We start from the raw sequence: 53,068 nt of genomic DNA on the forward strand, positions 1-53,068 counted from the left end.
GCCCTCCCCCACCCCCACCCCCACGCCCCCGGCCGACGACGACCGCCCGCCCAAGGCCTCCGACGTGCCCGCCTCCGGCCCCGGCACGTTCACCGTCGCCCGCGCGGGCGTGACGAAGTCCGGCAAGGGCGAGCCCTACCGGGTCGAGGTGGAGGACGGCATCGGCGTCGACCCGGACCGGGCCGCCGAGGACATCGCGGCGATCCTGGCCGACCCGCGCGGCTGGAGCCACGGCGGCGAGCGCTCGTTCCGCCAAGTCACTGACAAATCGGCCGGGTTGGTGGTGAAGATAGGCACCGCGGCGACCACGGACCGGCTCTGCGGCGCCTACGGGCTGAAGACCCGGGGCGAGGTCAACTGCCGGGGCGGCGAACAGGTGATGGTCAACCTGAAGCGCTGGCAGCTGGGTTCGCCGCAGTTCGACGGGCCCGTCGCCGAGTACCGGGCCCTGATCATCAACCACGAGGTCGGCCACTGGCTGGGGCGCGGCCACGAGACCTGCCCGGGCAAGGGACGCCCCGCGCCCGCGATGATGCAGCAGATCGACGGGCTGAAGGGGTGCGTGGCCAACGCCTGGCCGTACGACGCTAAGGGACGCTATCTGGGCGGCCCGAAGGTGCCGTAAGCCCTCCTGGCCCCTCGTGGCCCCTCGTGGCTTCTTCGTACGGAGTCGGCTCAGCGGGCGCGGTGCACGAGCCGCCCCGCGAGCACCGTCGCCACGCAGAGCCTCGCCCCGCCCGCACGCAGCGCCGCCTCGTCGGCCACGTCGAAGACGGCGAGATCCGCCCGGCCGCCCACGGTCAGCGGGCCGTGGGCGGTGGCGGCCAGGTCGCCGCCGCCCGCGAAGGGGTCCAGGTCCGGCGGGCCGTCTCCCGGAGGCCCTGAGACCTGGACCGGCCGCCCTTGGACCTGAACCTGGACCTGGACCAGTCCGGACCGGGAGAGCGCCGTCCGCAGCCCCGGCTCGTCCGCCCCGAACGGGCCCACCACATGCGTGGTCCCGTGCCGCAGCATCCGCTGGAGCCCGCGCCGCACGCTGCCCGCCCGGCGGGCCGTGTCCATCGTCGCCGCGAGCCGCTCGAACGCCTCGCCCCACAGCGGCAGTTCACCCAGCTCGTCGGCCTCGCGCGGGTCCGGGTGGTAGCAGCGGGTGAGCAGCTCCCGGGCCCGGTCCTGGCGGAGTCCGGGCGTGAGGAGGCCGGGCCAGCGGCGGACCCTGGCCGCCGGGTGGGCGGCGACGACGTCCTCGTACGGCCCGATGGCGGCGATCCGGTCGCCGTCCACGGCCACCGCACCCTCCGCAACGGCCGCCGCGCCGACCGGAAGGACCAGCGGCGCGGCGTGAATCGTCAGCAAACGAGAGGCCCTCAGTTGGCGTTGAGGAGCTTGAGCTCCGGGTGGGCCGTGCCGCCCTCGATCGCGGTGGAGGAGATGTGCGAGACCACGCGCTCGTCGACCGGGTCGTTCGCCGGGTCGTCGTGCACGACGAGGTGCTCGTACGTGGTGGCGCGCTGCGCCGGGACCCGGTCCGCCTTGCGGATCAGGTCGATGATCTCCAGCCGGTTGGACCGGTGCTTGGCTCCGGCCGAGGAGACGACGTTCTCCTCCAGCATGATGGAGCCGAGGTCGTCGGCGCCGTAGTGCAGCGAGAGCTGGCCGACCTCCTTGCCGGTGGTCAGCCAGGAGCCCTGGATGTGGGCGACGTTGTCGAGGAAGAGCCGGGCGATGGAGATCATCCGCAGGTACTCGAAGAGCGTGGCCTGCGTGCGGCCCTTCAGCTTGTTGTTCTCCGGCTGGTAGGTGTACGGGATGAAGGCGCGGAAGCCGCCCGTACGGTCCTGGACGTCCCGGATCATCCGCAGGTGCTCGATCCGCTCGGCGTTGGTCTCGCCGGTGCCCATCAGCATGGTCGAGGTGGACTCGACACCGAGGCCGTGCGCGATCTCCATGATCTCCAGCCACCGCTCGCCGGACTCCTTGAGCGGGGCGATGGCGTTGCGCGGCCGGGCGGGCAGCAGCTCGGCGCCCGCGCCCGCGAAGGAGTCGAGACCGGCGGCGTGGATGCGGCTGATGGCCTCCTCGGCGGAGACCTTCGAGATCCGGGCCATGTGCTCGATCTCGGAGGCGCCGAGGGAGTGGATGACCAGCTGCGGGTACGCCTTCTTGATCGCGGAGAAGTGCTCCTCGTAGTACTCCACGCCGAAGTCCGGGTGGTGGCCGCCCTGGAACATGATCTGGGTGCCGCCCAGCTCCACGGTCTCCGCGCAGCGGCGCAGGATGTCCTCGATGTCCCGGGTCCAGCCCTTGGCCATGTCCTTGGGCGGCGCGTAGAAGGCGCAGAACTTGCAGGCCGTCACACACACGTTGGTGTAGTTGATGTTGCGCTCGATGATGTACGTCGCGATGTGCTCCGTACCGGCGTAACGGCGTCGGCGTACGGCGTCGGCGGCCGCCCCCAGCGCGTGCAGCGGCGCCGAGCGGTAGAGGTCGAGCGCCTCCTCCGGGGTGATCCGACCGCCCTCGGCGGCTCGGTCGAGGACGGGCTGGAGATCGGCCTTCTCGGTCACCGGGCTGTCACCTTTCGGCGGTTTTTTGAGGATCCTCGGACCGATCCAGCGTACGCCAGCCCCATGCGCCGTCAGCGGCCGGACCGGGTGAGGTCGCCGTACGGGAGGCCCGCGGCGCGCTCCTTCGACCGGTAGCCGAGCGTTCCGTCGGTGGCGAGGCGGAAGACCAGGTCGGCCTCGGTGGTGGTGCACAGGCCCGGGGTGCTGGGGCGGTCCGGGTCGGTGCGCTCGCGGACCTTCAGCTCCTTCGCGGTGCCGGAGGTGAGGGTGCCGACGCTGTTGCAGGTGACGGTGATGCCGAGCTGGGAGATGGTCGTGGACATCCGGACGACCTGGGTCCCCTTCCTCCCCTCGGTGAAGACCGCGGTGAGCGTGCCGTGCGGCTGGCCGCTCGTCTGCTCGGTGAGCGGGCCCTCCCAGGTGCCGACGAACGCCTTCGGCACCTCGTCCACCGGGGCCTCGCCCGCATCGGTGGGGGCCTCGGAGGCCGTGGCGTCCGGTTCCTCGGACGCGGTGGCCGTGGCGGTGGGGGACGGCCGGGCGGCCGCCGAGTCGTTCTCCTTGCGGCGGTCGGCGTCGCCGCCCGGGAAGAGGCCGTCGAGCAGGCCCGAGCCGAGGGCGACGACCGCGAACGAGCCCGCCACGGCCAGTGCCACGGTGCAGCTCACCCGGCGGCTCCGGCGCGCCCCGGCGCCCGGGCCCGCGCCCGTCCCTGTGTCCGTGCCGCCCGTGCCGCCCGTGCCGGTCTGCGAGTCGGCGCTGACGGTGACGGAGAACCGGGGGCCGTGGGCCCGCTGCCCGGGGAAGCCGCCGGGCGGGGTGCCGGGAGGGCCGTCCGGTACGTGGGCGAGGGGCGGGCCGAAGACCCCGATGAGGCCGGAGCCGGCGCCCGGCGGCGAGCCGTCGGAGCCGGTACGGGAGTCGGAGCCCGTACGGGAATCGGCGCCGGTACGGGAATCGGCGTCCGGGCCCTCGTGCGCGTCGGCGCCCGCCCCGATCCCCGCCCCCAGTGACGCGTTGCTGAACGGCACCGGGCCCGAGCCCACCGGCGCGTCCTGCGGTTCCAGGTCCAGCAGCGCCACCGCCGAGCGGCTGACCTCCCCCACCAGCCGGCCCGGCAGCCACCCCGCCGCCACCATCGCCGCCGCCCCGCCCGGAGCCAGCGTGCGGGCGAGGTCGGCCGGGGCGGGCCGCGCGTCCGGGTCCTTGGCCAGGCACCCGGCGACCACCTCGCGCAGCTCGCCCTCCAGACCGCCCAGTTCGGGCTCCTCGTGCACCACCTTGTAGAGGAGTACGGCGGAGGAGTCGCCGGAGAAGGGGGCGGCGCCGGTCGCCGCGTACGCCAGGACCGCGCCCAGCGAGAAGACGTCCGCCGCACCGGAGATGTCCCGGCCCCGGATCTGCTCGGGCGCCATGTAGCCGGGCGAGCCGACGGAGACGCCGGTGGAGGTGAGCGAGACGGTCGCGCCGAGGGCCCGGGCGATGCCGAAGTCGATGAGGCGGGGCCCGTCCAGGGCGAGCAGCACGTTGGAGGGCTTCACATCGCGGTGGACGATGCCCTGGCCGTGGACGACGTGGAGGGCCTCGGCGAGCCCGGCACCCAGGGTGCGTACCGCGTGCTCGGGCAGCGGCCCGTGCTCGGTGATCGCCTGGGAGAGCGGCGGCCCGGCGACGTAACCGGTGGCGACCCACGGCACCGGGGCGTCCGGGTCGGCGTCCAGGACGGGGGCGGTCCACTGCGCGCCGATGCGCCGCGCGGACTCCACCTCGCGCCGGAACCGGGCGCGGAACTGCTCGTCCAGGGCGAAGTGCGGGTGGACCACTTTCACCGCGACCGTACGGCCGCCGGCGCTGCGCCCGAGATAGACCCGGCCCATGCCGCCCGCACCGAGCCTGCCGAGCAGCCGGTAGGAACCGATGGTGTGCGGTTCGCCCGCTTCCAGCGGCTGCATACGGCCTCCCCCTGTGAACCCTGTGAACCTGCGGCTGGTGAACCTGTGGCTGAGAGTCCTGCGGTCGGTCCGGACTCGGACCGAAGCCTAGGGGGCGCCACCGGCGCGGTCACCGGGAAACGGCCGGACCATTCCCCCTTCTCCGGGCAGGAGGGGATGATTTCGCCCCGGGGAAAGGCGCGAATGCGTTGTTCGGCCGCCCCTCACCCAATTCCCTCGTCCGGGAACGGGAAAGGGAATTCGCCCCATTCCCCGGCTGGAAGGCCCAACCGCTTGAAGGCTCAACCGCTCAACCGCTCAGCCGCCGAGCAACTCCACCCGCACATCCGCCGGGTACCCGGTGTCCGCCCCGGTCCGGCGGGCGAACTCGCGGACGCCGGCCAGCTGCTCCGGGCCGAAGCGGAAGTCCAGGGTCGTGAAGTACCGCTCCAGCACCTCCGCGTCGAAGGCCTCCCAGCGGGCCGCCTGCTCCGCGACCTTGGTGACCTCCTCCAGGGAGAGGTCCCGGGAGGCGAGGAACGCCTGGTGCACCTTGGCCGCCGTCTCGGGGTGGGCTGCCAGGAAGTCCTTGCGGGCAGCCCAGACGGCGAAGACGAACGGCAGCCCCGTCCACTCCTTCCACATCTGGCCCAGGTCGTGGACCTGGAGCCCGAGGCGGGGGGCGTCGTGCAGGTTGGCGCGCAGGGCGGCGTCGCCGATCAGCACCGCCGCGTCCGCCTCCTGCATCATCAGCCCGAGGTCGGGCGGGCAGGTGTAGTAGTCGGGCCGGACCCCGTACCGCTCGGCCAGCAGCAGCTGGGCCAGGCGTACGGAGGTGCGCGAGGTGGAACCGAGGGCGACCCGGGCCCGGTCGAGCTGCTCCAGCGGGAGCTGGGAGACGATCACGCAGGACATCACGGGCCCGTCGCAGCCGACCGCGATGTCCGGGAAGGCGACCAGGTCGTCGGCGTTGCGCAGGTACTCCACGAGGGTGACCGGGCCGATGTCCAGGTCCCCCCTGACCAGCTGCTCGCTGAGCCTCTCCGGGGTGTCCTTCGAGAGCTCCAGGTCGAGCAGGGTCCCCGTACGCGCCAGGCCCCAGTAGAGCGGCAGGCAGTTCAGGAACTGGATGTGGCCGACGCGGGGCCGGCTGCGACGGTCGTCGCCCTCACCGGCCGGGGCGTCACTGGCTGAGACGGTTGAATTGTCCACATCGCGAGGCTAGACCCGCCTCCGGCGGCCGGCACCACCGGGGCGTCCGTGGAGGCCGCGACAGGGCAGTCAAACGTTCGGGTGAAGTGATCTTTCCCTCTACCGCTCTCCGGAGACTGCGTGCTAGGCTCGCTCGCAAGTTGCAGTTTGGTTTCCCTTGCAGTACAGAGCCTGCGGAGCATGTAACCCGCAGGCTTTTGTAGTTTTCAGACTTGTTTGCAGGTTCTGGAGCAGGGCAACCCTTTGGCCCAAGGAGGGCTTATGGCTACCGGAACCGTCAAGTGGTTCAACGCTGAAAAGGGCTTCGGCTTCATCGCCCAGGACGGCGGCGGCCCGGATGTCTTCGTTCACTACTCCGCGATCAACGCGTCCGGGTTCCGCTCCCTCGAGGAGAACCAGGTCGTGAACTTCGACGTCACTCAGGGACCCAAGGGTCCGCAGGCTGAGAACGTCACCCCGGCCTAGTTGCCCGGGTCGGCCGATCGCGGCCGTACATAGCAGTACCCAAGGAGCCCCGCTCCCCCGCTTCGGCGGAGGAACGGGGCTCCTGCCTGTTTCCGGGGCGCGCGGACCGTACGCCTTGACCTTCACCCCGTGTGAAGCCGTGCAGTGGGAGCCATCATGTTCACCATCGGAGACTTCGCCCGGTACGGGCGGGTGTCGCGCCGGATGCTGCGTCACTACGACGCCATCGGGCTGCTGCGCCCGGACCGCACCGACCCCGCCACCGGCTACCGCTTCTACGGCGCCGCCCAGCTCGCCCGGCTCAACCGGATCATCGCGCTCAAGGACCTCGGCTTCACGCTCCAGCAGGTGCGGGACGTCCTGGACGAGCGGGTGGGCCCGGAGGAGCTGCGCGGGATGCTGCGGCTGCGCCGGGCGGAGCTGGCGGAGGCGGTGGCGGCCGCGACGGCGCGGCTGGCCCAGGTCGAGGCGAGGCTCCGGTCGATCGAGAGCGAGGGGCACATGCCTGCCGACGACGTTGTGATCAAGACCGTTCCCGCGGTCCGGGTGGCCGAGCTGACCGGGATCGCCGCGAGCTACGAGCCGCAGGACATCGGGCCGGTGATCGGTCCGCTGTACGAGGAGCTCTTCCCGCTCCTGGAGGGCACCGGCGTCCGGCCCACCGGTCCCGGGATCGCCTGGTACGAGGACGCCCCGCACGGCTCTCCCGGGGGTGGCGGCGCGATCGTCGTGCACGCGGGGGTGACGGTGTCGGCCCCGGTGGGACCGGTCGGCGGGACCGGGGTACGGGTCGTGGAGCTGCCCCCGTTCGAGGCGGCGACGATCGTGCACCGGGGCGCGATGGACGACGTGCTGCCGGCCGCGCAGACCCTGGCCCGGTGGCTGGACGCGAACGGCTACCGCTCCACGGGGTACGCCCGCGAGGTCAACCTGGAGTGCCCGGCGGACCGGAGCCAGTGGGTGACGGAGCTCCAGGAGCCGGTGGCCAAGGCCTGACGACGGCCCGGCGTACCGGGGCGTAGGACGTACGGGGAGGGGCACCGCTCCCTCCCCGTACGCACGTACCCCTCCGTACCCCTACGTGCCCCTACGCCCCCGCCCAGAGCCCGTCCTCCGTCAGCCCCAGCAGCTCGATCGCGTTGCCGCGGACGATGCGGTCCACGACGTCCGGGGCGAGGTGGCCCATCTGCGCCTCGCCGACCTCGCGGGACCTGGGCCAGGTGGAGTCGGAGTGCGGGTAGTCCGTCTCGTACAGGACGTTGCCGACGCCGATCGCGTCCAGGTTCTTCAGCCCGAAGGCGTCGTCGAAGAAGCAGCCGTAGACGTGGTCCGCGAACAGCTCGGACGGCGGGCGGTGGACCTTGTCGGCGACGCCGCCCCAGGCGCGGTTCTCCTCCCAGACGACGTCGGCGCGTTCCAGGATGTACGGGATCCAGCCGATCTGCCCCTCCGCGTACATGATCTTCAGGCCCGGGAAGCGCTCGAACTTGCCGCTCATCAGCCAGTCGACCATCGAGAAGCAGCAGTTGGCGAAGGTGATGGTGGAGCCGACGGCGGGCGGGGCGTCGGCGGAGGTGGACGGCATCTTCGACGAGGAGCCGATGTGCATGGCGATGACGGTCCCGGTCTCGTCGCAGGCCGCGAGGAACGGATCCCAGTCGTCCGTATGTATGGACGGAAGCCCGAGATGGGGAGGTATCTCGGAGAACGCGACCGCGCGCACGCCCCGGGCCGCGTTGCGCCGGACCTCGGCGGCGGCGAGCTCCGCGTCCCAGAGCGGGACGAGGGTGAGCGGGATGAGGCGGCCGTGCGCCTCGGAGCCGCACCACTCCTCCACCATCCAGTCGTTGTACGCGCGCACCCCGAGGAGCCCGAGCTCGCGGTCCTTCGCCTCGGTGAACGTCTGGCCGCAGAAGCGCGGGAAGGTCGGGAAGCAGAGGGCGGACTGGACGTGGTTGACGTCCATGTCGGCGAGCCGGTCCGGGACCGAGAAGGAGCCCGGGCGCATCTGCTCGTAGGTGATGATCTCCAGCTTGATCTCGTCCCTGTCGTAGCCGACGGCCGTGTCCAGGCGGGTGAGCGGCCGGTGCAGGTCCTCGTAGACCCACCAGTCGCCGACCGGGCCCTCGTCGCCCCGGGCCCCCATCACGGGCGCGAACTTTCCGCCCATGAAGGTCATTTCCTTCAGCGGTGCGCGGACGATGCGCGGGCCGGAGTCCGCGTACCTGGACGGGAGCCGGTCCCGCCAGACATGAGCGGGCTCCACCGTGTGGTCGTCCACCGAGATGATCTTCGGGAAGGTCTCCATGCGTTCCACGGTAGCGCCGATCTGACGAGCCGTCAGCTAGCGTGCACGCATCGACGGAGGACGCGGCTCCCCGCCCTGCTCCCCGCACGGTTCCCGAATCGTTGTCGAGGGCTTGTGCAGAGCGTCACCCACTGCTGACGCGCCCGCCCGCGACAAGGCAGACTGTTGAGCGCGATACCAGCGGTACCGAGCAATCCGGATGTACACCGCACTTCGACGCACGGACGGACAGGCGGCTGGGAGCGGGCGGACCTTCGGAGACGGGCACCACCGGCAGGACCGGAGCAGGACCGGCAGGACTCGCCGACGAGGCCGGGCCGGCAGGCGAGCAGGACAGGGGGCATCAATGGACCGTGATCACGGGCCACGCGTGCGCGTACCGGAGCAGCGCGCTCCGGAGGAACCGGGGGCCGCCGACTCCCTCAGGTTCACCGTCCTGGGCCCCGTACGGGCATGGCGCGGGGCCCAGGCGCTCCCCTCCGGCTCCCCCCAGCAGCGCGCGCTGCTCGCCGCCCTGCTCCTGCGCGAGGGCCGGACGGCCACGGCGAACGAGCTGATCGACGCGTTCTGGGGCGAGGACCCGCCCTCGCAGGCGAAGGCCACGATCCGTACGTACGCCTCACGGCTCCGCAAGATCCTGGGCCAGGAGACGCTGGTCAGCGAGTCCGGCGGGTACGCGCTCCGGATCGGCCGGGGCGCACTCGACCTGACCCTGGCGCAGGATCTTGCCGCCGAGGCGGAGAAGGCCCGCGCGAGCGGTGACCGCTGCCAGGCCCGCACGCTGATCAACAAGGTGCTGGGCCTGTGGGACGGCGAGGCGCTGGCCTCCGTGCCCGGGCCGTACGCGGAGAACCAGCGCACCCGGCTGGAGGAGTGGCGCCTCCAGCTCACCGAGGCCCGGCTCGATCTGGACCTGGAGGTGGGCAGCCATGCGGAGGCCGTCTCCGAGCTGACCGCGCTCACCGCCGCCCACCCGCTGCGCGAACGCCTGCGCGAGCTGCTGATGGTGGCGCTGTACCGCAGCGGGCGGCAGGCGGAGGCGCTGGCCGTGTACGCGGACACCCGTCGGCTCCTCGCCGAGGAGCTGGGCGTCGACCCGCGCCCCGAACTGGCCCAGCTCCAGCAGCGCATCCTGCGGGCCGACGAGGAGCTGGCCCGCCCGGCGGACGAGCCGGCCCCGGCGGCGGCGCCCGTGAAGCCCGCGCAGCTTCCGGCGACCGTGCCCGACTTCACGGGACGCGACTCCTTCGTACGGGATCTGGGCGCCCAACTGGCCACCGCCGAGGGGTCGGTGATGGCGGTCTCCGCGCTGGCCGGGATCGGCGGGGTCGGCAAGACGACCCTGGCCGTTCACGTCGCCCACCAGGCCCGCCCGCACTTCCCCGACGGGCAGCTCTACGTCGACCTCCAGGGCGCGGGCGCGCGGGCGGCCGAGCCGGAGACGGTCCTCGGCTCGTTCCTGCGGGCGCTCGGCACCGCGGACTCGGCGATCCCGGACACCCTGGACGAGCGGGCCGCGCTCTACCGCTCCACGCTGGACGGCCGCCGCATCCTCGTCCTCCTCGACAACGCCCACGACGCGGCCCAGATCCGCCCGCTGCTGCCCGGGACGCCGGGGTGCGCGGCCCTGGTGACGAGCCGGGTGCGGATGGTCGACCTGGCCGGGGCACACCTGGTGGACCTGGACGTGATGGCGCCGGACGAGGCGCTCCAGCTCTTCACGAGGATCGTCGGCGCGGAACGGGTCGGCGCGGAACGGGAAGCGGCCCTGGACGTGGTGGCCGCCTGCGGTTTCCTCCCCCTCGCCATCCGCATCGCCGCCTCCCGGCTGGCCGCCCGCCGCACCTGGACGGTCTCCGTCCTCGCCGGCAAGCTGGCCGACGAGCGCCGCCGCCTCGACGAGCTCCAGGCGGGCGACCTCGCGGTGAAGGCCACCTTCGAACTCGGCTACGGCCAGCTGGAACCGGCCCAGGCCCGCGCCTTCCGCCTCCTCGGCCTCGCGGACGGCCCGGACATCTCGCTCGCCGCCGCGGCGGCCCTGCTGAACCTGGAGCCGCACACGGCGGAGGATCTCCTGGAGGCGCTGGTCGACACCTCCCTCCTGGAGTCGGCCGCGCCGGGCCGCTACCGCTACCACGACCTCGTACGCCTCTACGCGCGTGCGTGCGCCGAGCGCGACGAACAGCCGCCGGTGGAAAGGGAGCTGGCGCTGTCGCGGCTGCTGGACTTCTACCTGGCGACGGCGGCGGGGGTGTACTCGCTGGAGCGGCCGGGGGAACGGGTCCTGGACCACTTCACCCGGACCGAGTACCCGGGCTTGGTGTTCCCTCTCCGGGAGACCGCTCTCGACTGGCTGTTCACGGAGTCGAGCGGACTCCTGGCCTGCGCCCGCCAGTCGGCCGCCATCGGGATGCCCAAGCGCGCCTCGGACCTCCTCATGGCCGTGGTCGACCTCGGGGAGTCCGGTGCGAACTCGCACCAGTTCGCCACCGCCGCCAAGGCCGTGAGCGACGCCGCCCGCGCCGCCGGCGAGGCGCAGGCCGAGGCCAGGGCCCGCACGATGCTGTCGCACGTGCACAGCGTCTCGGGGCGGTTCGCCGAGGCCGATGCGGAGGCCAGCCGGGCCCTCGCCCTGGGGCAGCGGGCCGAGGACCCGGTCTCACTGGGCCAGGCCCCCAACCAGCGGGGCATCATCGCCCTGTACGAGAACCGGCACGAGGACGCCGAGGCCCATCTGACCCAGGCCATGGCCGCGTTCCGCGCCGACGGCAACAAGCCCGGGGAGGCGGCCGCCCTGTGCAACCTCTCCCGGGTCCACCTGGCCACCGGCCGGACCACCAGCGCGGTGCACCTTGCCCAGCAGGGCGTCGCCATCTACGAGGGCGACGCCACGGACCTGGCGCTGCGGCTGGCCAACGGGAAGTACGCCCTGGGGCTGGCGCTCATCGGAAGCGAGCAGATGCCCCGGGCCCGCGACGCCCTCCTGGAGGCGCTCCAGATCTTCCGGGAGAGCCGGCAGCAGCTCTGGCACGGGATGACCCTCTTCCGGCTGGCGGAGCTCCACCTCGCCGAGCAGGACGGGGCTCAGGCCGCCGCCCACGCGGAGCAGGCGCTGGCCGTGCTGCGCGGCATCGGCGGGGACTGGCGCCGCGCCAACGTCCTGGCCGTGCTCGGCCGTGGTCTGACGGCCATAGGGCAGCGGGACCGGGCCCAGGTCTGCTGGAGCGAGGCGCTGGCCATCTTCGAGGAACTGCGCTCGCCCGAGGCCGCGTCGGTGCGCGCCCTGCTGAACCCGGCGGGTGTGAGCTGACGCCAGGGGCGGCGCCCACGGCCCGCGCGCGGGCCGCGTTCATCATTCGTTTATCGCCGACCGACAGTCTCTGACTCATCGATCCGTCGCGTCGGGGGGCAGACGGATCGGCTTGCGGCCTCACCACTATGGTGAACGGCCCTGGAGGGCCTGCCCGGCAGTCCACGGGGGAACAGCCGGGCAGGCCCCGCCCGATCATCACGTCACCATTTTCAGGAGTTGACTGACATGGCCGCCAACAAGGACAACCTCAAGCCCAACGGGGACGCGCACGCCACGGGCGAGGACATCACCACGCAGGACGCGCACGCCACGACCACGCCGGTGACGAAACTCGGCGACGCCCACGCGACGGGTGAGCCGGTGGGCAAGCTCGGCGACGCCCACGCCACGAGCGAGCCCATCAAGTAGACCTTCACGACGGGGATACGGGGGACGGGGGTACGGGGGGTACGTACGGGGGAGCAGCCACGGCGGCGTGGAGGGGGAGCCGTCGCGGCTGTCGTACGCAGAGGGGCCCGAGCCTGGGGATGGGCTCGGGCCCCTCGGGCGTGTGAGGTGCGGGCTGAGGGGCGGGCTACAGGGCCCGGACCTGGACCCGGGGCGCGCACAGCTTGGTCAGGTCGTCGGCGTCGGAGGTGAAGACGACCGTCCGGCCGCGCTGCCGGTTCGCCAGCACCGCCAGCACCGCGTCGATGGCGTACTTGTGGCCGTGGAGGCCCGTGTCCAGCAGGAGTCGGATCGCCTCGTCCGCGACCTCCTTGGTGACCGGCTCGGCGACAAGGCGGGACATGGCCCAGTTCCACTCCGCCGGACGGACCTTGCCGTGGTACGCCTCAACGAGGGTCATGGGGCTCGTCATCACCCGGCTACCCGCCTGGTGCGCCTTCGTGAGGATGCCTGTCATTGTGCGGTCACGCAGAGCAATCCTGGACAGCGCCTCGGAGTCCAGGATGAAGCAGATGTCCTTCATCAGGCAGCTGCCGCCTCTTCGCCGCGTCCGTCGGTTTCCCGCTCCTCGAACCACCGCTCGATGTCCCGCATCTCGGCGGTGGCCGCATCCTGCTCCTCCTCGGTGAGCGGGCCGCGCTCGGTCTGCATCCACGCGACCAGCTCCCCCAGCCGGTCATGCTCGCGCTGACGCTCTATGGCCCGCGTGACATACGCGCTGAAGGCGCCCGGGCCGACCTCCGCCCGGATCTCCTCCGCCAGCTCCTCCGGCAGGGTGACCGTGTATTTCTTGGTTGCCATACTTACGACCATACCGCCGGTTCACGGTGTCGGCCCGGCCCGTTCACCCCAGCCGGTGAAGCCGAACAAACCTGCGCTACCCCCGCCCCCGCAGCTCCCCCTTCACCACCTTGCCGCTCGCGTTGCGCGGGAGCTCCGGGACGAACTCCACCGCCCTCGGCACCTTGAAGTTCGCCATCTCGCGGCGGGACCAGGCGATCAGGTCGTCCGCCGTCACCGTGGCGCCCCGGCGGCGGACCGCGTACGCCTTGCCGACCTCGCCGAGGCGGGGGTCGGGGACGCCGACGACCGCCACGTCGGCGATGTCCGGGTGGAGGCCGAGGAGCTGTTCGATCTCGGCCGGGTAGGCGTTGAAGCCGCCCACGATGAACATGTCCTTGATCCGGTCCGTGATCCGCAGGTTGCCCGCCGCGTCCAGGACGCCCACGTCGCCGGTGCGGAGCCAGCCGTCCGGGGTGAGCGCGTCGGCCGTGGTCTCCGGGTCCTCGAAGTAGCCGCTCATCACGGTGAAGCCCCGGACCTGGATCTCGCCGGGCTCCCCGGGGCCGCCCAGGACGCGGACCTCGGTGCCGGGGATCGCGCGGCCGGACGTGGTGGCCACGGTCTGCGGCGCGTCGCCCCGGCGGCACATCGTGACGATGCCGCTCGCCTCGGAGAGGCCGTACGCCGTGAGGACCGTGGCGATGTGGAGTTCGCCGCGCAGCCGCTCCACCAGGCGCAGCGGGACCACCGCCGCGCCCGTCACCACCAGGCGCAGGGCGGAGAGGTCGTGGGCGTCGCGGGCCGGGTGGTCCAGGAGGGACTGGTGGAGGGTGGGCGGCCCGGGCAGGACGGAGATACGTTCCGCCGCGATGTTGGCCAGCACCGTGTCCACGTTGAACACCGGCTGCGGAACCATCGTGGCCCCCCGCATCAGGCAGGCGATGATCCCCGCCTTGTAGCCGAAGGTGTGGAAGAAGGGGTTGACGATGAGATAGCGGTCGCCCTCGCGCAGGCCCGCCAGCTCGCTCCAGATCTCGTACGCGCGCAGCGTCTGCGCATGGGTGATCACCGCACCCTTGGGAGCGCCCGTGGTGCCCGAGGTGTAGATGATGTCGGAGGGGTCCGAGGGGCGGATGGCGGCCGCCCGTTCCCGTACGGCGGCGGCCGGCACCCCCTCCCCCGCCGCCAGGAACTCCGCCCAGCTCGTGTAGTCCTCCGGGGCCGTCTCCGCCAGCACCACCACCCGCTCCAGGTCCGGCAGCTTCACCTCCGACCGGCGCAGGGACGCCACGTACGACGTCCCCAGGAACGTGCCGGTGACGAAGAGCAGCCTGGCCCGGCTGCGGCGCAGGATGTGGGCGGCCTCCGTCCCCTTGAAGCGGGTGTTCAGGGGCACCAGCACCGCGCCGGCGCTCACCGCCCCGAGCGCGGCGACGATCCAGTCCAGCGTGTTCGGGGCCCAGATCGCGACCCGGTCGCCCGGCTCCACCCCGGCGGCCACGCACGCGGCGGCGGAGCGCTCCACCCGGTCGCCGAGTTCGGCGTACGTCAGGCGGGTGCGGCCCTCGACCACCGCCTCCGCCGGGCCGTACCGCCGCGCCGCCTCCCGCACCAGCCCCGGGATGCTGCCCCACTCCTCGTCGCCTCGCATCACGCGCCCGCCTTCCTGCCGCCGCCGCACTAGCTGACTAGCCGTCAGATTAGCGGTAGCCTCTGCCGCTGTCAGCAGGCGCGGGAGTGCGGGAGGTTGGCGGATGGCGACACTCAAGGACGCGACGGCGATAGCCGGGATCGGGCAGACGGGGTTCGCGAAACGGCTCCCGGAGTCCGAGAAGACCCTCGCCTGCCGGGCGATCCTGGCCGCCCTCGACGACGCGGGCATCGCGCCCTCGGAGGTCGACGGCTTCGCCTCGTACACGATGGAGGAGACCGACGAGGTGGAGGTCGCCAAGGCGATCGGCGCCGGGGACGTCACCTTCTTCAGCAAGGTGGGGTACGGGGGCGGCGGCTCCTGCGCCACCCTCGGCCATCTCGCCGGAGCCATCGCCACCGGCCAGGCGAGCGTCGGGGTGGCCTGGCGGTCACGGAAGCGCGGGTCCGGGCCCCGGCCGTGGAAGAACACCGCCGTACAGCTGCCGGCCCCCGCCCAGTGGACCCGCCCCTACGGGCTGCTTCGCCCCGCCGACGAGATCGGAATGCTGGCCCGCCGCTACATGCACGAGTACGGGGCCACCCGCGACCACCTCTTCAACGTCGCCCTCGCCTGCCGAAACCGGGCCAACCAGAACCCGGCCGCGATCATGTACGACCGCCCGCTGACCCGCGAGATGTACATGACCTCCCGCTGGATCAGCGAACCCCTCTGCCTCTTCGACAACTGCCTGGAGACGGACGGTGCGTTGGCCTACGTCATCGTCTCCGCCGAGCGCGCCCGCGACTGCCGGCAGCGGCCCGTCTACCTCCACTCCGTCGCCCAGGGCCTGCCCGCCCAGCACCACGGGATGGTCAACTACTGGAACGACGACCCGCTCACCGGACCCGCCTGGACAGCCGCCCGACAGCTGTGGAAACAGGCCGACTTCGGGCCCGACGACATCGACGTGGCTCAGATCTACGACGCGTTCACCCCGCTCGTCCCGCTCTCCCTGGAGGGGTACGGCTTCTGCGGGCGCGGCGAGGGCGGCGCGTTCACCGAGGGCGGGGCGCTGGAGAGCGGCGGACGGCTGCCGGTCAACACGGGGGGCGGCGGGCTGAGCGAGGCGTACGTCCACGGGTTCAACCTCATCACCGAGGGCGTCAAGCAGCTGCGCGGGACCTCCACCGCCCAGGTGCCGGACGCCGCGACCTGCCTGGTCACGGCGGGCGAGGGCGTGCCGACGTCGGCTGTTCTGCTGCGGAACTGAGGAGTTGAGGACATGACTGTGAACGATTCGCCGCTGCTTCCCGTCGTCGACGAGGACGGTGCGCCCTTCTGGGAGTACGCCGCCCGGGGCGAGCTGCGCGTCCAGGCCTGCGCCGCCCCCGCCTGCGGCGAACTCCGCTTCCCGCCCCGGCCCTGCTGCCCGCACTGCGGCTCCTTCGACAGTGCGTGGCGGGCGATGAGCGGGCGCGGCCGGCTCTGGTCGTACGTGATCCCGCACCCGCCGCTGCTCCCCGCCTACGCCGAACAGGCGCCGTACAACGCCGTGTTGGTGGAGCTGGTGGAGGCCCCGCACATCCGGCTGGCCGGGAACGTCGTCGCCTCCGCCGACGCGCCGCTCAACTCGGTGGACCCGGGGCGGCTGCGGATCGGGGCTCCGGTGCGGGCGGTGTTCTGCCCGGTGGGGCCCGACGGTGACGCCGAGGGCGGTGCCACGCTCGTACGCTGGCTGCTGGAGCGGTGAGCCATGGCCCTGCGCATCGAGCGGGACGGTGAGCGCGGGGTCGCGCTCGTGGTCCTGGACCGGCCTACGAGGCTCAACGCCATCGACCTGGAGACGGCCGGGGAACTCGCTTCGCTCTGGCGGGAGTTGCGGTACGACGAGTCGGTGCGCGCCGTGGTCCTCACCGGGGCCGGCACCCGCGCCTTCTGCACCGGGATCGACCGGGGCGTGGAGGTCCCGCAGCCGCCGTCCCCGTACGCCGTCGACGACCCCCTCCTGCGGATCGGGCCCAAGGCGAACGACCTGTGGAAGCCGGTGGTCGCGGCGGTGGAGGGGATGGCGTGCGGCGGGGCGTTCTATCTGCTGGGCGAGGCGGAGTTCGTCGTCGCCTCGCGTGAGGCGACCTTCTTCGATCCGCACACGACGTACGGGATGGTCTCGGCGTACGAGGCGATCGCGATGGCCCAGCGGATGCCGTTCGGGGAGGTGGCCCGGATGGCCCTGATGGGCACCGCGGAACGGGTGAGCGCCGAGCGGGCGTACGCGGTCGGGCTGGTGAGTGAGGTGACGGAGCCGGGCGGCGCGGTGGCGGCGGCGCTGCGGGCGGCGGCGGTGATCGCCGGATACCCGACGGAGGCGGTGCAGGGCACGGTGCGGGCGGTGTGGTCCGCGAAGGAGGCGGCCAGGACCCAGGCGATGGCCCAGGCCCCGGCGCTGATCTCCCTGGGCAACCTGCCCCCGGACCGGCAGGCGGAGCTGTTCGGGGCGCGGGGCGGGGGCGGGGAGCCCCGGGTGCGGTGAGCGGGTGATCGTGCGGTCAGACCGCCTTGGCGGTCACTTCGCAGCGCTTGACCCGGGACACCTTGCCGGGGGTGTCCATCCGCACGGTGAGGGTGTCCTCCTCGCCGACGTTGAGGATCGTGGTCGCCTCGGCCGTGTCCACGGTGTTGCCGCGGGCGTCGACGAACCGCACGTCGATCTCGTACGCCTGCGTGCCCGGGTAGTTCGAACGCACCTCGAGCAGCGACGAGGTGACCGCCTTGCGCTTGCCCTTGCGCGGGGCGGCACAGCGGATGACCCGGACGTCGAGGGCTTCGCCGGACGCGGTGGGCGTCGGGGTCGAGTAGGAGCCGGACGAGCCGGAGGACGAGGAGTCGTCGTAGTCGTCGTCGCTGTAGTCGGTGTGGCGGTAACCGCTGTTGCTCTTCTTGGAGTTGGAGCAGCCGCCGCCCGAACTGCTGCCCTTGCTCTTGCCGCTCTTGCCGCCGCTGCTGGAGGTCGAGAATCCGGTGAGCGCGAGCACCACCACGACCAGGACCGCCGCGAGCTTCATCTGTCGCCGCATCATGGATGCAGCCCCCCTTGTTGTCGTTGCTCGTGTGTTGTCGTTCCTCGTGCTGCCGTCCCACAGCATGACGGATGGCCTCGGCGTGTAGGTCATGGCCCTGTCACGGTCCGGTCATGGTCTGCGGGACGGGGCATCCTCACGGCGGTCGGCGGCGTCCGCGTGGCGGGGGTGATCGTCCGGGCGTAGCGTCGGCCGTACCGGGGGGTGTTCGCCGTACGCCGTTGGAGGCTGACGATGATCCGCAACGTCCTCGGCTCACTCGTCGCCCTCGCCGGGGCAGCTTCCGCCGTGCTGAGCCCGTTCCGCGACTGGTACGACGGGCGGGCGGGGCAGGACTACCGGGTGCGGGACCTCTTCGAGGGCATCACCGCCACGGAGTCGGGGGTGCTGGTCTCGATCCTGCTGCCGTTCCTGTTCGCGGCGCTGCTGGTGATCGCGGGGGTGGTGCTCCGGTCGCGGCTCGCGGTCGCGCTCGCGGGGCTGGTGGTGCTGGGCTTCACGATCCTGTGGATGGTCCGCCAGGGGCAGGCGACGGGGTCGCTGACGGTGGGTGGGGACGGGGCGGGGTTGCAGGTGGGGGTGGTGAACGCGTTGGCGGGCGGGGTGCTGATGCTGATCGGGGCGTTGCTTATGCGGGGGCGGGGCCGGGGGGTGGCTCGGGCTCGGCGGGAGCGGGAGCGGGAGCCGGTGGAGCCGTATGGGGCGCCGCCGGCGGACCAGGTGGACATGTGGCCGCCGACGCAGGAGCCGGGGATGTCGACGCACACGTCGCCGTGGCCGGAGCCGGAGGTGGACCCGTACACGGGGCCCGACCCCCATGACCCCCGTACGCGGTCGTATCCCCAGGCCCCGCCGCCGGGCCGGGCCGGGGATCCTCGGGATCCGGTGCATCCGCCGCAGCGGCCGCCTGAGGGGTGACGGTCCCCGCGTCGAGGGTTCCGTCCTCAAACGCCGGACGGGCTGGGAACCAAGCCCGTCCGGCGTTTGAGGACGGAACCCGGGATCAGGTGCGGGTCCTGTTGCCTGTCCCTGTGCCCTTCAGGGCGTCCAAGGCGTACACGCAGCGGTCCTTGCTGCACGCGTACACCACCCCCGCCTGCGCCACCGGTGAGCCCGTGATCTCGCCGCCCGTGGCCAGCTTCCAGCGGAGTTGGCCGCCTGCCGCGTCCAGGGTGTAGAGGACGTGGTCGGCCGAGCCGAAGTGGACCCGGCCGTCCGCCACGACCGGCGCGCCCACCACGTCGCCGCCCGCCGCGAAGCGCCACTTCGGGGTGCCGGTGACCGCGTCCAGGGTGTAGAGCGCGCTGCCGCTGCCCACGTGGACGTTGCCGACGGCGACGAGGACCGGTTCCAGGGATGCGCGGGCCTCCGTGGCGATGCGCCAGCGGTCCTTGCCGGTCGTCGCGTCGAGCGCGTACACCGTGCCGAGGTAGTCCGCGAGGTAGACCCCGCCCCCCGTCACCGCCGGGCCCGGCGCGAACGCGGGCGGGGACAGGAAGACCGCCGGGGACTCGAAGTGCCACCGCACCCGGCCGGAGACGGTGTCCACGGCCAGCACCCGGGTGCCCGCCGCGATGTAGACGTAGCCGTCGGGGGCCGGGGTCACCCGGACGGGGACCCCGCCGCAGGAGGCCGCGTCGCCGATCGGGTACGACCAGCGCTCCAGCCCCGTGCGGGCGTCCAGCGCGCGCAGCCGGGCGTCCTGCCAGACGTAGACCGTGCCGTCGTGGATGACCGGCGCGGCCTCCGCCGTCTCGAAGTCGCTCTGGGCCCCGGTGATCTCCCACAGCTTGTCGCCGTTGGACGCCTCCCAGCCCTGGACACCGCCGCCCCGGGTCGCGGTCAGCACCGTGCCCCGGTCGGCCTTGAGCGCGTACACCCAGGCGTCCGTCCGGACCCGCCACTGCTCGGCGCCGCCCGCCGCGTCCAGCGCGTACAGGGACGGGCCGTCCGAGGCGTGGATGCGCCCGCCCTCGACGGCCATCGCCCACGCCACGTCCCGGGTCTTGAACTGGCGGCGCCCGTTGCCGACGTCCAGCGCGTGGATCTCGAAGGACGTCACGTACAGCAGGTCACCGGAGACGACCGGCGTCCCCCACACGTCGTTGGACATGCGGAAGCGCCACGGCCGCCAGCGGTCGGGGGCTGCGGGTGCGGCGTCCGGGGCCGGTCCCGGAGCCGGTACGGCCGGTACGGGTGCCGTGGGTGCCGTGGACGTCCCGGCGGCCGATCCGTTCAGGCCCGCGGGCGGGCGGACCCAGCCCGTCGCGGCGGCCGGATGCGCGGCGGCGGCTCCCCGGACCTCCCCCGCACGCGGCCCGGGCCCGATCGGCGCCTTCGCCCCGGGCAGGTGGACGGGCCCGCTGTCGGGGGCCGGAGGCGAGGAGGAGAGCGGGGACGGCGAGCGCAGGTCGTTCCCGCCGCGCCACTCGGGTCCACGATCGGGAACGGGGTCCGGCGCGCGCTCCGGGGCGCGTGGGGGCTGCGGAGGGCGCGGCGGGGGCGCGGAAGGCGCGGGCGGGGCGGTGCGGCCGCCTCCCCGGCGCCGCTCGATCATGGCGGTGGCCGATGTCGGCAGCCAGGCCGACGCCGTACCGCTGTCGTCGCTGCCGGAGGCGAACAGGTGCGGGGCGAGCTGGGCCTGGAGGTCGGCGGGGCTGGGCCGCTTTGTGGCGTCCATCTGCATGCAGGACTCGATCAGCGGCCGCAGGTCGTCCGGCAGCCCCTCCAGGTCGGGCCCCTCCCGCAGCAGCATGAACACCGTCTCGACCGGGTTGGCCCCGTGGTAGGGGGCGTGGCCGGTGGCGGCGAAGACGAGGGTGGAGCCCAGCGAGAAGATGTCGCTGGCCCCGGTGACGCTCCGGGAGTCCCGGGCCTGCTCGGGCGACATGTACGCGGGCGTGCCGACGGCCACGTTGGTCATGGTCAGGCGGGTGTTGGAGACGCCGGATGCGATGCCGAAGTCGATGACGCGCGGGCCGTCCTCGACGACGAGCACGTTGGAGGGCTTCAGGTCGCGGTGGACGAGCCCGGCCCCGTGGATGGACTGGAGGGCCTCGGCGATCCCGGCGGCCAGCCACCGTACGGCCTGCGTCGGCATCGGGCCGCACTCGTTGACGATCTCTTCGAGCGAGGGCGCGGGCACATAGGCGGTGGCCAGCCACGGCACGGCGGCGCGGGGGTCGGCGTCGACCACGGCGGCGGTGTAGAAGCCGCTGACCGCGCGGGCGGCCTCGACCTCGCGCGTGAAGCGGACCCGGAAGAGCTGGTCCTCGGCGAGTTCGGTCCGCACCGTCTTGATCGCCACCCGCCGGCCCGACGCCGACCGGGCGAGATAGACCAGCCCCATGCCGCCGGCCCCGAGCCGTCCCAGCACCTCGAACGGGCCGATCCGTCTCGGGTCGTGCTGCGTCAGCTGCTCCATCACGTGCCTGCCACCTCCCCGTACGGACCTCAGGAACGAAGCCCGCGAATGTCCCGCCCGTTACCGCCCGGTGCGATTTCCGGCCTGCGCAGCGTCTCACCGCTGGGCACCACCTGGCGGTGCGCACCCTGATTCTTCCTGGCTCGGGCGCCGGTTGCGAACCCGGGGGCGGAAGTGGGTGTCTCATGTCACTTCGGCCGATTCTCGCCCACACCGGTACGCGCCGGGTACGCGCCGGGTGCACGCCGGTACGCGGCAAGGGCCGCGGCCGGGTCAGGGACGCAGCTCGCTCGGCTGGAGCACGGCGAAGAGGGCGCCCTGGTCGTCGTGGAGGACCGCCATCCGTCCGTACGGGATGTCGAAGGGCGGCGCGGAGACGCGGCCGCCGAGCTGGACGGCGAGTTCGGCCGCCGCGTCGCAGTCGGCGACGGTGAAGTAGGTGAGGAAGTAGCTGGGCAGCTCGGCGGGGAACGCGTCCGTGATGACGCTGCGGCCGCCGACGGCGGTGTCCGGGCCGGGTTCCGCGCCCTCGGGCGACCACATCCGGAAGTCGACCAGCGCCTCGGCATCGCCGGAGACGTCGTTGCCCGCCTCGTCCAGGTCGGTGCCCCGGAAGCCGAAGACCTTCTCGTAGAAGGGGTCCACCTTCTCCGGCTGCCGGGTGTGGACCTCGGTCCAGCAGAAGGAGCCGGGCTCGTTCTGCTTCTCGAACCCTTCCCGCTCCTCCGGCTGCCAGAGGCCGAAGACGGCGCCCCCGGGGTCGGCCGCCTGCGCCACGATCCCGGCCTGCCCGGCCCGTACGGGGTCGGTGATGATCTGGCCGCCGTGTTCGCGGATCGCGGCGACGGTGGCCCGGATGTCGTCGGTGGCGAAGTAGACGCCCCAGGCCGTCGGCATCCGCCCGTCCTTCTTGGCGGCGAGCGCGGCGACGAGCCGGCCGCCGCTCAGGGCGTCCGCGAAGGGCATGCCGTCGCCCGCGCGGAAGGTCCAGCCGAAGAGTCCGCCGTAGAAGCGCTTGCCCGCTTCGAGGTCGGAGAGCTGCACGTCCACCCAGCACGGCGCCGAATGCGCGAATGCGGCCATGGGGCCTGGTCCTTCCGTCGCGGTTCCGTCGCGGTGACGCCCGTCACAGTCAACGTAACGTCGCGCCCGGTCCGGCGCGCCCCGGCGGACGCCGAACGACCCCATAGGGAACATTTGATCGGATAATGAAGGCGTGGTCACCATGTGGACGAAAGTTGTCCACCGAAGTTGTCCACAGGCTGTTGATAACACTATTGCCGGGGGAGGGTGCCGGGGAGCGGCGACCGGGAGCGGCGACCGGGAGCGGGGGCGGGCTTCGCGGCCGGAATCCGGCCCCGGGACAGGCCTCGTACGCAATCTCGTACGCGACCTCGTACGCACCGCCGCCGCATCGGCCGAAAATGATCGTCCCCGACCCCCCGCACCCCGTCGTTCCTGCGGCGTTCCCCATTTGCAGTCGGCCGAATCGCGCTCCCATCGGCCCTCGGTAAGCTGACGGCATGACAGGACAAGTACGTACCGTCGACGGCCGCGTGGCCGGTCGACGCGGTCAGGCGACGCGGCAGAAGCTGCTCGACTGCCTCAGCGAGATGCTCAGCTCCTCGCCGTACCGGGACGTCAAAGTCATCGACGTCGCCCGGAAGGCCGGGACTTCACCCGCGACTTTCTACCAGTACTTCCCCGATGTGGAGGGCGCCGTCCTCGAAATCGCCGAGGAGGTCGCCAAGGAGGGCGCCGGACTGACCGAACTGGTCGCCGGGCGCCCGTGGGTCGGCAAGGCCGGCTGGCAGACGGCCGAGGAACTCGTCGAGGGGTTCCTCGACTTCTGGCGCCGCAACGACGCGATCCTCCGTGTGATCGACCTCGGCGCGGCCGAAGGGGACAAGCGGTTCTACAAGATCCGCATGAAGATCCTGAACTCGGTCACCAACTCCCTCACCGATTCGGTGAAGGAGCTCCAGGCCAAGGGCAAGGTCGACAAGGACATCAGCCCCGCCGCGATGGCGGGCTCCCTGGTCGCGATGCTGGCGGCGGTCGCTTCGCACCAGAAGGGGTTCACCACCTGGGGTGTGAAGCAGGCCGAACTGCGCCCGAACCTGGCGCTGTTGGTGCACCTGGGCATCACCGGCAAGAAACCCACCAAGTAGCCGACGGCCTCATACGTCATACGCCCTACCGGCACGTCCTGTCTCACCGACGGCGGACCACCACGCACTCTGCCGGGTGGTCCGCCGTCGGTGTTCCCGGACACCCGCGGCGGCACGAACCCGCCGGACACCTGCGGCGGCACGGACCCGGCGGACGGTGAACGGCGAACTACCGCCGCTCCAGCCGGAACAGCCGGACCTGCCGCTCCACCCGCGCCTGGTACGCCGCGTACGGCGGCCAGAACGTCAGCGCCACCCGCCACACCTCCTCCCGCTCCGCCCCCTCCAGCAGCCGCGCCCGCACCGGGATGGACCGGCCCCGCCAGCTGATGACGGCCTCCTCCGGGCGGGCCAGCAGATTCGCGGTCCAGGCCGGATGCCCCGTCCGGCCGAAGTTGCTGCCGACCAGGATCCAGGTGCTCTCGGACTCCCCCTCCGGCATGCAGGCCAGCGGGGTCACCCGGAGCCGCCCGCTGCGCGCCCCCGGCACCGTCAGGACGAGCCCCGGCAGCATCCGGGCGCTGGGCAGCACCTTGCCCCGGGTGAGTCGGTGGACGGTGCGGTCCAGGACGGGGACGACGTGCGGGGCGATCCGGGCGAAGGCGCGGGTCGAGGAGACCTTCTGGATCAGCCGGGCGGCCCGGTCACCGGCACCGGTCATCGGACGGCCACCCCGTGCACCAGGCCGCCCGGCGTGACGTCCCCGAACAGCCCGGCCTGCCCCGCCGCGTGGTCACGCAGCCGGTGTACGGGCCCGAAGAGCAGCTCGTCGCCCGCCGCCCGCTTCACGTACAGATGCGCCTCGTGCTCCCAGGTGAAGCCGATACCGCCGTGCAGCTGTACGGCCTCACCGGCCACGGTCCGGGCCGCCTCCAGCGCCTGGGCCAGCGCGAGCGGCCCGGCCGCCGGGTCCCAGGCGGCGTGGTACGCGGCGGAGCGTGCCGCCTCCACCCGTACGTACAGGTCGGCGAGGCGGTGTTTGACGGCCTGGAACGACCCGATGGCCCGGCCGAACTGCTCGCGCTCCTTCACGTACGCCACGGTCCGCTCCAGCGCGCCCGCCGCCGCCCCGACCGCCTCGGCGGCGAGATGGGCGGCGGCGGTGCGCCCGGTGGCGGCGAGCGCGCCGCAGACGTCCGGGGCATCGTCCGCCCCGAGGAGTTCGGCAGGGGTGTCGCGCAGCTCGACGCGGGCGAGGGGCCGGGTCTCGTCCATGGAGGTCAGGCGGGTACGGGTGAGCCCGTCGGCCTCGGCGGGGGCGAGGAAGAGGAGCGTCCGGCTCCGCGGATAGCCGCCGGCGTGGGCGGCTACCAGGAGGAGCCCAGCGCTGTGCCCGTCGAGCACCCGGTCGGCCTCCCCGTAGAGCCGCCAGCCACCATCGCCGGTGTCCTGCCGGGCCTGGACGCCCCCGGCCCGCCCGCCGCCCGCCCAGCCTCCGGTGCGGTTGTCGGCGGTGAGGCCGAGGGCGGCGGCCATCGACCCGCCGGGGACCGCGAGGGCGGCGGTGAGGACCCCGTCGGCGATCCGGGGCAGCAGGTCGGCGCGCTGTGCCGGGGTGCCGAGGGCGGCGATCAGGGGCGCGGCGAGTACGGCGGTGGCGAGCAGCGGGGAGGGCAGCAGCGCACGACCGGTCTCCTCACAGGCGAGGGCGAGCTCGGTGGCGGTGCAGCCGGCCCCGCCGTACTCGTCGGGCAGCGCGAGCCCCGGCAGCCCGAGCTCCTGGGCGAGCCGGCGCCACAGGGCCCGGTCGTGGCCCTCGGCGGTGCGTACGGCGGCGCGGACCTCGCCGGGTCCGCTGTGCTTGGCGAGCAGGTCGCGCAGGGTGCGGCGGATCTCGTCCTGTTCCGCGGTGAAGGCGGCGTCCATCGTCGGGCTCCTCCCCTCAGGAACCGGAGCGGCTCCCGATCTGACGGCCCGTCATATTACGTACAGAGCCCGCCGATTCCCAGAGTCCCGCACACGCACCGGGGTACGGAAGCCACGCGCACCACCCCGTTGCGCACCCGCATATCTGATGTACCGTCAGATTCATGCCTGCCTCCTCCCCCTCTCCCCGCCTCCCCCGCAAGGTCGCCGTCGTCGGCATATCCCTCGCGGACTGCGGACGCGTCGACGACGCCACCCCGTACGCCCTGCACGCCCAGGCGGCCCGGCGTGCGCTGGCCGACTCCGGCCTGGACCGCTCGGTGGTCGACGGCTTCGCCTCCGCCGGGCTCGGGACGCTGGCGCCGGTGGAGGTCGCGGAGTACCTGGGGCTGCGGCCCACCTGGGTCGACTCCACGGCGGTGGGCGGCGCCACCTGGGAGGTGATGGCGGCCCACGCGGCGGACGCGATCGCGGCGGGCCGGGCGCGGGCGGTGCTCCTGGTCTACGGCTCCACGGCCCGGGCCGACATCAAGGCGGGCCGCCGCACGTCGAACCTGTCGTTCGGGGCGCGGGGGCCGTTGCAGTTCGAGGTGCCGTACGGGCACACGCTGATCGCCAAGTACGCGATGGCCGCCCGCCGCCACATGCACACGTACGGCACGACGCTGGAGCAGCTCGCCGAGGTGGCGGTGACGGCCCGGGCGAACGCGGCGGCGAACCCGGACGCGATGTTCCGGGACCCGATCACGGTCGACGAGGTCCTCTCCGGCCCGATGATCGCGGACCCGTTCACCAAGCTGCACTGCTGCATCCGCAGCGACGGGGGGTGCGCGGTGCTGCTGGCGGCCGAGGAGTACGTACCGGACACGGCGAAAGCACCGGTATGGATCCTGGGCACAGGTGAGTCAGCGTCCCACTCCTCCATGTCGGAGTGGGAGGACTTCACGGTCTCCCCCGCCGCCGTCTCGGGCCGCCTGGCCTTCGAACGGGCCGGGGTGCGCCCCTCGGATATCGACCTGGCGGAGATCTACGACGCGTTCACGTACATGACGCTGGTGACGCTGGAGGACCTGGGGTTCTGCGCGAAGGGGGAGGGCGGCGCGTTCGTGGAGAAGGGCCGTACGGGCCTGCGCGGCGAGCTCCCGGTGAACACGGACGGCGGCGGCCTCTCCGCCTGCCACCCCGGGATGCGCGGCCTGTTCCTGCTGGTGGAGGCGGTACGCCAGCTACGCGGCGAGGCCGGCGCCCGCCAGGTCCACAAGGCCGGGGGGCGCCTCCCGGAGCTGGCGGTGGCGTCGGGGACGGGCGGCTGGTTCTGCTCGTCGGGGACGGTGGTGCTGGGCCGGGGGTGAGGGGAGCCTCACGAGTCGGGGCCCACTCGGTCCTCCGTCCCGAAGAACCCATCCGCCTCACGGCGCAGCAGGGCTCCGTCCACCCGGGGCAGCCGCCTGTGCCGGGTCACCAGCTCCTCGGCGCTCAGCTGCCTCCGACGACGGAGGGGGCGCAGCTCCGCGACCTCAACGCCGTTGCGGGAGATCCGGAAGGACTCGCCACCTGCCACCGCGTCCATGACTTCGGCAGACCTGTTGCGCAATTCGTACTCCGTGATGCTCTTCACGCACTCAACGTAGCCGCGTAGTACGCGGCTACGGTTGCCCAGCTGGCCCCCTGCAGCCGCGAGCAGGTGGAATGGCCCCATGAGCGAAGCCGCCGCACCCGCCCCGCGCCCCTTCTCCGCCCTCCTGCACGCCCAGCGCGTCTGGGACACCGAGCTGCCGGACTTCGACCCGACCACCGCCCCGCCCGCGCCCGTCCCCCTCTTCCACGCGTGGTTCGCCGACGCCGTGGCCGCCGGGCAGCCCGAGCCGCATGCGATGACGCTGGCCACGGCGGACGCCGACGGCCTTCCCGACGTACGCACCCTGCTCCTCCACGGCGCGGACGAGCGCGGCTTCCACTTCGCCTCGCACGCCACCAGCGCCAAGGGCCACCAGCTCGCCGCCCGCCCGTACGCCGCGCTCGGCTTCTACTGGCCGAGCCTGGGGCGGCAGGTACGGGTGCGGGGCCCCGTCACCCGCTGCACCCCGGCCGAGAGCCACGCCGACCTGCACGCCCGGTCCACCGGAGCCCTCGCCGCCGCCCTGACCGGCACACAGAGCGGGGTTGTGGAATCCGTGGCGGCCCTGCACCGGGCGGCGGACGCGGCCTGGGAGCGGGCCCAGGCGGAACCGGACACCGAGGCTCCGACCTGGACCCGGTACGTGGTCGAGCCGGCCGAGATGGAGTTCTTCCAGGGCGACGCCCGCCGCCGCCACATCCGGCTCCGCTACCGCCGCATGGAGGCCGCCACGGAGGCCGGCCCAGCACCCGACGCGGCAAGCGGCTCGCAGACCGGCCCGGAGACCGGCGGCTGGACCCGCGAGCTGCTCTGGCCCTGAGGCGGCCCCGCCGCCGCCCCACCTGCCCCCTTAACCCGGTTTCAACAAGAAGAGGGCACTATGGGAGGAAGGCGAGTCGCTGGAGGTACCGATGCCACGAGCCCGTTCCCGCTACGCCCCCGACCGGGGCCTGACCGGCCGCATGGTCACCACCATGTTCCTGATCGGTCTGCTCTACGTCGTCTTCGTGGGCGTGCTCCTCGCGGCCCTGCGCGGTTCCTGGCCGATCATCCTGATCATCACGGGCGGCCTGTTCATCGCCCAGTTCTGGTTCAGCGACCGCATCGCGGCGTACGGCATGGGCGCCCGCGAGGTCACCCCCGAACAGGCCCCCGAGCTGCACGGCACCATCGACCGCATCTGCGCGCTGGCGGACATGCCGAAGCCCAAGGTGGCCATCGCCGAGAGTGACGTACCGAACGCGTTCGCCACCGGCCGCAGCGAGAAGACCGCCCTGGTCTGCGCTACGACGGGCCTCCTGCGCCGCCTGGAGCCGGAGGAGCTGGAGGGCGTCCTCGCGCATGAGATGTCGCACGTCGCGCACCGGGACGTGGCCGTCATGACGATCGCCTCGTTCCTGGGTGTCCTGGCCGGCATCATCACCCGCATCGCGCTCTGGGGCGGCTTCGCGCGCAGCCGCCCCGGCAACGACCCGGCCGGCATCCTGCTCCTGCTCATCCCGCTGATCAGCGCCGTCGTGTACGCGATCAGCTTCCTGCTCACCCGGCTGCTCTCCCGCTACCGCGAGCTCTCCGCCGACCGCGCCGCCGCGCTCCTCACCGGCCGGCCCTCCGCCCTCGCGTCGGCCCTGACGAAGGTCAGCGGACAGATGGCCCGCATCCCGACCGAGGACCTTCGAAAGGCGGAGCCGTACAACGCGTTCTACTTCATGCCCGCGTTCTCCGCGAAGGAGTCCCTGGGCCGGCTGTTCTCCTCGCACCCGACGCTGGAACAGCGCCTCGACCAGCTGTCCCGCATCTCCACCGACCTGTCCCGATAAGAGTCTCCAAGGAGTCACGCCCGTGGGCCTGCTCGACGCCATCCTCGGCCGCAGCAAACCCGTCCGCCCCGACCTCGACCAGCTCTTCGCCGTCCCCTCGGCCGCCCTCACCCTCCAGGCCGCCACCGGCTTCACGCCGACGGGCCTGGGCTCGGTCTGCTTCGCGGGCGTGGAGGGCGGCGGTTTCGCCCGCCTCCAGGAGGACGTACGGGAGCTGCTGGACGCCGACACGGAGCGCGGCGGCATCCCGGTGGAGTTCAGCCGGGACGCGTACGGCTACACGTGGCTGCTCGCCAGCCACCCGGCCGACGACACGGCGGGCCTGGTCAACGACCTGCACGCGGTGAACACCCTGCTCCAGGACGGCGGCTTCGGCCCGCACCTGCTGTGCTCACTGATCGGCTTCCGGGACGCGAAGGGCGCCGACGGCTCCGAGGACACCGACGGCCGGTCGCTGGCGCTGGTCTACCTCTACAAGCGCGGCACGTTCTACCCGTTCGCCCCGCTGCCCGGCGACGCCGAGAAGCGGGACAACCAGCTGGAGCTCCAGGTACGGGGCGCCCTCGGCGACGACCTCCGGGTGGAGAAGGACCTGTCCCGGTGGTTCCCGGTGTGGGGGGCGCCGGGGCTGTGATCAGCCGTTGACGGTGGTGGTGACCGTGGCGTGGTCCAGGAACGCGGTCCAGGCGGCCGGGGCGACGGCGAAGGTGGGGCCGTCGGTGACCTTGGAGTCGCGGATGTGGACGGTGTGGGGGCAGGTGGCGACCTCTACGCAGGCGTCCTGGAAGTCGCCGCTGTAGCTGGACTTGCGCCAGTCGTAGGCGACCTCGATGCAGGCTTCGCCCTCGTTGTTGCTGTAGCTCGACTTGAACCAGGTCAGTCCGGGTCCGTGGCTCACAGTTGTCTCACCTTCATCTCGATGACCTCCGCCGACTTCCAGGGGTTGAGTGCCTGGGCCCGCAGGATGCCGAAGAGGTCCAGCTGGTCGCTCACTACCTCCGGCTTCGAGATCAACCTACCGCCGCCCTGCGCCTCCGCGAAGAGCAGATTGCGGCCTTCCGCCGTGGACATCAGCTGCATGGGACCGTTCAACCCCGCGTGCGTGTGCTGGTCCGACGGCATCACCTGAACCGTCAGGTGGTTGAACCGCTCGATGCAGTCCAGCACGTGCAGCAACTGCTCCTTCAGCACCTCCGGTCCGCCCAGCGTCCGGTCCAGGACCGACTCCTCGATGACGTACCCGATGCGCGGCGGCGACTTCCGGGTCAGCACCGCCTGCCGTTCCAGTCGCGCTTCGACGTGCCGGACGATCTCCTCCTCCGAGTACGCCGGTACGCGCGAGCGGTACAGCGCGTACGCGTACGCCTCCGTCTGGAGCAGGCCCGGGATCAGCATCGTCTCGTACGCGCTGATGACCCGCGCGAGCCGTTCCAGCCGCGCCCAGTCCAGGAACTTCGGCGGGTACTTCTCCTCGTCCACCAGCTCGCAGCACGCCTCCAGCGCCCCGTTCGCCACGAACAGCCGCTCGGCGTCCATCAGCAGGTCGCGCGAGGGAATGCGTTCCGCCCGTTCGACCGCGCCCATCAGGGATTCCGAGATCAGCAGCACGTCCGCCGCCGTCTTCTGCGTGTGTCCGGCCCGCACCCGGTGGATACGGATCAGATCGCCCACCAGCCGCAGTCCGTGCGTCGGCTCACTACTCGTCCCCACAGCCATCCCGCCCTCCTCACATCGCATCGATGTGGACCGTGTCCTGCTGGTCACGCTACGCAGTCGGGGGAATGCTCGTAGCCATGACGAGCAAGAAGCACCCCGAATGGGTACCGGCCGCCGGGCACCAACTCCACCTCACCGGGATTCACTTCGACGCCATCCGGCTCCGGGGCATCCGCGGCGAGGCCGTCCTCCAGCACCTCGCCACCCTGACCGAGGGCGAGCCGGGGCCCGTGGTGCGGGAGATGGCCGGGGCGCGGTGGACGTACTTCCTGATTCCGCCGGGCGCGAGTGACGGGTACGACTGGCCGCCGGGCGTGAAGTGCTTCGGGCCGGCCACGCGGGACGAGTGGGTGGGCATCCCGGCCCCGGACGGCAACACGTACCCGCTGAGCTGGCGGTGCGGGGCGCCGGAGGAGGACGAGTTCGTGGATCCGGAGCTGCTGCACGGGCTGGTGATGGCCCAGCTGGCTCCGGCGGCCCACGAGGAGTGAGCAGGTTCAGCGGCCGGGCCGGAAGACCGGTACCGCCTCCCGGAACGTGACCGTCAGCCCCATACCGATGCGGAGGTCGCCGTGCGCGCACTCCACGACCTCCGTCATCATCCGCGGCCCCTCGGCGAGGTCGACGACGGCCGCGACGTACGGGACGCGGCCCCCGAAGGGCGGCAGGTCGTTACGGTGGACGACCGACCACGTGTAGAGCGTCGCCCGACCGCTCGCGCGCTCCCACTCCACGTCCTCGCTCCAGCAGTACGGGCAGAACTCGCGCGGGTAGTGATGCGCCCGCCCGCACCCACCGCACCGCCGGATCAGCAGCCGCCCCTCCCCCGCCGCCTCCCAGTACGGCCGGGTGAAGGCGTCCGGCTCGGGCAGGTCGAAGCGCGGGGGCACCGCCGGGCCCGGGGGTACCGCCCGGTCCGGGCCCGCCGCACGCTCCGGGGGCGTCACAGGAACAGCCCGAACGCCGCGTCCAGCGACCACGTCTGCCAGGCCATCGCGAACAGGGCCACGAGCGAGATCAGGGCCATCATCGCGTTCTGCCCCTGCTCGGCCCAGTCGTGGATCATCAGGACCAGGTAGAGCAGGTTGAGGAGGAGGCCGGCGATCAGGGCGATCGGGGTGAGGAAGCCCGTCACCAGGCCCAGTCCGAGGGCCAGTTCGGCGTAGACGACGACGTACGCGATCACCTTCGGGCGGGGTTCGACGACCCGCCGGAAGCCGGTGCACACCACACCCCATCGGTGCTTGCCCGCAATGTCTGCTGCCCAGGCGATCCCCGTGCCCCGCTCGAACCAGCCCTTCCTGTCCTTGTGCCGCCAGCTCTCCAGCCACCAGAGGCCGAGGCCTATACGGAGGACGGCGAGCCATTCCGCACCGCTGAGCCAGATCGTCTGCATCGGGCAGCTCCTCCGGACGTCGAGAACCTGACGGTACGTCAGTTCAGCGGATGCGGGGCGCCTCGCGCAAGGGGTCTGCACGGACCGGCGCGCCCCCTAGCGCCGCCGCCCGCGCCCCAGCAGCCACGCCAGGTAGACCCCTCCCAGCGCGCCCGTCACCACCCCCACCGGCAGCGATCCCGCCGTCGGCAGGGTCACCGCCACCAGGTCCGAGGCGGAGAGCAGCAGGGCGCCCATCGCGGCGGCGGGCAGCAGCCCCGTTCCCGTACCGCGGCTGAGGCGACGGGCCAACTGCGGTGCGCAGAGCGCCACGAACACGATCGGGCCGGCCACCGAGACCGCCACCGCGCTGAGCCCCACCGCGATCAGGAGCACGAGGTAGCGGGTGCGGCCCGCGTCGACGCCCAGGCCGCCCGCCGCCTCGTCGCCCATCTCCAGCAGGTCCAGGCGGCGGACCAGCGGAAGGGCGAGCAGGAGCAGGGCCGCCAGCGCGAGGAGGGCCGGGAGGATCTGGTGGCGTTCGGTGGAGCCGAGGCTGCCGATCAGCCAGAGCTGGGCCGACTGGGCGTGGTCCAGGGCGGCCCGGGTGAGCAGGTACGCGTTGACCGAGGCCAGCAGCGAACCAACCGCGATCCCGGCGAGGATGAGCCGGTTGCCCCGGAACGAGCCGCGTCGGGCCAGGAGTTGCACGACGAGCGCCGTGGCCAGGCCGGCTCCTGCCGCGCCCACCGCCACGTACGCCGGGTTCCCGTGCAGCAGGACCAGCAACGCGCCCGTTGCCGCACCGGAGTTGAAGCCCACGATGTCCGGGCTGCCGAGCGGGTTCCGGGAGAGCTGCTGGAACAGCGCCCCGGCCGCCCCCAGGCCCGCGCCGACGACGAGCCCGAGGGCCACCCGGGGCAGCCGCAGCTCCAGCACCACGAACGCGGCCTGCTCCGAGCCCGCGCCGAGCAGCGCTCCCAGCACCTCGGCAGGCGGTACGAGTCCGTCCCGGGTGAGTGCGAGGGCGCCGCTGGCCGCCGCGAGGAGGGCCAGGAGGAGGGTGACGGCGAGGGGGCGGGGGCGCAGGCGGAGGGAGAGGCCACCGGGGGCGAGGCGGAGGGTCCGGCGGGCGGGGCCCCGGCCGCGTACGGTCATGGGCTTGCCGAGAGCGCTCATGCCGCCACCGCCTTCCGCGAGGCGGACCGGTTGCGGCCGATCAGCCAGATCAGGACCGGCGCTCCCACGAACGCCGTCACGATGCCCACCTGAATCTCGGCGGGCCGCGCGATGACCCGGCCCACGATGTCCGCGACGAGCAGCAGGCCCGCGCCGATGAGGACCGCGTACGGCATCAGGCGGCGGTGGTCGGGGCCGGTGAGGAGGCGGGCCACGTGCGGGGCGACCAAGCCGATGAAGCCGACCGGGCCGATGGCGGCGGTGGCGGCGCCGCTGAGGAGCACCGTGGCGAGCGTGCCGAGCAGGCGTACGCGCCCCGGGGCGACGCCCAGCGCCCGGCCCGCCTCGTCGCCGAGCGCGAACGCGTTGAGGGCGGGCGCGACAGCCAACGCCAGCACCGCGCCGGCCAACAGGAACGGCAACACCTCCCACAGCACCGCGAGCTCGCGGCCCGCCAATGTGCCGACGGACCACATCCGCAGGGTCCCGTACGCGTCCGCGTCCAGCACCCCCAGCCCGCTGACCACCGCCCCCAGCACGGCGGTGACGACCACCCCCGCGAGCACGAGCCCTTCGGGGGTGCCGCGGCCCGCACCCCGGCCGCCGAGCAGGTACACGACCACCACCGCGACCGCCGCCCCCAGCAGCGCCCACCAGACGACGGCCTGGAGCGAGCGCGTACCGAGCAGCACGGTCGCGGCGACCACGGCGCAGGCGGCCCCGGTGTTGACGCCGAGGATGCCGGGGTCGGCCAGGGGGTTACGGGTCATCCCCTGCATCACCGCCCCGGCGAGGCCGAGCGCCGCCCCGGCCGTGACGGCGAGGAGCGTGCGCGGCACCCGGACCTCGCGGACCAGTGAGGCGTGCGGGGCGTCCGGGTCGAACAGTGCGGCCAGCACCTCGGCCGGGGGCACGGGCTGCGCGCCCACGGCGAGGCCGCCGGCCACGGCGAGGGCCAGGAGGATCAGCCCTGCCGTGAGCCCGGCGGCGTACCGTACGCGTGCGGCGGATATCTGACGAACCACCGTCAGCCGAAGGCCTTCTCGATCTTGTCGATCAGGTTGCCCGCGCTGTAGTAGTCCAGCCGAAAGGTGTCCAGGCCGAGGTCGTACACCCGCTTGTCCTTGACGGCGGCCAGGTCCTTCCAGACCGGGCGCGCGGTGGCGGCGGTGATCTCCTCGGGGGTGTGGCTGACGAAGAGGAGCGAGCTGTCCTTCGCGGTGTCGGCCACCTTCTCCTGGCTGAACTCGGCGAAGTCCGAACGGCCGCCCTGCGTCTGGCCCTTGCCGGCCGGCGGTTCGAGGACGGTGAAGCCGAGCGAGGTGAGGAGCCGGCCCTGGGCGGACTCGGGGGTGAAGACGGTCATTGCGGACTGGTTGTCGCGGACGAGCGCGGCGGACTGGATCGGCACGGTGATGGCGGCCTTGACCTCGCCGACCCGCTTCTCGTGGGCGGCGACGACCTCGGTCGCACGCTTCTCCAGGCCGAGGTCCTTGCCGAGGCGGGCGGTGAGGTCCTGCCAGGAGACGTCGTCGTGGCGGTAGAGGAGGGTGGGGGCGACGACGGAGAGCTTGTCGTAGAACTTCTCGGCGTTCTCCGCGCCGGAGGAGGCGCCGATGATGAGGTCCGGCTTCAGTGCCAGTACGTTCTCCACGTCGGGCTCGAAGCCCTGGTAGGCGACCTTGACGCTGTTCTTGGCGGCGGCGTCGGACCACTGGGTGAAGAAGCCCTGCGTGTCGGTGATGACCGAGGGCGGGGTGGCCTGGGAGGCGATGACCGGGGCGTCGAGGGCCAGCAGGTGGCCGGTCATGGTGACGCTGACCGAGACGATGCGCTTGGGCTGGGCCGGGACCTTCTCCGTCGTACCGGCGTCGTGCTTCACGGAGCGGGTGGTGGCGGCCGCCTTGTCGCCGCCCTGGTCGCCCTTGGCGCTCGCGTCGGCCGCATCGCTTCCACCGCCACCGCAGGCGGTGAGCGCTAGGAGCCCGGCGACGACGACCGCCGCGCCCTTGAACCGGGTCCGAAGCTGTCTGCCGTTCATGTACGTCCCACCCCTTCGACCGCCGGGCGGGCGCGCGGCACTGCACCGCGCGAGGGCCCCCCGATGGTCACCCCACAACAACCGAAGCAAGGTTAGCCTTACCTTAGATGGGGCTAGGGGTGCGAAGGGGAGGCAATCACCGCATCCCGCCCCCCGTGATCAATTCGCAATCGTTTCCCACCTTGACCGAGACCCATCAACAGAGCGGGCGATTACGCTCCGAACCATGCCCAACAGCCCTTCCCCCACAGGCCGTACCGATGTCGTCGCCCTCACCGACCGTACGGACGACCGGCCCGTCTACGTCATCGGCGGCGGGCCCGGCGGCCTCGCCGCCGCTGCCGCGCTCCGCGACCGGGGCGTACGGGCGGTGGTCCTGGAGAAGGCGGACCGGGTCGGCGCCTCCTGGCGCGGCCACTACGACCGGCTGCACCTGCACACCACGCGGCGCTGGTCGGCGCTGCCGGGGCTGAAGATGCCGCGCAGGTTCGGGCGGTGGGTGGGCCGGGACGACGTGGTGCGGTACCTGGAGAAGTACACCGAGCACCACGAGCTGGAAGTGGTGACGGGCGTCGAGGTGAACCGGATCGACCCGGCCCCCGACGGCTCCGGCGACTGGCAGCTCACCGCGACCGGCGGCCGGGTCCTGCGGGGCCGCGCGGTCGTCGTCGCCACGGGCTTCAACCACACCCCGCGCATCCCGCAGTGGCCGGACCGCGACACGTTCACCGGGGAGCTGCTGCACGCGGCGGAGTACCGGAACCCGGCCCCGTACGCCGGCAAGGACGTCCTGGTGGTCGGCATCGGCAACACGGGGGCCGAGATCTCGGCGGACCTCGCGGAGGGCGGAGCCTCCCAGGTGCGGATCGCGGTGCGCACCGCCCCGCACATCGTGCGCCGCTCCACGGCGGGGTGGCCGGCCCAGGCGACCGGCATCCTGGTCCGCCGGCTTCCGGTGCGGCTGGTTGACCGGGCGGGGGCCGTGATGGCGCGGATCGCCGTACCGGACCTGTCGGCGCAGGGGCTGCCGCGGCCGGGGACGGGCCTGTACTCGCGGGTGCGGGAGGGGGCGATCCCGGTCCAGGACGTGGGGTTGATCGATGCGGTGAAGAACGGCACGGTGACCCCCGTGGCGGCCGTCGCCTCCTTCGACAAGGACGCGGTGGTCCTGGCCGACGGCACCCGCCTCACCCCGGACGCGGTGATCGCGGCGACCGGCTACACCCGGGCCCTGGAGCCGCTGGTGGGCCACCTGGACGTGCTGGACGCGCGGGGGCGCCCGGTCACCCACGGGGGCCGCACCCCGAAGCAGGCCCCGGGTCTCTACTTCACCGGCTTCACCAATCCGATCAGCGGGATGCTGCGCGAGATGGCCCTGGACGCCGGGAAGATCGCCAAGAGGGTGGCGCGGGCCCACTGAGGTCCGGCAGTTGCCTCTGTGGAAGGTCCTCCTGGCTACGGAAGGGCTTCCAGCCGCTCCATGTTCTCCTCGCCCCACTCACCGAGCGGGGTGAGCGCGGTGATGAGCGAGCGGCCGAACTCCGTCAGCGAGTACTCCACCTTCGGCGGCACCTGCTGGTGCACCTCGCGGTGCACCAGGCCGCTGGCCTCCAGTTCGCGCAGCTGCAGGATCAGCATGCGCTCACTGATCCCGGCCACGGTCCGGCGCAACTCGCCGAAGCGCAGGGGGCCTTCGTCGAGCCAGAACAGAATCAGGCCCTTCCACTTCCCTCCCATGACATCGATGGCGGCATCCAGTCCGCAGGTGTAACTCCGCTTCGGCATCTGCCCTCCCGGGGGCTCACCACTGACAGAACTGTGGGTACCGAACAGAATTGTAGGTACTTGCGGAAGATTCAGTGCCCTCGCAGCATGGAACAGGCGGCGCGCAGGGAGCCCACAACTCCCTTTCTCACGCCTGCCCTTCACTCCCTCTCGCTGACGCAGGAGCACCCCATGACCGAGCACCCCCGCACGCCCGTGACCGTCATCGGACTGGGCTCGATGGGCCGCGCGCTGGCCAAGGCGTACATCAAGGCCGGGCATCCGACCACCGTCTGGAACAGGACCCCGTCGAAGGGCACGCCCCTGGTGGCGCTCGGGGCCCGGCAGGCACGGACGGTCGAGGAGGCCGTGGCGGCGAGCCCTCTGGTCATCGCCTGCCTGACCACGTTCGAGTCCACCGTCCAGGCGCTGGGACCGGCCACTGCGACGATCCGGGGGCGCACCCTGGTGACCCTGAACAGCGGGTCGCCGGCCGACGCCCGCGCCATGGCCGACTGGGCGTCCGGGCACGGCGCCCGGTACCTCGGTGGGGCGGTCAAGAACGTTCCGTCCGCCGTGGGCGCCGAGGACACCCTGCTGTACTACGGCGGCGACCGGGGCGTTTTCGACGAGCACGCGGCCACCCTGCGGGTGCTGGGCGGCGACACCGTACACCTCGGCGACGACCCCGATCTCGCCGCGCTGTACGAGATGGCGGTGGGCGGCACGCTGCTGCCCGCGCTCGTCGGCTTCTTCCAGGGGGCGGCGGCGCTCCGGGCGCGTGGGCTCGGCGCCGCCTCGATGGTGCGGTTCGGCGTCAAGTGGTTCGAGATGGTCGGAGCGCTCCTTCCGGTCTTCGCCGGGGAGATCGACCGGGGCGAGTACGGCGATCCCGCGTCCTCGGTGGATCTGTTCCTCGCCGGAGCGGCCTACGACGTGGCGTTCGCCGAGGAGGCGGGGCTCGACGTGGAGTGGCACCGCCCGTTCCACGACCTGCTGCGGCGGGCCGTCGACGCCGGTCATGGGGGCCACAGCATCTCGGCCCTGACCGAGGTGCTCAGGAGCCCGGCGCACCCGGCGTAGATCACACCTGCGTGGATCGAGGCCGAAGGGTACGAGGTGGCCTTCGCGCAGTACCGGGGCGGGGCCCGGCCGCCGGCGCCCGGGTGGGCGGTCCGGACAGTCCGGAGCACAGGGCGTCTGTGCCTATCGTGGCGCCATGGACGTGTTCGACGAGCTGTTGCGGGGCGTGCGGGGCAAGGGTGCGGTGTTCGGACGGTCGGTGCTGTGGCCGCCGTACTCCCTGCGCTTCACGGACGGGGCCTACCTGACCCTGTGCCTGCCGATGCGGGGGGCCGGGTGGATCGTGCCGGAGGGCGGCGAGCCGCTGCGGCTGGCCGCCGGGGCGGCCGCGATCGTCCGGGGGCCGGCCCCGTTCACCTTCACCGACGACCCGGCGGGCGGTACGGGGGCGGGGGTACGGGAGGTGCGCTGGGGCGCCGACCCGGCGCCTGCGCCCGAACTGGCCGCCGTCCCCGGCCCGGGGGCCGAACTGGACGGGCCCACCGTGCTGCTGGCCGCCGCCTACGACGTACAGGCGCAGGTCCCCCAGCGGTTGCTGCGGGCCCTCCCGCCGGCGCTCGTCGTGCCCGACGAGGAGGACTGCGGGCCGCTGCGCGACTACCTGGCCGCCCAGATCGGCGGCGCGCGGCCCGGGTACCAGATCGTGCTGGACCGGCTGCTGGACTGGCTGCTCGTGTGCACCCTGCGGGACTGGTTCGACCGCCCGGAGGCCGAGCCGCCGGGGTGGTACGGAGCCCTGGCCGACGAGGTCGCGGGGCCCGCGCTGCGGGCGATGCACGAGGACCCGGCACACCCCTGGACGACGGCCGAGCTGGCGGCCCGGGCCGGGGTCTCGCGGACCACGCTGGCGAAGCGATTCACGGAGCTGGTCGGCGACGGCCCGGTGGCGTACCTGACCGAGTGGCGCATGGCCCTCGCCGCCGACCTGCTGACCCGCCCGGAGCTGACGGTGGCGGCGGTGGCCCGGCGGGTCGGCTACGCGGACGCGTTCGGCTTCAGCGCGGCGTTCAAGCGGCTCCGGGGCGAGAGCCCGAGCGCGTTCCGGCGCGAGGCCACGGCGAGCGGGCGCGCACCCCTCCCCGCCTCCTTGACGTCAACTTGACTTGAGGTTCTACGTTGAGCTCATCAGCCGACGACTTCAAGGAGAGCCGGTCATGACGCTCCCTCAGCTCACCGACACCGAACTCGCCGCCCAGCCTGCCGCCTACTGGACAGGCGTGGCCTACGAGGCGCTCATCGCCTTCATCCGGGAGCGGCAGGCCGAACTCGGTTTCACCCAGCCCCAGTTCTGGCTGCTGCGCAACCTGTCGGCGAACGACCTCTCCCCCGACGGCCGGGGCCTGACCGTCGCCGAGCTCCAGCAGGCCATGAGCACCTACATCCGGTTCGAGGACGACCTGGCGGCCGAGTCGGAGGTCCTGGTGGAGCGGGGCTGGCTCACCCGGGACGAGGACGGGCGGCTGTGGATCACCGAGGCGGGGGAGGAGGCCCGGGCCGGGCTCAAGCGGCACGCCCCGGGCATCCGTGCCCGCGTCCACCAGGGCATCGACGACGCCGATTACGTCACCGCCCTCAAGGTGCTGCGGCAGATGATCCGCAACACGGGTGGCAGCCCGGACTAGGCGATCCCGCCCGCCTAGTCCGGGCCCCGGCACTCCCCCCCCAGTCGCCGCTCAGCCCCAGACGCCCGCCGCCGCCGCGTCCCGGAAGACGTCGGCGACGTCGCGCGGGGGGCGGCCCAGGGCACGGCGGACGCCATCCTTCAGCGGGGCCTCCCGGCTCGTGCGGATCGGGTCCAGGCCGCCCGTCCAGAGCTCGATGTCCGTCTCCGACATGCCCTGCTCGACCAGCCCCTTCCGGAAGTCCGCCGGGTCGACCGGGACGTAGGAGGCACGCGGGCCGCCGGTCGCCTTCGCGATCTCGTCCAGGGCCTCGGCGACGCTCAGCGCGCGGGGGCCCGACAGCTCGTACACCTCGCCGTCGTGGCCGTCCTCGGTGAGCGCCGCCACCGCCACCGCCGCGATGTCGTCGGTGTCGATGTACGCCGCCTTGCCGTCCCCGACCGGGAGGACCAGTTCCCCGGCGCGTACGCCGTCGACGAAGGCGCCCTCGGTGAAGTTCTGGGTGAACCAGCCGGGGCGCAGGATCGTCCAGGCCGGGCCGGCGGAACGCACGGCCTCCTCGCCCTGGAAGTGCGGGCCCCGGTTGAGGAGGGTGTCACCGAAGTAGCCCGGCTCGTCCACGCCCCGCGCCGAGAGCAGCACGATCCGCCGCACCCCGGCCGCCACGGCCTGCTCGACGAAGGCGGGCGTCGGGGACGGCACGGCGTCCAGCGGGACGATGTAGACGGCGGCGGCCCCCTCCAGGGCGGGCGCCCAGGTGGCCGGGTCCTCCCAGTCGAACGGGGTCTCACCGGACCGGGAGGCCGCCCGCGTCTCCACCCCCAGCTCGCGGAGGCGGGCCGCCACGCGGCGGCCGGTCTTGCCGGTGCCGCCGGTCACCAGGACCGGGGACAGGGGCTGGGGGGCGGACTGTCCCGGTGTTGCGTCTGCTGTCGTTGTCATGGATCAAGCCTTGCCCGGCTCCCCCCGTCCCGCCATGGTTCAGCGTCCGGGAGGGATGTCCGACCGTCCGGCCGGTCCGACCGTCCGGCCCGGGAGAACAGTCCGAGGTCCAGGAGAAACGTCTGAGGCCCGGATCCAGGGGATCCGGGCCTCAGACGTATTCCATCAGTAGCGGGGACAGGATTTGAACCTGCGACCTCTGGGTTATGAGCCCAGCGAGCTACCGAGCTGCTCCACCCCGCGTCGGTGAACCCAACCCTACGCCACTCCGCGCCCCGCCGTGACCAGCGGCAAGCCGCCGCCCCGGGGCCGCCCGGAGCCTTTGCCTGCACGACCATTCCTGACGGGCCGTCAGTTCAGTAATCTGACAGAGCGTCAGCCAACCGCATGACCATTGAGCAGGACCATTGAGCAGGACCATCGAGCAGGACCATCGAGCAGGAGTGGCGGAACGATGCTTGGATCGACTCACGGCACCCTCACCACCGACTTCCGCGCCCGGGTGGTGGCCTGCGGCGAGGAGCCGCACGCCTCCGTCGTCAGCCTGCCCACCGCCACCCGGCAGGGCGGGCTCGATGTCAGCGGCCGGCCGCTGCACCTGGCCGTGCCCGACCTGGACCGCTTCTTCCGGCCGCGCTCCGTGGCCGTCGTCGGCGCCTCCGACACCGAGGGGCGCCCCAACACCGGCATCACCCGCCAGCTCGTCGCCTGGGCCGAGCGCGTCGGGGCGCGGCTGCACCCGGTGCACCCGGCCCGGGACGCCGTCTTCGGGCGGCCCTGCGTCCCCTCGGTCGCCGCACTGCCCGAACCCGTCGACCTGGCGGTCCTGCTGGTCGCCGACCCGCTCCCGGTGATCGAGGAGCTGGCGGAGGCCAAGGTCCCCTTCGCCGTGGCCTTCGCCTCCGGGTTCGCCGAGACCGGGGAGGCGGGCGCGGTGGCGCAGGCCCGGCTGGCGGCGGCCGTGGAGCGGTCCGGCGTACGACTGCTGGGGCCGAACACCAACCTGAACGCCTTCGAGGAGTTCCGGGACGACCTGGAGGGCCCGGCCATCGCCCTCATCACCCAGTCCGGTCACCAGGGCCGGCCCGTCTACGCCCTCCAGGAGCTGGGCATCCGGCTCTCGCACTGGGCGCCCACGGGCAACGAGGCCGATCTGGAGACCGCCGACTTCCTCGCGTACTTCGCGCAGCGCCCCGAGGTGGGGGCCATCGCCTGTTACGTGGAGGGGCTCAAGGACGGCCGCTCCTTCCTGCTCGCCGCCGACCGGGCCGCCCGCGCGGGGGTGCCGGTGGTGGCGGTGAAGGTGGGGCGTACGGAGGCCGGGGCGGAGGCCGCCGCCTCGCACACCGGGAAGCTGACCGGGGCGGACCAGGTGGTGGACGCGGCGATGCGACAGTTCGGGGTGGTCCGGGTGGACGGCCTCGACGAACTCCAGGACACCGCCGCCCTGCTGGCCCGGGCCCGGCCGCCGCAGGCCGAGGGCGTCGCCGTGTACTCCATCTCCGGCGGCACCGGCGCCCACTTCGCCGACCTGGCGACGGCCGCCGGGCTCACCCTGCCCGCCCTCTCCGCCGCCAAGCAGGACGAACTGCACACCTGGATACCCGGCTACCTCAACGTGGCCAACCCCATCGACAACGGCGGCCACCCGGTCGGCGACCACCGCGGCCGGAAGATCATCGACGCGATCCTGGCCGACCCCTCCGTGGGGGTCCTGATCTGTCCGATCACCGGTCCGTTCCCGCCCATGAGCGACCGCCTCGCCCGGGACCTCGTGGACGCGGCCGAGGCCACCGACAAGCTGGTCTGCGTGATCTGGGGCTCCCCCGTGGGCACCGAGGACGCCTACCGCACCACCCTCCTCGGCTCCTCCCGCGTCGCCACCTTCCGTACGTTCGCCAACTGCGTCACCGCCGTGAAGGCCTACCTGGACCACCACCGCTTCGCCTCCGGCTACCGCTCCCCCTTCGACGAGGCCCCCCGCACCCCCTCCCCCTCCTTCCGCAAGGCACGGGGCCTGATGCGCCCGGGGCAGCAGCTCAGCGAGCACGCGGCGAAGCAACTCCTGCGCGCGTACGGGATCCGGGTGCCGCGTGAGCAGCTGGTGACGAGCGCGGCGGGCGCCGTCCGGGCGGCCGGGCCGGTCGGCTACCCCGTCGTGATGAAGGCCTCCGGACCCCACCTCGCCCACAAGACGGAGCTGGGCCTGGTGAAGGTGGGCCTGACCTCCGCCAGCCAAGTGCGCGATGCATACCGGGAGTTGACCGATGTCGCCCGCTTCGAATCCGTCGACCTGGACGGCATCCTGGTCTGCCAGATGATCGACCGGGGCGTCGAGATGATGGTCGGCGTCACCCACGACGCCCTCTTCGGGCCGACCGTCACGGTCGGGCTCGGCGGGGTCCTGGTGGAGGTGCTGCACGACACGGCGGTACGGGTGCCTCCCTTCGGCGAGAAGGAGGCGCGGGACATGCTCGGCGAGCTGCGCGGCCGGGCCCTGCTGGCCGGTGTGCGCGGCGGGGCGCCCGTCGACGTGGACGCGCTGGTGGAGGTGGTGCTGCGGGTGCAGCGGATGGCCCTGGAGCTGGGCGACGACCTGACCGAGCTGGACATCAACCCGCTGGTGGTGCTGGGGCGCGGGCAGGGCGCGGTGGCGCTGGACGCGCTGGCGGTGTGCCGGTGAGCGCGGAACCACTGCCGGAAGCGCCCGCCTCCGTCCCGTCCACCGTCCTCCACCGCATCACCCCCGACGGCGTCTCCTGGATCACCCTCAACCGGCCCGAGGCCATGAACGCCGTCACCTGGGAGCAGCGCGAGCGGGTCATCGCCCTGCTCGCCGACGCCTCCGCCGACCCCGCCGTACGGGCCGTCGTGCTCACCGCCACCGGGCGCGGCTTCTGCGCGGGCGCCGACCTGCGCGGCGCCCCGGACCGGACCCGCGAACGGGTCCCCGGGGATGTCGCCCGGACCATCCGGCTCGGCGCGCAACGGCTCATCGCCGCCGTGCTGGACTGCGAGAAGCCGGTGATCGCCGCCGTGAACGGGACCGCCGCCGGGATCGGCGCGCATCTGGCGTTCGCCTGCGATCTGGTCCTGGCGGCCGACACGGCACGGTTCATCGAGGTCTTCGTACGCCGTGGACTCGTCCCGGACGGTGGCGGCGCCTATCTGCTGCCCCGGCTGGTGGGGCCGCAGCGAGCGAAGGAGCTGATGTTCTTCGGGGACGCCCTGACGGCGGCGGACGCGGAACGGATGGGGCTGGTCAACCGGTCGGTGCCGGAAGCCGAGTTGGCCGGTCTCGCCGCCGCGTGGGCCGGGCGGCTGGCCTGCGGGCCCACCCGGGCCATCGCGCTGACCAAGCAGCTCGTGAACGACTCGCTCACCGCCGACCGGGCCACGGCGTTCGCGGCGGAGGCGGCCGCCCAGGAGATCAACATGACGACGCGGGACGCGAACGAGGGGGTCGCCTCGTTCGTGGAGCGGCGGACTCCGGAGTACCGGGGGTACTAAGGCCTGCACTCGGCCAACGTCCGCCGGTAGGCCGCCAGTCGGGAGGTCCGGCCGATGGTCAGGGCGCCCACCAGGCGGCCGTGCAGGTGGTAGCTGACCTCCAGACGGCGGGCCTCCCGGTCGCACTCGTGGACCTTCACCGTGTCGGCGAGGGCCGGAAGGCCCACCGAGCGGAGCCGGACGCCGTGGACGTCGGACCAGAAGGAGGGCACCTCGGCGAAGACCGGGGCCGCCTCGCCCCGCAGCAGCGTACGGGCGGCCGCCGCACCCTGCTCCACCGCGCCGGACCAGTGCCCGAGGGCCGGTGCCGCGCCGCCCGCCAAGGGCTGCGGGACCCGGGCCGCGTCGCCCGCCGCGACCACACCGGGTACGGCGCTGCCGTCCGGGAACAGGGCCCGCAGCCGGGAGTCCGTACGTACTCCGCCGGCCGCCTCGATCCCCGATCCGGCCAGCCATCCGGTGGCCGGGACCGCGCCCAGGGCCAGCACGGCGACGTCGGCCGCGACGGTCCGGCCGTCGGTCAGCCGGGCCCCTGTGAGCCTGCCGTCCGGCCCGGCCCGGTACGCGGCCACCGTGGTGCCGGTGCGCAGATCGATGCCCGCCTCCCGGTGCAGCGTCCGCACGAACGCGCCGACCTCCGCACCGACCGCCCGGACCAGCGGTACGGACCCGGCCTCCACGAGGGTGACGTCGAGCCCGAGCGCCCGCCCCGCGGCGGCGACCTCGCCCCCGAGGAACCCGGCGCCGACGACGAGCAGCTTCCGCCCGGGGGTGAGCGCGGCCCGCAGCGCCGTCGCGTCGTCCCGGCCGCGCAGGGTGAACACGCCCTGCTCCGGGCCGGGTTCGCCGGGCGCGGCACCGGACCGGGCGGCGGCGCCGGTGGCGATCAGGAGGCCGTCGTAAGGGAGGCCGGTGCCGTCGGCGAGGGTGACGATCCGGCTGTACGGGTCGAGCCGGACGGCAGCCTGCCCCAGCCGCCAGCAGGCCCGGAGGCCGTCGGGGACCGGGAGCGCGGTGTCGGCGGCAGGGGGCTGCCCCGTCAGGAAGCGCTTGGAGAGCGGCGGGCGGTCGTAGGGGGCGTGTTGTTCGGCGCCGACGAGGGTCAGGTTCCCGGTGAAACCTTCGGCGCGCAGGGTCTCGGCGGCCCGCAGCCCCGCCAGCGAGGCCCCGACGATCACCACGTCGCGCGGATGGCCGGCGGCGCTCATGGGGCGGCCACGGTGATGGCCCGGACCGGGCAGGAGGCGGCGGCCTTCTCGGCGTCGGCCCGCAGCCCGTCGTCCGGCGCGGCTTCGTACAGGAGGTGATCGTCGTCGTCGAACGAGAAGATCTCGGGGGCGGCGAAGACGCAACTGCCGTGGCTCTCGCAGAGGTCCAGGTCCACGGTGATCTGCATGGTGACTCCGTCACGGGTAGGGCGCGGTAGGGCACGGGTAGGTGCGGGGCGGGGGCGCGCGTCAGGCGGCTGTCGGCGGGTTGAAGCGGGAGTAGGCGGGCGCGGACCAGCGCAGCGGGGAGGCCGACGCCACTTCCCGTACGGCGGTGATCGCGAACTCCACCAGCCGCTGGGCCCCGGGGGTGCGGGCCACCTCCTCCTCGTCCCACACCGTGCGGGCCGAGCCGGTCAGGTGCAGGGAGGTGCCGGTCTCCCAGCCGGGGACGAAGAGACCGGCGGCCGGGTTGAGTTCGAGGTTGCCGAGGGTGAGGAACATGGCGTTGCCCGCGTAGTCGGGCCAGCGCAGGAGCCGGGGCGAGAGCACCTGGACGAAGCCGGGGTTGCCGCCCCGGTGCGAGGCGTCGACGTCGCCCCGGTCGGAGGCGGTGGCGACGAAGAAGGTGTCGGCGGCCCGGAGCGTCCGCTGCTGTGCGGGGCTCAGCTCCGTGCTGTCGACGGCCTGACGGGACACCGGAGTTGCCTCGGCCGGGGGGTGGTGGTCGCGTTTCTGGATGTACTTGGGGCAGTTGGAGATGACCTGGTCGAGCTCGACGCGCAGCCCGTCGCCCTCGCGGACCGCCCGGCCGTTCATCCGCATCCGGCGCCGGGTGGCCGGTTCGATGCCGATCAGGCCGACCGGGACGGGCCCGGAGCCCGATCCGCTTCCGGCCCCGGTCAGGAGTGGGGCCAGCGGGTCCTCCGGCGCGGGCAGCGCCCCGATCCTCAGGGTGTGCGGCGCGGGCACGGTCAGGAAGCCCGGCTCCCCGGTGAGCTGGGTCGCCCAGATCCGGCCCCGCTCGTCCGTGGCCCCCGCCACCAGGTGGGGCTGCTGGGCGAGGAAGGCCACCGCCACGTCGGGGACGGTGTTGCCGATCGCGCCCCGCGCCTGTCCGGCCTGACGGGCGAAGCCCGCCCGTTCCTGCACGGCCCTCTCGCCGCGGTGGTAGCCGCCCATGGTTCTGCCTTTCACCGGGAGTGCAAGCGGTCGTCCCTGGCTGCCGCCTAGAAGAAGCCGCAGGTGGGAGCGTTGGAGGTCGGAGCGTCGGCCGGGTCGGCGCCGGTGGACGCGTAGATCTCCAGGCGGATGCCGTCGGGGTCGGTGAAGAAGATGCCGCCCGAGGTGCCGGTCTCCCCGTGCGGCACGACCCCGTCGTAGGCGAACGTGGCGCCGAGCGAGCGCAGCACCTCCTCGGTGGCCCGGATCTCCTCGACGGTGTCCACCTGGAAGGAGAGGTGGTGCAGGCCGGGCAGTGCGGGGGCGAACGCGCCCTCGCTCTGCTGCCACAGGGTCACCACGAGCCGGGAGTCCCGCCCGAGGAAGGCCCAGCGGCGGTCGCCGTCCTTGCCCTCGCCCAGCAGCTCGAAGTCGAAGACCTCGCGGTAGAAGGCGATCGAGCGGTCCAGGTCGGTGACGTTGAGGCCGATGTGGCCGGTCTGCAGGTTCTTCGCCTTGCTCATGGATCGGTCCCCACGCTTTCGGTCGGGGCCGCGAGGCCACCTCGCAACCAGTGAAAACGAATTTAAGGGTTAGAGCGAGGACCGTCAACCGGTGAAAGTCTCTTGTCCGGTTAGAATGGAGGACGCCCTTGGGCGCGCACCTAGGGACACCCCTGGGCACCCACCTCGCGACGGAAGGACCCACACCCGTGCCGAACCCCCCGGGGCCCGACCCCCGGCCGCTGACCGGCGAACCGCTCGCGCTGGACCTGCTCAACACCCGCTGGATCACCGCGGAGGGCCCGCGCGACCTGCTGGAATCCGAGGACGGCCTGGCGATCTGGCTGAACAGCGAGCCGGTGCGCACCCACACGGCCGCCCTCGCCCCGCCCGTCGGCCGCGCCACCCTGGACCGGCTGCTGGAGACCCGTACGGCGCTCGAAGCGCTGGCCGCGTCCGCCACCCGGCGGGAGCAGGCCGCGCCCTCCACCGCGGCGGCGCTCAACGAGGTGCTCTCCCACGGGCGCATCCGCCGCACCCTGGGGGCCGACGGACTGCCGGAGTCGGCGGTGGAGCTGGACGAGGAGGCCTGGGGGCCCGCCTGGTACGCGGCCGACAACTGGCTCCACCTGGTGGCCGACCGGCCCGACCGCATCCGCCCGTGCGCCAACGACGCGTGCGTCCTGCACTTCTACGACATCTCCAAGAACGGGACCCGTCGCTGGTGCTCGATGGCCGGCTGCGGCAACCGCGCGAAGGCGCAACGCCACTACGCGCGCCGCGCCGGCGCGTGAAGCGGGCACATCCGCCGCACGTGGGTTCACATCTGACGGTGCGTCAGCTCTAATGGCCGGGTGATGGGACACGCAGGCATGGCCGCCACCGCCGTCCGGTACCTCAGGTCCGTCGGCGCCGCCACGACAGCAGAGCAGCCGCAGGCGCCGCTGGAGGCGCTGCCCCGGCCCGACCTCAGGGCCGTCCGGGACGGCGAGCGGCTCCCCGTCGATCCGGGCGAATTCCGCCGCGTACTGGGCCACTTCGCCAGCGGCGTCACCGTGGTCACCGCGCGCGACGCGGACGGGCCGGCCGGCTTCGCCTGCCAGTCCTTCGCCTCGCTCTCGCTGGACCCGCCGCTGGTCGCTTTCATGGTCGCCCGTACGTCGACGACCTGGCCGCGCATCGCCCGCGCCGGGGCCTTCTGCGTGAACATCCTGGGGGCCGGACAGGGCGCGCTCTGCCGGGGGTTCGCGGTGAGCGGGGCGGACAAGTTCACGGGGGTCGCGTACGAGGACGCCCCGGCGACCGGGTCTCCGCTGCTCGACTCCGTACCGGCCTGGGTGGACTGCCGCGTCCACGCCGTCCACACCGGCGGGGACCACCTCATCGTGGTGGGCAGGGTGGAGGCGCTGGGGGCGGCGGCGGAGGGCGAGCCGCTGCTGTTCCACCGGGGCGTGTTCGGCCGGTTCAGCCGCTAGCGGCCTCCGAAGCCGCCCGCGCCCGCCGGATCACCAGCGACATCAGCGCGGCCACCGCGCACAGCGCCCCCGACGCGTACCAGACCACGTCGTAACTCCCGAAGACGTCCCGCGCGACCCCGCCGAGGAACGCCACGACCGCAGCGCCCACCTGGTGCGAGGCCAGCACCCAGCCGAAGACGATCGCGCTGTCCTCGCCGTACTGCTCGCGGCAGAGCGCCAGCGTCGGCGGGACCGTGGCGACCCAGTCGAGCCCGTAGAACACGATGAAGAAGACCATCGGCGGCCGTACGTCGGGCGCCATCAGCATCGGCAGAAAGAGCAGGGAGATCCCGCGCAGCGCGTAGTAGACGGCGAGCAGGCGGCGGGCGTCGAAGCGGTCGGTGAGCCAGCCCGAGAAGATCGTGCCGATGACGTCGAAGACCCCGATCACCGCGAGCAGCGAGGCGGCGGCCGTGATCGGCATGCCGTGGTCGTGGGCGGAGGGGACGAAGTGGGTGCGGATCAGGCCGTTGGTGGAGGCCCCGCAGATCGCGAAGGTGCCCGCCAGCAGCCAGAACGGGCCGGTGCGCGCGGCCTTGAACAGCACCGTCACCGTGCGGCGCGCGGCACCCCGGGCGGGGGCGGGCTTCTCGACGTACACACCGCCGTACGGGGCGAGCCCCACATCGGCCGGGTGGTCGCGCATCAGGAGCCAGACGAACGGGACGACGACCAGGGCCGCCAGGGCGACGGTGACGGAGGCGGGCCGCCAGCCGTGCTCGTCGACGATCCAGGCGCAGAGCGGGAGGAAGACGAGCTGCCCGGAGGCGCCGGCCGCGGTGAGGATGCCGGTGACCAGGCCCCGGCGGGCGACGAACCAGCGGTTGGTGACGGTCGCGGCGAACGCCAGCGCCATGGACCCGGTGCCGAGGCCGACGAGCAGCCCCCAGTAGATCATCAGCTGCCAGGAGGCGGTCATCCAGACACTGGCGAGCGCCCCGGCGGCCACCAGGGTCAGCGCGGCCGCCACGACCCGCCGGATGCCGAAGCGGTCCATCAGCGCGGCGGCGAACGGCGCGGTCAGGCCGTACAGCGCCATGTCGATGGAGACCGCGAGCCCGATCTCACCGCGCGACCAGCCGAATTCGGTGTGCAGCGGGTCGATGAGCAGCCCGGGCAGGGAGTTGAAGGCCGCGCCGCCGATGATCGTCACGAAAGTGACGGCGGCGACGATCCACGCCCGGTGGATACGGGGACGGCGGCGGGGGTGCGCCTCGTGCGGCTGCGGCTGCCGCCGGGCGTCGTCCTGGGCGGCGCTTTCGATGGTCTCGGTCACGGGGAACAGCTTCCTGGCCTGCGCGTTCCGCCACGAGTGGCCGGGAGGACACGGTTCGCAGGAATCGGGCCACCCATGCCCAGCCCGACGCCCGAGTCCGGTGCACCCTGCACGTACCATCGCCGTCGGTCAGTGCGCGCGGCCGTCCGGCCGGGCGCCTCGTACGCAACGGATCCGGGGGATCTCATGCAGTGGGTCGCACGTCAGCAGTTCCACCGCACATCGACGTCGATGCAGACGTGGGGGGCCGTTCTCCTGCTCGCCGCCTGCGCGTTGTGGGTGCGGCTGGCGTTCCTGCTGGTGGAGCAGTCGGACGCGTCCTGCTACGGGGAGACGCAGAACTGCGACCTGATCGAGGCCTGGCCCGGGCAGCTGACGCTCCTGGCGATCTCGGCTCCGGTCTCGGTGCTGGGGGTGGCGCTGTTCGTGGCCGGTACGGTCCGCCGGCAGGCCACCGCCCACGTCCTGGAGGTCATCGAGATGCAGCGGGCCGAGGCGCGGCAGAGGAAGAAGGCCTAGCGAGCCTGCGCGCCCCCGCCTGCACCGCCCAGGCCGCCGCCGCGCCCACCGCGTACCAGAACAGGTCCGGGGCGTTGAACGTCGAGCCGAGCACCAGCCGGGCGGCCGTGCTGCGGGCGGAGAGTACGGCGGGCACCCCGGTGAGCTGGAGGAGCTCGACGGCCCAGCTCAGGGCGAGCGCGGTCCCGGCGACGGCGACGGGCCTCGCGCGGGGCGCGCAGAGGGCGACGAGGGCGCAGAGCAGCACCGTATAGAGCGCGCTCCCCGCGTACTTGGCGACGGCGCCGTCGCTCGCGGCGCGCACGCCGAGCCCGGCGGCGACGGTGACGGCGGCGGCGCCCGCCGCCACCACGCGGGGAGAAACCCTCACACCGGCCCCATCCTCTCCAGCTGCCGGATCGGCCGGGCCACCAGCAGCACCGCCACCACCCCCATGTTGACCACGGCCGCCACCACCAGCAGCTCCGGTGCGCCCACCGCCTCGGCGACCGGACCGGCCAGGGCGCGGCCCGCCGCGACCATCAGGAGCGAACCGGCCACATCGTAGGCGTGCAGCCGGTTGAGGGCCTCCGGCGGGACGTGCGTCTGCACGGTGGTGGACCACATGACCAGCCAGAAGGCGGCCGCCGCCCCCGCGAGCAACTGTCCCGCCGCCAGCACCGGCAGCGGCATCCCGAGGGCCAGCACCACCAGGCTCACCGCAACCAGGGGCAGCGCGATCGCGCCCGCCGCGAGCGGGTGGGAGGGCCGCAGGCGCAGGGCCATGAGCCCGCCGACGACGCTGCCCGCCCCGTTGACCGCCATCAGCATGCCGTACGCCCCCGAGCCGTGGGCCTGGGTGACCAGGACGGCGGTGAGCGGGAGGATCGGGCCGAGGACCGCGAAGCCGTAGACGGTCCAGACGGCGATCACGCCCCAGAGCCAGGAGCGGGCGCGGAACTCCCGCCAGCCGTCGACGAGTTCGGCGGTGAACGTGCCGCGTACCGCGTCGTCGTGCGGGGCGGGGGCCAGGCGCATCAGGAAGAGGCAGGCGCCGGAGACGGCGAAGGTGGCCGCGTTCGCCGCGTAGACGGCCCCGGCGCTGGCGAGGCCGACGAGGACGCCCGCGAAGGCGGGGCCCGCCATGGTCATCAGCGCCTCGGCGACCCGCAGGACGGCGTTGGCACGCTGGACGTCGGTGGAGACCCGGGGCACGGTCGAGGCCACGCCGGGCTGGAAGAGCGCGGCGCCGATGCCCGCGACGGAGCTGAGGACGTAGACCGACCAGAGCGGCGGGTTGCCCAGCGCGAACGTGACGGCGAGCACCGAGGCACCGACCAGCCTCAGCACATCCGCGATGATCATCATGCGGCGCGGGGTGAACCGGTCCGCGAGCACCCCGCCGAACAGCACGAACACCGCCAGCGGCCCCATCCAGGCGGCCAGCGCGAACCCGACGGAGGAGGCGGGACGGCCCGCGCCCAGCAGCCCGGCGGTGAGGGCGACGGGGATCATGCCGTCGCCGAAGAGCGCGACCGTACGGGCCACGAAGAAGTAGCGGAAGTTACGGTTCCAGAGCCCGCCGGAACCGCCGGGGCCACGGCTGCCGATCGAGGGCAGCGGCGGGAGCGGGGGCGAGGGCGGGCGGGTGTCACGCGAGGCGTCGGGAATGGACGCGGTCTCTGTCGGCTTCTCCATCACGTCGCTAACCTGTATCAGCCCATGGTCTATACCAGCCAGTGAGTTTCAGCCGGTAAGCATTCCGGTTCCGGCGGGCTCCGCCGAGCCCGCCGACGCCTTTCGAGGAGGCCCGCCATGCCGCACCGCGTCGCCGTCCTGGCCCTGGACGGACTGCTCCCCTTCGAACTGGGCATCCCGGCCCGGATCTTCGGCCGCTCCCTGGACCCCGCGCCGGGCAACAAGGGCGGGAAGCTGTACGAGGTCGTGACCTGCTCCGTCCGCCCGCCGGGGCCCGTACGGACCGACTCCGACTACGCGATCCTGGTGGAGCACGGCCCCGAGGCGCTCGCCACCGCCGACACCGTGGTCATCCCCGCCTCCTACGAACTGGGCCCGGTCTTCGAGGAGGGCAAGCTCACCGAGGAGCTGGCCGCCGCCCTCGCGCTGGTCCGGCCGGGCACCCGCATGGTCTCCATCTGCACCGGCAGCTACGTCCTGGCCGCCGCCGGATACCTGGACGGCCGCCCGGCCACCACGCACTGGTCCTCCGCCGATCACTTCCAGCGGCTCTTCCCGCAGGTCCGCGTCGACCCGGACGTCCTGTTCATCGACGACGGCGACGTCCTCACCTCGGCCGGGGTCGCCGCCGGGATCGACCTCTGCCTCCACCTCGTGCGCCGCGACCACGGCTCGGCCGTCGCCAACGAGATCGCCCGGCGCACGGTCGTACCCCCGCACCGGGACGGCGGGCAGGCCCAGTACATCCACCGCCCCGTCCCCGAACCGCAGTTCGCGACCACCACCGCGGCCCGCGCGTGGGCGCTGGGGCGGCTGGAGAGGCCGATCCTGCTGCGGGACATGGCGCGGCAGGAGTCGATGAGCGTACGGACCTTCACCCGCCGCTTCCGGGAGGAGGTGGGGGTCAGCCCCGGCCAGTGGCTGACCCAGCAACGGGTGGAGCGGGCGCGCCACCTGCTGGAGTCCTCGGACCTGCCGATCGACCAGGTGGCCCGCGACGCGGGCTTCGGCACGGCGACCTCCCTGCGTCAGCACCTCCAGGCGGCGCTGGGCGTGCCGCCGACGGTGTACCGCCGCACATTCCGCCGGGCGTCGGCGGACACGCCGTAGGCAGGGTTACGCGCTCCGCTGCCGCAGCAGGTCGTCCAGCTCGGCCGCGAAGAGCTGCGCCGGGTCGATGCGCATGCCGGTGAAGTGCCCGGCGAGCTCCAGGGACAGGACGCCGTGCATCCGGGTCCAGAAGCTCATGGCCAGGTGCAGGGCGGCGGGCGGGGCGGGGTGGTCACCGGCCCAGCCCCGGTGCTCCTCCAGGTGAGCGGCGAACGGGGCTGCCGGGGCTT

Annotated in this window: 56 protein-coding genes and 1 tRNA gene (1 of these 57 cut by a window edge); 25 read left to right on the forward strand and 32 right to left on the reverse strand. The window is 73.0% G+C overall.

Annotated elements, in window-relative coordinates; translation table 11 throughout:
- Nucleotides 1–625, forward strand: a 625-nt coding sequence (locus IF17_RS0131585; protein ID WP_030573417.1) for a DUF3152 domain-containing protein, incomplete at its 5' end; no start/stop codon positions are given.
- A 50-nt stretch (nucleotides 626–675) separates the two neighbouring features.
- On the opposite strand, the gene IF17_RS0131590 is transcribed toward IF17_RS0131585, so the two are convergent.
- From IF17_RS0131590 to IF17_RS0131605, 4 genes are all read right to left on the reverse strand, one after another.
- On the reverse strand, nucleotides 676–1,356 hold the full coding sequence (locus tag IF17_RS0131590; protein WP_030573419.1) for an imidazolonepropionase-like domain-containing protein: 681 nt from the start codon (nucleotides 1,354–1,356) through the stop codon (nucleotides 676–678).
- An 11-nt stretch (nucleotides 1,357–1,367) separates the two neighbouring features.
- Nucleotides 1,368–2,567 carry a cyclic dehypoxanthinyl futalosine synthase gene (gene mqnC, locus IF17_RS0131595; protein ID WP_030573422.1) on the reverse strand — a complete coding sequence of 400 codons (1,200 nt, stop codon included), beginning with the start codon at nucleotides 2,565–2,567 and terminating at the stop codon, nucleotides 1,368–1,370.
- Nucleotides 2,568–2,638: 71 nt separating this feature from the next.
- A complete protein-coding gene (locus IF17_RS0131600) occupies nucleotides 2,639–4,519 on the reverse strand; it encodes a serine/threonine-protein kinase (RefSeq protein ID WP_030573425.1) in 1,881 nt (626 codons plus the stop codon).
- A gap of 297 nt (nucleotides 4,520–4,816) precedes the next feature.
- Nucleotides 4,817–5,710: a menaquinone biosynthetic enzyme MqnA/MqnD family protein gene (locus IF17_RS0131605; protein ID WP_018510709.1), complete on the reverse strand. Its 894-nt coding sequence runs from the start codon at nucleotides 5,708–5,710 to the stop codon at nucleotides 4,817–4,819.
- 261 nt (nucleotides 5,711–5,971) lie between these two features.
- Between IF17_RS0131605 and IF17_RS0131610 the strand changes: the two genes are divergently transcribed.
- Together IF17_RS0131610 and IF17_RS0131615 are read left to right on the forward strand one after the other, a co-directional pair.
- Nucleotides 5,972–6,175 (forward strand): cold-shock protein, encoded by a 204-nt coding sequence (locus tag IF17_RS0131610; protein WP_003967102.1) that lies wholly within the window; start codon nucleotides 5,972–5,974, stop codon nucleotides 6,173–6,175.
- 156 nt (nucleotides 6,176–6,331) lie between these two features.
- Entirely contained in the window at nucleotides 6,332–7,171 is an 840-nt protein-coding gene (locus tag IF17_RS0131615; protein WP_030573428.1) for a MerR family transcriptional regulator, read from the forward strand.
- Between the two features lie 91 nt (nucleotides 7,172–7,262).
- On the opposite strand, the gene IF17_RS0131620 is transcribed toward IF17_RS0131615, so the two are convergent.
- Nucleotides 7,263–8,483, reverse strand: a complete 1,221-nt coding sequence (locus tag IF17_RS0131620) for an amidohydrolase family protein (protein WP_030573431.1) — start codon at nucleotides 8,481–8,483, stop codon at nucleotides 7,263–7,265.
- Nucleotides 8,484–8,829: 346 nt separating this feature from the next.
- Here IF17_RS0131620 and afsR point away from each other — a divergent pair, with 346 nt between their 5' ends.
- Nucleotides 8,830–11,793, forward strand: a complete 2,964-nt coding sequence (gene afsR, locus IF17_RS0131625) for an SARP-family global regulator AfsR (RefSeq protein WP_030573435.1) — start codon at nucleotides 8,830–8,832, stop codon at nucleotides 11,791–11,793.
- Nucleotides 11,794–12,021: 228 nt separating this feature from the next.
- Nucleotides 12,022–12,204, forward strand: coding sequence for a hypothetical protein (locus IF17_RS0131630; protein WP_030573437.1), 183 nt, complete (start codon nucleotides 12,022–12,024; stop codon nucleotides 12,202–12,204).
- 166 nt (nucleotides 12,205–12,370) lie between these two features.
- Here the strand turns inward: IF17_RS0131630 and IF17_RS0131635 are convergent, their stop codons facing one another.
- The 3 genes from IF17_RS0131635 to IF17_RS0131645 all read right to left on the reverse strand — a co-directional run bounded on the left by IF17_RS0131635 (nucleotide 12,371) and on the right by IF17_RS0131645 (nucleotide 14,677).
- Nucleotides 12,371–12,766: a PIN domain-containing protein gene (locus tag IF17_RS0131635; RefSeq protein WP_030573439.1), complete on the reverse strand. Its 396-nt coding sequence runs from the start codon at nucleotides 12,764–12,766 to the stop codon at nucleotides 12,371–12,373.
- The gene (locus IF17_RS0131640; RefSeq protein ID WP_032772908.1) at nucleotides 12,766–13,044 is read right to left on the reverse strand and encodes a hypothetical protein; all 279 of its coding nucleotides are present in this window, start codon (nucleotides 13,042–13,044) and stop codon (nucleotides 12,766–12,768) included. The genes IF17_RS0131635 and IF17_RS0131640 overlap by 1 nt, the downstream gene beginning before the upstream one ends.
- Before the next feature lie 76 nt (nucleotides 13,045–13,120).
- Nucleotides 13,121–14,677 carry a FadD3 family acyl-CoA ligase gene (locus IF17_RS0131645; protein WP_030573447.1) on the reverse strand — a complete coding sequence of 519 codons (1,557 nt, stop codon included), beginning with the start codon at nucleotides 14,675–14,677 and terminating at the stop codon, nucleotides 13,121–13,123.
- Nucleotides 14,678–14,780: 103 nt separating this feature from the next.
- Here IF17_RS0131645 and IF17_RS0131650 point away from each other — a divergent pair, with 103 nt between their 5' ends.
- The 3 genes from IF17_RS0131650 to IF17_RS0131660 are packed head-to-tail and all read left to right on the forward strand — an operon-like array spanning nucleotide 14,781 to nucleotide 17,189.
- Nucleotides 14,781–15,929, forward strand: a complete 1,149-nt coding sequence (locus tag IF17_RS0131650) for a lipid-transfer protein (RefSeq protein WP_030573451.1) — start codon at nucleotides 14,781–14,783, stop codon at nucleotides 15,927–15,929.
- A 12-nt stretch (nucleotides 15,930–15,941) separates the two neighbouring features.
- Entirely contained in the window at nucleotides 15,942–16,409 is a 468-nt protein-coding gene (locus tag IF17_RS0131655) for a Zn-ribbon domain-containing OB-fold protein (RefSeq protein WP_030573453.1), read from the forward strand.
- A 3-nt stretch (nucleotides 16,410–16,412) separates the two neighbouring features.
- Nucleotides 16,413–17,189, forward strand: coding sequence for an enoyl-CoA hydratase/isomerase family protein (locus IF17_RS0131660; protein ID WP_030573455.1), 777 nt, complete (start codon nucleotides 16,413–16,415; stop codon nucleotides 17,187–17,189).
- 16 nt (nucleotides 17,190–17,205) lie between these two features.
- Here the strand turns inward: IF17_RS0131660 and IF17_RS0131665 are convergent, their stop codons facing one another.
- Nucleotides 17,206–17,736 carry a hypothetical protein gene (locus IF17_RS0131665; RefSeq protein WP_030573459.1) on the reverse strand — a complete coding sequence of 177 codons (531 nt, stop codon included), beginning with the start codon at nucleotides 17,734–17,736 and terminating at the stop codon, nucleotides 17,206–17,208.
- A 234-nt stretch (nucleotides 17,737–17,970) separates the two neighbouring features.
- Here IF17_RS0131665 and IF17_RS0131670 point away from each other — a divergent pair, with 234 nt between their 5' ends.
- The gene (locus tag IF17_RS0131670; RefSeq protein WP_030573462.1) at nucleotides 17,971–18,654 is read left to right on the forward strand and encodes a hypothetical protein; all 684 of its coding nucleotides are present in this window, start codon (nucleotides 17,971–17,973) and stop codon (nucleotides 18,652–18,654) included.
- 85 nt (nucleotides 18,655–18,739) lie between these two features.
- Here the strand turns inward: IF17_RS0131670 and afsK are convergent, their stop codons facing one another.
- Together afsK and IF17_RS0131680 are read right to left on the reverse strand one after the other, a co-directional pair.
- A complete protein-coding gene (gene afsK, locus IF17_RS0131675) occupies nucleotides 18,740–21,160 on the reverse strand; it encodes a protein serine/threonine kinase AfsK (RefSeq protein WP_030573465.1) in 2,421 nt (806 codons plus the stop codon).
- A gap of 273 nt (nucleotides 21,161–21,433) precedes the next feature.
- Entirely contained in the window at nucleotides 21,434–22,243 is an 810-nt protein-coding gene (locus tag IF17_RS0131680; protein WP_030573467.1) for a VOC family protein, read from the reverse strand.
- Nucleotides 22,244–22,683: 440 nt separating this feature from the next.
- On the opposite strand from IF17_RS0131680, the gene IF17_RS0131685 reads away from it, so the two are divergent.
- The gene (locus IF17_RS0131685) at nucleotides 22,684–23,331 is read left to right on the forward strand and encodes a TetR family transcriptional regulator (protein ID WP_032772904.1); all 648 of its coding nucleotides are present in this window, start codon (nucleotides 22,684–22,686) and stop codon (nucleotides 23,329–23,331) included.
- Nucleotides 23,332–23,500: 169 nt separating this feature from the next.
- On the opposite strand, the gene IF17_RS0131690 is transcribed toward IF17_RS0131685, so the two are convergent.
- Entirely contained in the window at nucleotides 23,501–23,992 is a 492-nt protein-coding gene (locus IF17_RS0131690; RefSeq protein ID WP_030573473.1) for a nitroreductase/quinone reductase family protein, read from the reverse strand.
- Entirely contained in the window at nucleotides 23,989–25,197 is a 1,209-nt protein-coding gene (locus tag IF17_RS0131695) for an acyl-CoA dehydrogenase family protein (RefSeq protein ID WP_030573475.1), read from the reverse strand. Before IF17_RS0131695 ends, IF17_RS0131690 begins: the two co-directional genes overlap by 4 nt.
- Before the next feature lie 164 nt (nucleotides 25,198–25,361).
- Here IF17_RS0131695 and IF17_RS0131700 point away from each other — a divergent pair, with 164 nt between their 5' ends.
- The gene (locus IF17_RS0131700) at nucleotides 25,362–26,549 is read left to right on the forward strand and encodes a thiolase C-terminal domain-containing protein (RefSeq protein ID WP_030573478.1); all 1,188 of its coding nucleotides are present in this window, start codon (nucleotides 25,362–25,364) and stop codon (nucleotides 26,547–26,549) included.
- Between the two features lie 8 nt (nucleotides 26,550–26,557).
- On the opposite strand, the gene IF17_RS0131705 is transcribed toward IF17_RS0131700, so the two are convergent.
- Entirely contained in the window at nucleotides 26,558–26,815 is a 258-nt protein-coding gene (locus tag IF17_RS0131705) for a type II toxin-antitoxin system Phd/YefM family antitoxin (RefSeq protein ID WP_030573481.1), read from the reverse strand.
- Between the two features lie 79 nt (nucleotides 26,816–26,894).
- Between IF17_RS0131705 and IF17_RS0131710 the strand changes: the two genes are divergently transcribed.
- From IF17_RS0131710 to pspAB, 3 genes are all read left to right on the forward strand, one after another.
- A complete protein-coding gene (locus tag IF17_RS0131710) occupies nucleotides 26,895–27,635 on the forward strand; it encodes a pyridoxine/pyridoxamine 5'-phosphate oxidase (RefSeq protein ID WP_030573484.1) in 741 nt (246 codons plus the stop codon).
- Nucleotides 27,636–27,726: 91 nt separating this feature from the next.
- Complete coding sequence (gene htpX, locus IF17_RS0131715) at nucleotides 27,727–28,635, forward strand: zinc metalloprotease HtpX (protein WP_018510731.1); 909 nt, start codon at nucleotides 27,727–27,729, stop codon at nucleotides 28,633–28,635.
- 22 nt (nucleotides 28,636–28,657) lie between these two features.
- Complete coding sequence (gene pspAB, locus IF17_RS0131720; protein WP_030573486.1) at nucleotides 28,658–29,269, forward strand: PspA-associated protein PspAB; 612 nt, start codon at nucleotides 28,658–28,660, stop codon at nucleotides 29,267–29,269.
- Here the strand turns inward: pspAB and IF17_RS0131725 are convergent, their stop codons facing one another.
- Together IF17_RS0131725 and IF17_RS0131730 are read right to left on the reverse strand one after the other, a co-directional pair.
- Nucleotides 29,270–29,533, reverse strand: a complete 264-nt coding sequence (locus IF17_RS0131725; RefSeq protein ID WP_030573489.1) for a DUF397 domain-containing protein — start codon at nucleotides 29,531–29,533, stop codon at nucleotides 29,270–29,272. It abuts the gene before it with no gap.
- A complete protein-coding gene (locus IF17_RS0131730) occupies nucleotides 29,530–30,351 on the reverse strand; it encodes a helix-turn-helix domain-containing protein (RefSeq protein WP_179115433.1) in 822 nt (273 codons plus the stop codon). Before IF17_RS0131730 ends, IF17_RS0131725 begins: the two co-directional genes overlap by 4 nt.
- A gap of 77 nt (nucleotides 30,352–30,428) precedes the next feature.
- Here IF17_RS0131730 and IF17_RS0131735 point away from each other — a divergent pair, with 77 nt between their 5' ends.
- Nucleotides 30,429–30,842 (forward strand): hypothetical protein, encoded by a 414-nt coding sequence (locus tag IF17_RS0131735; RefSeq protein WP_030573493.1) that lies wholly within the window; start codon nucleotides 30,429–30,431, stop codon nucleotides 30,840–30,842.
- A 6-nt stretch (nucleotides 30,843–30,848) separates the two neighbouring features.
- Here the strand turns inward: IF17_RS0131735 and IF17_RS0131740 are convergent, their stop codons facing one another.
- The 5 genes from IF17_RS0131740 to fepB all read right to left on the reverse strand — a co-directional run bounded on the left by IF17_RS0131740 (nucleotide 30,849) and on the right by fepB (nucleotide 34,946).
- The gene (locus tag IF17_RS0131740) at nucleotides 30,849–31,241 is read right to left on the reverse strand and encodes a Zn-ribbon domain-containing OB-fold protein (RefSeq protein WP_030573496.1); all 393 of its coding nucleotides are present in this window, start codon (nucleotides 31,239–31,241) and stop codon (nucleotides 30,849–30,851) included.
- Between the two features lie 53 nt (nucleotides 31,242–31,294).
- Nucleotides 31,295–31,747, reverse strand: coding sequence for a hypothetical protein (locus IF17_RS0131745; protein ID WP_030573498.1), 453 nt, complete (start codon nucleotides 31,745–31,747; stop codon nucleotides 31,295–31,297).
- Nucleotides 31,748–31,843: 96 nt separating this feature from the next.
- Nucleotides 31,844–32,905 carry a FecCD family ABC transporter permease gene (locus tag IF17_RS0131750; protein ID WP_030573502.1) on the reverse strand — a complete coding sequence of 354 codons (1,062 nt, stop codon included), beginning with the start codon at nucleotides 32,903–32,905 and terminating at the stop codon, nucleotides 31,844–31,846.
- Nucleotides 32,902–33,930 (reverse strand): FecCD family ABC transporter permease, encoded by a 1,029-nt coding sequence (locus IF17_RS0131755; RefSeq protein ID WP_051884177.1) that lies wholly within the window; start codon nucleotides 33,928–33,930, stop codon nucleotides 32,902–32,904. The genes IF17_RS0131750 and IF17_RS0131755 overlap by 4 nt, the downstream gene beginning before the upstream one ends.
- 2 nt (nucleotides 33,931–33,932) lie before the next feature.
- Nucleotides 33,933–34,946: a Fe2+-enterobactin ABC transporter substrate-binding protein gene (fepB, locus tag IF17_RS0131760; protein ID WP_030573505.1), complete on the reverse strand. Its 1,014-nt coding sequence runs from the start codon at nucleotides 34,944–34,946 to the stop codon at nucleotides 33,933–33,935.
- Between the two features lie 226 nt (nucleotides 34,947–35,172).
- Here fepB and IF17_RS0131765 point away from each other — a divergent pair, with 226 nt between their 5' ends.
- The gene (locus IF17_RS0131765; RefSeq protein WP_030573508.1) at nucleotides 35,173–36,366 is read left to right on the forward strand and encodes a flavin-containing monooxygenase; all 1,194 of its coding nucleotides are present in this window, start codon (nucleotides 35,173–35,175) and stop codon (nucleotides 36,364–36,366) included.
- 35 nt (nucleotides 36,367–36,401) lie between these two features.
- Here IF17_RS0131765 and IF17_RS0131770 read toward each other — a convergent pair whose 3' ends face one another.
- Nucleotides 36,402–36,731, reverse strand: coding sequence for a winged helix-turn-helix transcriptional regulator (locus IF17_RS0131770; RefSeq protein ID WP_018510740.1), 330 nt, complete (start codon nucleotides 36,729–36,731; stop codon nucleotides 36,402–36,404).
- A 171-nt stretch (nucleotides 36,732–36,902) separates the two neighbouring features.
- Between IF17_RS0131770 and IF17_RS0131775 the strand changes: the two genes are divergently transcribed.
- From IF17_RS0131775 to IF17_RS0131785, 3 genes are all read left to right on the forward strand, one after another.
- On the forward strand, nucleotides 36,903–37,793 hold the full coding sequence (locus IF17_RS0131775) for an NAD(P)-dependent oxidoreductase (RefSeq protein ID WP_030573511.1): 891 nt from the start codon (nucleotides 36,903–36,905) through the stop codon (nucleotides 37,791–37,793).
- Nucleotides 37,794–37,929: 136 nt separating this feature from the next.
- Complete coding sequence (locus IF17_RS0131780) at nucleotides 37,930–38,895, forward strand: AraC family transcriptional regulator (protein WP_030573514.1); 966 nt, start codon at nucleotides 37,930–37,932, stop codon at nucleotides 38,893–38,895.
- A gap of 52 nt (nucleotides 38,896–38,947) precedes the next feature.
- Entirely contained in the window at nucleotides 38,948–39,415 is a 468-nt protein-coding gene (locus IF17_RS0131785) for a MarR family winged helix-turn-helix transcriptional regulator (protein WP_030573517.1), read from the forward strand.
- Between the two features lie 51 nt (nucleotides 39,416–39,466).
- Here the strand turns inward: IF17_RS0131785 and IF17_RS0131790 are convergent, their stop codons facing one another.
- Nucleotides 39,467–40,357 carry an NAD(P)H-binding protein gene (locus IF17_RS0131790; protein ID WP_051884178.1) on the reverse strand — a complete coding sequence of 297 codons (891 nt, stop codon included), beginning with the start codon at nucleotides 40,355–40,357 and terminating at the stop codon, nucleotides 39,467–39,469.
- A 169-nt stretch (nucleotides 40,358–40,526) separates the two neighbouring features.
- Nucleotides 40,527–40,600: transfer RNA gene (locus IF17_RS0131795), tRNA-Met, on the reverse strand.
- A 211-nt stretch (nucleotides 40,601–40,811) separates the two neighbouring features.
- On the opposite strand from IF17_RS0131795, the gene IF17_RS0131800 reads away from it, so the two are divergent.
- Nucleotides 40,812–43,040, forward strand: a complete 2,229-nt coding sequence (locus IF17_RS0131800; RefSeq protein WP_030573522.1) for an acetate--CoA ligase family protein — start codon at nucleotides 40,812–40,814, stop codon at nucleotides 43,038–43,040.
- Nucleotides 43,031–43,867 (forward strand): enoyl-CoA hydratase/isomerase family protein, encoded by an 837-nt coding sequence (locus IF17_RS0131805; protein WP_030573524.1) that lies wholly within the window; start codon nucleotides 43,031–43,033, stop codon nucleotides 43,865–43,867. The genes IF17_RS0131800 and IF17_RS0131805 overlap by 10 nt, the downstream gene beginning before the upstream one ends.
- Here the strand turns inward: IF17_RS0131805 and IF17_RS0131810 are convergent.
- The 4 genes from IF17_RS0131810 to IF17_RS0131825 form a co-directional block, all read right to left on the reverse strand.
- A complete protein-coding gene (locus IF17_RS0131810; RefSeq protein ID WP_030573528.1) occupies nucleotides 43,864–45,075 on the reverse strand; it encodes an NAD(P)/FAD-dependent oxidoreductase in 1,212 nt (403 codons plus the stop codon). The genes IF17_RS0131805 and IF17_RS0131810 overlap by 4 nt on opposite strands.
- Nucleotides 45,072–45,263 (reverse strand): ferredoxin, encoded by a 192-nt coding sequence (locus tag IF17_RS0131815; RefSeq protein WP_030573532.1) that lies wholly within the window; start codon nucleotides 45,261–45,263, stop codon nucleotides 45,072–45,074. The genes IF17_RS0131810 and IF17_RS0131815 overlap by 4 nt, the downstream gene beginning before the upstream one ends.
- Before the next feature lie 61 nt (nucleotides 45,264–45,324).
- Nucleotides 45,325–46,257 (reverse strand): pyridoxamine 5'-phosphate oxidase family protein, encoded by a 933-nt coding sequence (locus IF17_RS0131820; protein ID WP_030573535.1) that lies wholly within the window; start codon nucleotides 46,255–46,257, stop codon nucleotides 45,325–45,327.
- 47 nt (nucleotides 46,258–46,304) lie between these two features.
- Nucleotides 46,305–46,760: a VOC family protein gene (locus IF17_RS0131825; RefSeq protein WP_030573537.1), complete on the reverse strand. Its 456-nt coding sequence runs from the start codon at nucleotides 46,758–46,760 to the stop codon at nucleotides 46,305–46,307.
- 188 nt (nucleotides 46,761–46,948) lie between these two features.
- Between IF17_RS0131825 and IF17_RS0131830 the strand changes: the two genes are divergently transcribed.
- On the forward strand, nucleotides 46,949–47,533 hold the full coding sequence (locus IF17_RS0131830; RefSeq protein WP_030573540.1) for a CGNR zinc finger domain-containing protein: 585 nt from the start codon (nucleotides 46,949–46,951) through the stop codon (nucleotides 47,531–47,533).
- A 78-nt stretch (nucleotides 47,534–47,611) separates the two neighbouring features.
- On the forward strand, nucleotides 47,612–48,214 hold the full coding sequence (locus IF17_RS0131835) for a flavin reductase family protein (RefSeq protein ID WP_030573543.1): 603 nt from the start codon (nucleotides 47,612–47,614) through the stop codon (nucleotides 48,212–48,214).
- Here the strand turns inward: IF17_RS0131835 and IF17_RS0131840 are convergent.
- Nucleotides 48,204–49,532 carry an MFS transporter gene (locus IF17_RS0131840; RefSeq protein ID WP_030573547.1) on the reverse strand — a complete coding sequence of 443 codons (1,329 nt, stop codon included), beginning with the start codon at nucleotides 49,530–49,532 and terminating at the stop codon, nucleotides 48,204–48,206. The genes IF17_RS0131835 and IF17_RS0131840 overlap by 11 nt on opposite strands.
- Nucleotides 49,533–49,718: 186 nt before the next feature.
- On the opposite strand from IF17_RS0131840, the gene IF17_RS0131845 reads away from it, so the two are divergent.
- On the forward strand, nucleotides 49,719–50,051 hold the full coding sequence (locus IF17_RS0131845; protein ID WP_030573550.1) for a hypothetical protein: 333 nt from the start codon (nucleotides 49,719–49,721) through the stop codon (nucleotides 50,049–50,051).
- Here IF17_RS0131845 and IF17_RS0131850 read toward each other — a convergent pair.
- Together IF17_RS0131850 and IF17_RS0131855 are read right to left on the reverse strand one after the other, a co-directional pair.
- Complete coding sequence (locus IF17_RS0131850; protein WP_032772906.1) at nucleotides 50,005–50,421, reverse strand: ribosomal maturation YjgA family protein; 417 nt, start codon at nucleotides 50,419–50,421, stop codon at nucleotides 50,005–50,007. The two genes, IF17_RS0131845 and IF17_RS0131850, sit on opposite strands and share 47 nt — an antisense overlap.
- Nucleotides 50,418–51,728, reverse strand: a complete 1,311-nt coding sequence (locus IF17_RS0131855) for an MFS transporter (RefSeq protein WP_030573556.1) — start codon at nucleotides 51,726–51,728, stop codon at nucleotides 50,418–50,420. Before IF17_RS0131855 ends, IF17_RS0131850 begins: the two co-directional genes overlap by 4 nt.
- Before the next feature lie 117 nt (nucleotides 51,729–51,845).
- Here IF17_RS0131855 and IF17_RS0131860 point away from each other — a divergent pair, with 117 nt between their 5' ends.
- Nucleotides 51,846–52,838, forward strand: coding sequence for a GlxA family transcriptional regulator (locus IF17_RS0131860; RefSeq protein ID WP_030573558.1), 993 nt, complete (start codon nucleotides 51,846–51,848; stop codon nucleotides 52,836–52,838).
- A gap of 6 nt (nucleotides 52,839–52,844) precedes the next feature.
- Here the strand turns inward: IF17_RS0131860 and IF17_RS0131865 are convergent, their stop codons facing one another.
- On the reverse strand, nucleotides 52,845–53,068 hold the 3' end of the coding sequence (locus tag IF17_RS0131865) for a TetR/AcrR family transcriptional regulator (protein ID WP_030573561.1). The gene runs 433 nt beyond the window's last position; only the last 224 of its 657 coding nucleotides appear in the window; its start codon lies beyond the right edge, outside the window — the gene reads right to left on this strand; the stop codon is at nucleotides 52,845–52,847.

It is taken from the genome of Streptomyces cyaneofuscatus (assembly GCF_000718135.1).
Lineage (GTDB): Bacteria > Actinomycetota > Actinomycetes > Streptomycetales > Streptomycetaceae > Streptomyces > Streptomyces cyaneofuscatus.

What these genes read in the sequence shown, in the direction of transcription:
- IF17_RS0131600 (WP_030573425.1), bottom strand. Translation starts at nt 4,519, where the DNA reads ATGCAGCCGCTGGAAGCGGGCGAACCGCACACCATCGGTTCCTACCGG.
- IF17_RS0131610 (WP_003967102.1), top strand. Translation starts at nt 5,972, where the DNA reads ATGGCTACCGGAACCGTCAAGTGGTTCAACGCTGAAAAGGGCTTCGGC.
- IF17_RS0131615 (WP_030573428.1), top strand. Translation starts at nt 6,332, where the DNA reads ATGTTCACCATCGGAGACTTCGCCCGGTACGGGCGGGTGTCGCGCCGG.
- IF17_RS0131620 (WP_030573431.1), bottom strand. Translation starts at nt 8,483, where the DNA reads ATGGAGACCTTCCCGAAGATCATCTCGGTGGACGACCACACGGTGGAG.
- afsR (WP_030573435.1), top strand. Translation starts at nt 8,830, where the DNA reads ATGGACCGTGATCACGGGCCACGCGTGCGCGTACCGGAGCAGCGCGCT.
- IF17_RS0131630 (WP_030573437.1), top strand. Translation starts at nt 12,022, where the DNA reads ATGGCCGCCAACAAGGACAACCTCAAGCCCAACGGGGACGCGCACGCC.
- IF17_RS0131635 (WP_030573439.1), bottom strand. Translation starts at nt 12,766, where the DNA reads ATGAAGGACATCTGCTTCATCCTGGACTCCGAGGCGCTGTCCAGGATT.
- IF17_RS0131640 (WP_032772908.1), bottom strand. Translation starts at nt 13,044, where the DNA reads ATGGCAACCAAGAAATACACGGTCACCCTGCCGGAGGAGCTGGCGGAG.
- IF17_RS0131645 (WP_030573447.1), bottom strand. Translation starts at nt 14,677, where the DNA reads ATGCGAGGCGACGAGGAGTGGGGCAGCATCCCGGGGCTGGTGCGGGAG.
- IF17_RS0131650 (WP_030573451.1), top strand. Translation starts at nt 14,781, where the DNA reads ATGGCGACACTCAAGGACGCGACGGCGATAGCCGGGATCGGGCAGACG.
- IF17_RS0131655 (WP_030573453.1), top strand. Translation starts at nt 15,942, where the DNA reads ATGACTGTGAACGATTCGCCGCTGCTTCCCGTCGTCGACGAGGACGGT.
- IF17_RS0131660 (WP_030573455.1), top strand. Translation starts at nt 16,413, where the DNA reads ATGGCCCTGCGCATCGAGCGGGACGGTGAGCGCGGGGTCGCGCTCGTG.
- IF17_RS0131665 (WP_030573459.1), bottom strand. Translation starts at nt 17,736, where the DNA reads ATGATGCGGCGACAGATGAAGCTCGCGGCGGTCCTGGTCGTGGTGGTG.
- IF17_RS0131670 (WP_030573462.1), top strand. Translation starts at nt 17,971, where the DNA reads ATGATCCGCAACGTCCTCGGCTCACTCGTCGCCCTCGCCGGGGCAGCT.
- afsK (WP_030573465.1), bottom strand. Translation starts at nt 21,160, where the DNA reads ATGGAGCAGCTGACGCAGCACGACCCGAGACGGATCGGCCCGTTCGAG.
- IF17_RS0131680 (WP_030573467.1), bottom strand. Translation starts at nt 22,243, where the DNA reads ATGGCCGCATTCGCGCATTCGGCGCCGTGCTGGGTGGACGTGCAGCTC.
- IF17_RS0131685 (WP_032772904.1), top strand. Translation starts at nt 22,684, where the DNA reads ATGACAGGACAAGTACGTACCGTCGACGGCCGCGTGGCCGGTCGACGC.
- IF17_RS0131690 (WP_030573473.1), bottom strand. Translation starts at nt 23,992, where the DNA reads ATGACCGGTGCCGGTGACCGGGCCGCCCGGCTGATCCAGAAGGTCTCC.
- IF17_RS0131695 (WP_030573475.1), bottom strand. Translation starts at nt 25,197, where the DNA reads ATGGACGCCGCCTTCACCGCGGAACAGGACGAGATCCGCCGCACCCTG.
- IF17_RS0131700 (WP_030573478.1), top strand. Translation starts at nt 25,362, where the DNA reads ATGCCTGCCTCCTCCCCCTCTCCCCGCCTCCCCCGCAAGGTCGCCGTC.
- IF17_RS0131710 (WP_030573484.1), top strand. Translation starts at nt 26,895, where the DNA reads ATGAGCGAAGCCGCCGCACCCGCCCCGCGCCCCTTCTCCGCCCTCCTG.
- htpX (WP_018510731.1), top strand. Translation starts at nt 27,727, where the DNA reads ATGCCACGAGCCCGTTCCCGCTACGCCCCCGACCGGGGCCTGACCGGC.
- IF17_RS0131730 (WP_179115433.1), bottom strand. Translation starts at nt 30,351, where the DNA reads ATGGCTGTGGGGACGAGTAGTGAGCCGACGCACGGACTGCGGCTGGTG.
- IF17_RS0131735 (WP_030573493.1), top strand. Translation starts at nt 30,429, where the DNA reads ATGACGAGCAAGAAGCACCCCGAATGGGTACCGGCCGCCGGGCACCAA.
- IF17_RS0131745 (WP_030573498.1), bottom strand. Translation starts at nt 31,747, where the DNA reads ATGCAGACGATCTGGCTCAGCGGTGCGGAATGGCTCGCCGTCCTCCGT.
- IF17_RS0131750 (WP_030573502.1), bottom strand. Translation starts at nt 32,905, where the DNA reads ATGAGCGCTCTCGGCAAGCCCATGACCGTACGCGGCCGGGGCCCCGCC.
- fepB (WP_030573505.1), bottom strand. Translation starts at nt 34,946, where the DNA reads ATGAACGGCAGACAGCTTCGGACCCGGTTCAAGGGCGCGGCGGTCGTC.
- IF17_RS0131765 (WP_030573508.1), top strand. Translation starts at nt 35,173, where the DNA reads ATGCCCAACAGCCCTTCCCCCACAGGCCGTACCGATGTCGTCGCCCTC.
- IF17_RS0131770 (WP_018510740.1), bottom strand. Translation starts at nt 36,731, where the DNA reads ATGCCGAAGCGGAGTTACACCTGCGGACTGGATGCCGCCATCGATGTC.
- IF17_RS0131775 (WP_030573511.1), top strand. Translation starts at nt 36,903, where the DNA reads ATGACCGAGCACCCCCGCACGCCCGTGACCGTCATCGGACTGGGCTCG.
- IF17_RS0131780 (WP_030573514.1), top strand. Translation starts at nt 37,930, where the DNA reads ATGGACGTGTTCGACGAGCTGTTGCGGGGCGTGCGGGGCAAGGGTGCG.
- IF17_RS0131785 (WP_030573517.1), top strand. Translation starts at nt 38,948, where the DNA reads ATGACGCTCCCTCAGCTCACCGACACCGAACTCGCCGCCCAGCCTGCC.
- IF17_RS0131790 (WP_051884178.1), bottom strand. Translation starts at nt 40,357, where the DNA reads ATGACAACGACAGCAGACGCAACACCGGGACAGTCCGCCCCCCAGCCC.
- IF17_RS0131800 (WP_030573522.1), top strand. Translation starts at nt 40,812, where the DNA reads ATGCTTGGATCGACTCACGGCACCCTCACCACCGACTTCCGCGCCCGG.
- IF17_RS0131810 (WP_030573528.1), bottom strand. Translation starts at nt 45,075, where the DNA reads ATGAGCGCCGCCGGCCATCCGCGCGACGTGGTGATCGTCGGGGCCTCG.
- IF17_RS0131815 (WP_030573532.1), bottom strand. Translation starts at nt 45,263, where the DNA reads ATGCAGATCACCGTGGACCTGGACCTCTGCGAGAGCCACGGCAGTTGC.
- IF17_RS0131820 (WP_030573535.1), bottom strand. Translation starts at nt 46,257, where the DNA reads ATGGGCGGCTACCACCGCGGCGAGAGGGCCGTGCAGGAACGGGCGGGC.
- IF17_RS0131825 (WP_030573537.1), bottom strand. Translation starts at nt 46,760, where the DNA reads ATGAGCAAGGCGAAGAACCTGCAGACCGGCCACATCGGCCTCAACGTC.
- IF17_RS0131835 (WP_030573543.1), top strand. Translation starts at nt 47,612, where the DNA reads ATGGCCGCCACCGCCGTCCGGTACCTCAGGTCCGTCGGCGCCGCCACG.
- IF17_RS0131845 (WP_030573550.1), top strand. Translation starts at nt 49,719, where the DNA reads ATGCAGTGGGTCGCACGTCAGCAGTTCCACCGCACATCGACGTCGATG.
- IF17_RS0131855 (WP_030573556.1), bottom strand. Translation starts at nt 51,728, where the DNA reads ATGGAGAAGCCGACAGAGACCGCGTCCATTCCCGACGCCTCGCGTGAC.
- IF17_RS0131860 (WP_030573558.1), top strand. Translation starts at nt 51,846, where the DNA reads ATGCCGCACCGCGTCGCCGTCCTGGCCCTGGACGGACTGCTCCCCTTC.